This window comes from Staphylococcus coagulans, from assembly GCF_002901995.1.
GTDB lineage: Bacteria > Bacillota > Bacilli > Staphylococcales > Staphylococcaceae > Staphylococcus > Staphylococcus coagulans.
The window spans coordinates 57006-97523 of record NZ_PPQN01000014.1 but is presented as its reverse complement, the minus strand read 5'-3'; the positions used below and the strand labels follow the sequence as shown (position 1 = coordinate 97523).

Sequence of the window (40518 nt, the reverse complement as noted above, 5' to 3'; positions counted from 1 at the left end):
TGATTGTTTAAGTCAATCACTCTTCAAAGTACGTTAAAGTACTCAAATTATCGGAATTAACGTTGACATATTGTCATTCAGTTTTCAATGTTCATTTCGTTCTGTTGTTAACATCATTAACTAAGTTTACTATAAATCAACTTAATTAACAACACTTTTAATATTTTATATTTATTCTCACATATTTGCAATAGTAAATTTTACACCATTCAAATATTTTTGAATAAAATTCTTTTTTTGTCGCTTTTGGCGACTTTTATATCTTATCATCGTCTCAACGATGTGTCAACAATAAATTAATAATTTATTTTATTGTTGAATTAGTGATTTGTTTCGCTCACAAGAATATATTCTATACAGATTGATATAAAAAAGCAAGTCTAAATTTCAATTTTTTAAATTTTATTTTAACAGCCCAAAAACTGCTGATTCTGATGGTATTCTCCCCTTATCAATCACTCTAATACAGATCATACAAATTTCATAAACACGTCTATTAAAGCAGTCAGAATTTAATAAATGGCATTAGATGTTTGGATCGCGCGTGCAATTATCTATTACTTTACGCAATCCTAATCATCCATGCCATTACAGACCATATCATCTGTTTAACTTTTCCCGCTTCATAACATCTATGAAACAACTTTACTTATTTTGTTTTATCAATAATTTTGAGTGCAATGTCTCGATAAATTTGCCCTAAACGATCTTCTGGTTGATAAATGGAAGGTGAGAAATCCACTGGTTTCCATGAAGGTTGTTCTAACGGCAATTGACCAAGTAACTCTGTACTTAATTCATCAGCTAACTTTTGGCCGCCGCCTTGTCCAAACACATATTCTTTATTGCCAGTTTCCTTACTCTCAAAGTAAGACATGTTTTCAATAATACCGAGAATAGAGTGCTCTGTATGTTTAGCCATAGCACCAGCTCTTGCTGCAACAAATGCCGCAGTTGGATGCGGTGTTGTGACAATTATTTCTTTACTAGAAGGTAACATCGTATGTACATCTAATGCGACATCTCCAGTACCCGGTGGTAAATCAAGAATTAAATAGTCTAAATCTCCCCACTTCACCTCTGTGAAAAAGTTCGTAAGCATTTTACCTAACATAGGACCACGCCAAATTACTGGCGCATTTTCTTCTACAAAGAAAGCCATCGAAATCACTTTAACACCGTGACGTTCTACTGGAATAATCGTTTTACCTTCTATGCCCGGCTTTTCATCGATCCCCATCATATCAGGTACACTAAAACCATAAATATCAGCATCAATGAGACCGACACGTTTTCCTTCTCGCGCAAGTGATACAGCCAAATTGACGGCTACGGTTGATTTACCAACGCCCCCTTTACCGGATGCAATCGCAATAAACTCTAGCGGATTGTCTTTTGATAAAAATTCTTCTATTGTCTGTTTTTTTGCTTTTTGATTCCCTTTGTATTTTGCAACCGTTTCTTCTGGCAAGCTTTCAAAACGAATACCAACTGTTTTAGCACCGTTTTCTTTCAACTTCTCAACGATAGCCATTTGCAATTCAAGTTGTGGCTGTCCCCCTAACTGTGCCATCGCAACTTTGACACTAACATGTGCTTTTTCTTCTTTTATAGAAATATCAATGATACCTTGCGTTTCTTTTAAAGGTACATTAATAATTGGGTCTTTAATTTCTCCTACAAGTGCGCTTACCTTTTCTTCTGTTAACACTTCCGACATCTCCTTTTGAATACGCTTTAATCTTAGTTTAACAAAACTCTGTCAACTTTCATAAGGTAAAAAACTATAAAAACTTTATTTTCATACATAAAAAATGAGATAGCTCACTCAGTACTCTAACTCAGTTTGCCATCTCGTTTCATTTTGTGATTCTCATACGCTTACTTATCGATTGGGTTGACGCACATAATTTTGCTTTCTTGCCTTTTTCTCTTTACCACGATCATAAATAAAAAAGCTAATGATGAGGCCTATTAATAGAAATCCAGAAGTCACATAAAAAGCTAAATCTACACCAAAAGCAATGGCTTCTCTATGAATCATTCCTTGTGCTACAGAATGATCCGGATGATACCAGCGCGCTCCTATACTCATAAGGGTCACCATCAAGGCTGTCCCCATAGAACCAGATATTGTCCGTAAAGTATTCATAATCGCTGTTCCGTGGGAAACCATATCATTAGATAACGAATTGATACCTGCCGTATTTAAAGGCATCGTCAATAATGATATAGAAAAGAGTCGGATTGTAAAAATACTAATGACATATAAATAAGAAGTATGCGCTGTCAGTTGCGCCATCATTAAAGTGGTAATCAGTAATAAGATAAAGCCAGGAATGACTAAAACCCTTGCTCCCACTTTATCATAGAGGCGACCATTGACAACAGACATCACACCGTTGATTACAGCACCTGGAAGAACAACTAAACCAGATAATAAAGCAGATAAACCTAATGCATTTTGGATATATACAGGAATTAATAATGCCGGGCCAACCATAGACGTAAATGCGATCATAGATGCAACTGACGTAAGTGTAAAGGTTCTCGATTGAAAGACATGTAAATTAAGAATTGGGTTATCTATTTTTAATTGTCTGTGAATAAAGATACCGACAATCACCAGTCCAGCAATCAAGCTGATGATAACTAGCGGATTATGAAAACCTTGTGTACCTGCGATACTAAAGCCATATAACATCAGACCAAAACCGAATGTAGAGAGTAAGACTGATGTTTTATCGAGTACAACTTCTTTCGTATCACTAAAATTTCGCATTGACAGCCAACCAAAAATAAAGCCAAATGTTGCTACAACGACCACCACCATTAAAGGCGCACGCCAAGTATAATGATCAACGAGAAGCCCTGAAAGTGTAGGTCCTATAGCTGGGGCAAATTGTATCACTAAGCCTGATAATCCCATCGCAAATCCACGCTGGCTTTTAGGAAATAGCGTAAAAAGCGTGAATTGACTTAGTGGCATAATGACTCCAGCACCCATTGCTTGAATGACTCGTGCCAACATAAGTACTAGAAAGGTAGGTGCAAAAACAGCTATCACAGAGCCTAATAGAAAAGTCCCCATCGCTGCAAGATACAAGTAACGCGTAGGGACTCTATCCATTAAATAAGCAGTTAATGGAATCATGATCCCGTTAACAAGCATAAAACCAGTGACTAACCATTGTGATGTACTTTCATCAATGTTTAGCCCTCTCATAATACTAGGAAGTGCGGTATTCAATAGCGTTTGATTCAGTATTGCTATGAATGCACTGGCCAAAATGACGGCGACGATAAAGTTACGTTGTTTTTTATCAATTTGAATACCCTCGTGCATACACTTTCCTCCTTCATAAATCTTTAGCATTGACTTATTTTATGTCTAATCAGTTAGCTTAGCAAAGTATTTGCTTTCATTCCGTTTTCATTCTGTGCTAGTGACGTTTATTCTGATTTAGATCTTCTGAATCAGGATAAAATATCTCTTTACAAATATATAAAAGCGCAATAATCAACATAAGTACCCAATAATCAATGCGTATATATTGATAATGAATATGAATTACAAAGAAAAACATTGTCATAATTATCGAGTACGCTATCAAATGAAATGTAAAGCCTTCTAAGTAAGGATTTGGATATAATTTTTTTCTGAGCCAATCCATTAAATATTCAACACAGTAAATCACAAAATATCCTAAGATGATATAACTACCGTAATAAACTAAATTATCATAAAAGCCTTTGTTGTAAGTAAAAGACCCTAAATGAAAATAAATCAACAAACGACTCAATCCAAACAAACCAAAACCTAATAGTGTTAAAAAGATAGCCCCTGAAATAATAAAAATGGAGAGTATGATCATTAAAGTGACTAAGTTAAATAAATTAAACTTACCTTTCATGCTCAAACCCTCCTTTTTTTATACTATATCACGCTTCTGAAATTGAACGTAAAGTTTTATCTTTTTGCACGAACCATACAAAACCTAGTCCTATCAATACAATCATACAAAATATCATTACATTTTGTATTGAATTATGAAATAGTGTGTGTTGCATCGCATAAATATAACCAATCACTGCTGATCCTACTGAATTCCCCATATTACGTGTCAATGTAAAGAGCGACATCATTTTTTTCATACTCTCAGGTGAAGTTTTTTCTTGAACCATTACGCTATCTTTTGTATACGCTGTACCAAAACTCATTCCTATGAAAATTAAAGCAATCGCAATAATAATCGGATGATATGCACTGATAATAATAAGAATACTTCCTACAACTAAAATACCTATTGCGATTAAATATAAACCTCTAATAGACCGATTTGCTTCGATTTTTTCAAGTGTAAAGTTCACAAGTAGCCAACCAATTGAAAGCGGAAAAATGACCAAACCACTTTGTAGTGGACTTAAATGAAGATGATCTTGTAAATACGATGGTATAAAAACATTAAATCCAATCAGTGCCATAGCAATGAAAAAATCTGTAAAAAAGGCTAAACGCACAGTGGACTTAAATTCCTTAATTGGTAAAAATGAAATTTTAGCTGTCTTGCCTCTACGGATGATGTACCAAAAAACAAGGAGAAATGAACAAAACGCTAAAATATTGATCCATACATGTCCTGAAACTAAGACCGTTATCATTAAAAGCGCTAATAAAATATAGAATAAAACCATACCCATCACATCAACTTGATGATTGGATGTTGTTTCCGCTTCAAAACGATAAGAAGCAAGCACAATCCCCATGACAAGAATCCCAATTGGAATATTGATATAAAATAGCCAATGCCAAGATGAAACTTCTAAAATAAAGCCCCCTAAAAAAGGACCAAGTATACTCGAAATGCCCCAGACACTTCCGACTATCCCCATTACTTTGTATCGAAACGGAATTTCAAAAGCTAACTTAGGTACGATTTGAGCTAAAGACATATTCACACCAGCACCTATTCCTTGTAGTAATCTTGCAAAGATAAGCATCTCAAAGTGTGTGCTCATTCCAGACATAAGACTCCCGATAATAAATAATAATAAGCCAATTATCGTCACATAAATAATTTTAATACGTGACATCAATTCACTTAAAATTGGAATGGCTAATACAATACCTATAAAGTAAACCGTAAATACGAAAGAAATCGGTTGTGTCGCGTTAAGATCATCACGCATAGTTGGCAATGCTAAAGACACAATGGATGTTTCTATAGCTGCCATAAACATAATCAGGACAAGTGAGCAAATAATACTAACTTGTTTTAATTTCATAGTTATCGACCTTTCTTTAATGACAATGTCGACGGATGCGGAAAGCTTGAAAAGTCTTTATCCATCCCAGACATCTACTGAGCCATTGTTTATTTTTAAGTGATTTAATAAATTAAAGTATATCTCATTCATTTTGTTTTAAAAGTACAATTAATCATCAAAGTAAATTGTAAAAATGAAAATCCGCTTTGGATTCAATTTTACCCCCTATTAAGAAGAGGTTAATTGTTAAACCACCACTTCTAAATCACTCTCTACTTCATTACTTTACTTTTTAAAACGTTCTATTAAAACATGTACATTATACACGTTACAAAATGGATACGTATTCGATTCTGCTCAAATAGCGCGATATCTGACCCACGCATCCATCTTCAATTTTAGATAAAGTGATTTAATCAGACACGATGTTCTAATGATTAAAATGATCTATAGTTTCAAAATATGTGTAAACATGTTATAAAAGACTGCCAAAGTCCCCTCAGTTATCAATTGATGATGATAAAGAGCGCCTATAACAGTCTTTTTTATCTGTATTATTTATTTTTTTGATGATAACGATAAATAGAAGCCATAATCATCATTAGGATAACACCTAAAATTAATGACACTACACCAAGGTACGGAGAAGATGTAACTGCTCCATCCCCTAACAAATAATAATAGCCAAAAAACATTTGAAAGAGGATTAATATACTTAGTGCAAACATTAACAATTTATAATTTGATTGCATGCTAACACCTGCCTACATAAAGTATAAAATACCTATAAAGTGAAAGATTGATGCAATAAAGATAAAAATATGCCATATCATGTGAAAATAGGGTCTATTTTTTTGCGCATAAAACCAAGCGCCGATCGTATAAGCTAATCCACCTAACAAAATAAAAATAAAGAAGAGCCACGCGCCCTTATTTATAATAATAGGCAAATAGATGACACCAACCCATCCCATAGTGAGATAGATGATGAGACTTAATTTAGCATTGACTTGAGTGGCAATCGCTTTGTATAAAATGCCCCAAAGCGTCGTCCCCCATAACAAAATCATGATGCTCCAACCAAGCCATCCCCCTACAAGTACTAGTGATACAGGCGTATATGTCCCAGTAATCGCTACGTAAATCATACTATGATCAATGATACGCATGACGTATTTATGAGGCGAAGCTTGTTGCATTGAGTGATAAACAGTAGACGATATAAACATCAAAAATAAACTGATTACAAAAACAGATACACTCACCGACATTAACACGCCGGAATGTGCATAACTATGGACAGCTGCATATGGTAGTGCAATTAACATCAAAAACGCAGCAACGCCATGCGAAACTGTATTCCCTATTTCTTCGCCGAAAGATAAGGGATTCATTTCTTTAAATGTTTCTAAAGTTGTTTTCTTCTTTTTCTTTGTGGCACTCGTCACAGTTGGCATATGGCCACCCCTATTCAATAATATTCATACGTTTAAGGTCCGCTGTCGCAGTTTCTACACTATCTCGACCTTCTTTGTTTTTGAGCGGACTAAATTCTTCCGCTCTAGGCACTTGTAGCGTCATAAATGAAGTTGCATATTGAAAAATATCAAAATAAAAAAGTTCGAATTTTAGCGTTTCTTTTTTTACAACCCCAAAATCTTCATCTAATTGCTCTAAATTTTTAATTGCTAAATGATAAGGTAATGCTTTATCAACAGCGGCTTCGATAAAGGAACGTCTAAAAGCATGAATCCCTATATTCGCGTTTTTAAATTGGTCAGCAATTTCATCTTTATCAAATTCAGAATACTCTAAAACAGTATCTTTCCCATCTTGAACAACTAATCGACCGACACTTTCACCTAACTTAGGTTCGATGGACTTAGATGTTACATCTTTATGATGATGTACGGTAAAGCCTGCAAATACAGAATCTAAAACTTTAACGAGTACATTATCTATGTTATTCATAAAAATATATTCATTACCGCGTTCAGCCATTTGGTCTAATAAACCAGATGCTTTAAGAGATTTAAAAACGCCTCCGTTTCCATTTGGTGTTTCCATAATTAAAGCATCTTTATCAAGAACTAATTGACCATTTTTCGTTAAAGCAACGATATTATCTTGTTTGAAAAAGTATACATGCTCTGGATGATAGCCAAAATAATCATGTTCAAGAAAGAATGCTCTCGTCTCTCCATCGTTGACATCACTAGTCATAATATACCAATCTACAAAACGCCCAGTTTCACTTTTCAATTGCAGTAACTGTCTCGCTTGTAATTCAAACAGGCTGATTCCTTCTATTTGAAATGAACCTTTTGGTCCTTGATAACCTAGACGTGTCCCTTGTCCCCCCGCTAAAAGCAAGACCGCAAATTGTCCTTCACGAATCGCATCGATACCTTTTGATTTGTATAGTTCAATTGTCTCTTCTTGCAATTGAGCTTTGACTTCATAGTTTACCTCTTGAACTGAAGAAACATCTTTAATGGTTTGACGATTAACGTAAACCTGTTCATATAGTGAATGAATTGCCTCTAAGTCTAACGTATCAATTTTTTGGTTAAGTCGTTCTTTTTCATTCGTACTCATCAGTTTTTCATACTCATTCAGATGACCCTGTCCATACTTTTCAAGTTTATTCTTATCTAACATATCAATTATACGCTCCTTTAATAAAGCTGTGATTTGACGCTAAGTTGGTTTGTTTGTATTCTGTGCCTAAAATCAATACAACAACAGTTATAATCCATTTAAAATAAGATGCTTCACACTTGATTCAAATAAGACATATATCGTCACAAGACTGAAAGTTGTTGCCAAAGATAAATCCATCAAACCACCTGTTTTGAAATAAATTGGGAAACGTACTCGAATCGGTATTGGAAAAAATAAATGTACGCCTCTAGGTGTTAACATATCTAATATTATATGTGAAAGCATACCACAAATGATGCTAATCATATAGTAAATCGGTGTTTCTATCATATGTAAGACAAAATATATACTTAAAACAAAAACCAACGAATGGGTTAATGTCCGATGACCAAACAAATGTTTGATAATAAAGCTAAGCAAAGGAAGTTTTTGGCCAATTTTGCTCTTTGTGTGGCAAATATCGGGAAAGATGCTCGCTAAAGCTGATAAAACAATACTTGTAGTCATTTCAAAAATATCAAGTTGATAATGTGTGGCAACTGCTGCACCCACTAAAATACCTGCAGCAGAGTGTGTTTTACCAGTCATGTTCATCACCTCACTATTATGAAAGGATTATAACATAATCTGTTCCCTCATACGAACATATTTTCGCTCTTTCATCGTCTTTTTAATTAGTATGTCATAATTAATCAAAAAGTATCACATAATGGTTGCAAAAACGTTTTCAATAAGATACAATAACTGTACAAAATTTGAAAAAGGATGTGTCAGTGAAATGGCTATGACAGTTAAAAAAAATGAAAATGAAGTCCATATTCAATGGAGAGTTGCAGATATTCGAATTCCGAATGATCAAATTCGTAATGTAACAGAGGATCAAGATATCCACGCAGTTCCTGAAACAGATTCTAAAAGAGTATCACGCATTGGCTCTACTTTTGGTAAAACAAATCGTGTCATCATCGACACTGACGACCAACAATACATTATTTATACATTTAATGATAAAAAAGTATATAACGAAGTCACGAAGTAAACTGAGATTATTTAGGATTCCCAGTTAACTAATTCACAATATAAAGATTCCGGGTCATTAATCCCAAAAATAAAAAGCGCTAAGATGATTTTCTATTAAAAACCATCTTAGCGCTTCCTTTTTATTATAAACTTCGCATGATATGACTCCGGTAATGCATATAATCATTCATTATTGTAATAATAGAAAAATGATATTTCAGCTACACTAGATACGAAGTGAAATTTGATAAAACTTAATGCATAAACAATTAGAAAAATAAATGCGCGATGAGCACGATAATAGGTAACGTAATGATAGTACGAATCAAAAAGATCATAAATAGTTTTCCAATACTTACTGGTATTTTAGACCCTAAAATAACACCACCGACTTCAGATAAATAAATCAATTGACATACACTTAACACACCGACAACAAAACGTGTAAGGTCACTGTGAACGCCCTCGATTAATATTGAAGGTAAGAACATGTCTGCGAACCCAATAATCATTGTTTCAGATGCAGCATGTGCTTCTGGAACATGAAGAAATTCTAAAATTGGAACAAAAGGAATACCTATCCAAGTGAATAGGGGCGTATATGTCGCAAGAATTGTAGCTAATGTCCCAATCGTCATAACTACAGGAATGACCACAAGCCACATATCCATTACCGTTTTAAAAGCGGTCACCATATATAATTTTAATCCAGGTGCTTTATAGCCTGTGATAACAGCATCTTCATAACCTTTTTTAAGTGCTTCTTTATAATCATATTGTTTTTCAGGTCTTTCTTTTGCTGAAACACCATCAACGTAATGGTCCTCTACTGAACGTAACGGCCATATTCGTGGCATAATGAACGCCGCTACTAAACAGGCTATGATCACCGTACTATAAAATAACGCAAAGTGATCAATGAGACCAATTGTTTCAGCAATAACAATAGCAAATGTTAATGAAACGACACTAAACGTTGTTGCAATAACTGTCGCTTCACGGCGTGTATAAAATCCTTGCTCATATTGCTTACTTGTAATCATGACACCCACAGTACCGTCTCCAATGAAAGACGCCAAGTTATCAATTGTAGAACGCCCTGGCAACGTAAACAATGGTCGCATGACAGGTCTAAAAATCGGACCTAAAAATTCAAGGAGCCCGTATTCAAGCAATAATGGCAAAAAGATTGCCGCAAAGAAAAATACCGCAACTAACGTAGGTAACAATCCTGTAAAAATAAGCCCACCTGTATCTTCTGAATAGACCCATGGCAATCCGATTTTTAAAAATGTAATCCATACAAAAATGATTGATAAGAGTCGAATCACCAACCAAGGCCATGTCACGATAAATGCATTTGCTCTAAAACTATCTTTTTTTACTTTTGATTTTAATACGGTGCTATATAATAACGTTAAAATACCAGAAATCGTAATAATCCCAACGATAATCCATGGCATTAAACCCCCAAAAAGTGCTTGAAACTGCTTGGCTAAATAAGCAATCGGTAATGTTGAAGTATGCTTACCATCTTCTACAACAGGTATAGGAATTAAAAATAAAATCACACCCACAATCGAAAGTAAGGTAAACTTTAATTTTCCAATTGTCCACTGTTTCTTAGTATATTTTTCCATAATTAACGCCTTTCTCTTTTTCAAATATGTCCCCCATTAAAATAAAAAACGTCTCCAATAGTTGGTATTTATTATACCGATATTGGAGACGTTATGCAATGTTTATTTGAATATTCATACGTTTAAATGCATATTTTGGCATTACATTTTACGTAAAACATATAAAAAGTATGGTGCACCAATCACAGCAATTAATACACCGACAGGAATATCAATAGGTGGTGCAATGACACGTGCTAACCCATCGCCAATCACCATTAATAAAGCACCTACTAAACCTGACATCGCTATAATATGACCGTGTCTATGTCCTACAATACTTCTTGCTATATGGGGTGCGATTAGTCCAAGAAAACTCAAACCACCCACAACTGAAATCGCAGAACCTGCTAACATAACGGCTGCAAATAGCAAAATCATTTTCGTTCTTTTCACAGGTGTACCTAAGGCAGTCGCAACTTCTTCTCCTAAATGAAGAATGTCTAACTTTTTAGCGTAGAAGAAAATCACCGGTAACGAGACTATCATCCAAGGTAAAATGGTTAATACATGATCCATTGAACGGCCAAAAAGACTTCCCGTTAACCAAACTAATGCAATATTCGCTTCCATTGGGCTTCGAATCAATAAGTATTGAACTAATGCCATTGCGACAGCACCGATGGCCATCCCAATAAGCGCAAGTTGCGAACCTTTAATGCCTTTTAAACTGATTAAAAGCGATAAAATCAAACTAATGACAAGTGCCCCTACAAATGAAGCAAGTGGTAAGACAAATAAAGGTGCAGTTGGAAACACGATAATAACAATAACCGCAGCCAAACTTGCTCCTTTAGTAATCCCAATCACGTCTGGAGATGCAAGTGGGTTTCGAATCACACCCTGAATGACTGCACCTGAAACGGCTAAGGCAAAACCGACTAAAATACCAAGCAACATTCTTGGTACGCGATATTCTGTCAAAATAAATTGCTTGCCCGTCCAAACCTCTTTAAGCACAGTGATTGGCGAAATCCAAACTGCTCCAGCGCTCAAACTTAAAATCGCACACACAATCAGAAGTAGCGTGACAATAACGTAACGTTTTGTATAGTTAATCTTCATCGCGCTTTCACCCCTCTCATTGTGATCCATAAGAAGTACAATGCACCAACAAAGGATGTCACAATACCGACTGGAGATTCAAATGGGAAAGTGATGAGTCGACTGATTACATCCGAAATCAGAAGCAAGTTCGCTCCCATAATCATAGATAATGTAATGATCAAGAAATAATTGCGATTTAGATAGTGCTTCACGATGTGAGGGACAATTAAACCCACAAAGCCAATAGGTCCTGCAATGGATACACTAGCACCTGCAAGAACAATGACGATTAATCCAGATAAAGCACGAATTAATTTCGTATTTTGTCCTAGGCCCGTCGCCAATTGATCTCCTAAATCCATAATCGCCAACTGGCGTGCGAGCAGTAATGCAGCAATTAAACCACTTATAATCCAAGGCAAGATCTGAAATATTTGTGGCCATTTAATCGTATGCAGTGCACCAACAAGCCAAAACATTACTGTCGTCGTCGCATCTTCATTTAATAAAATGATACCTTGCGTCAGACTTGTGAAAAATAAATGAATAGTCATCCCCGCAAGTGCCAGTTTTATCGGTGTCATCCCTTTAGTTGTATCCGCTAAGGTATATACCGCTAAACCACCAATAAAAGCCCCAACAAATGCAAATACTATCGTGTTGCTAGCTAAACTAGGGACTAAAACCGTAATTAATACAACAGTAAATGATGCACCCGCATTAACACCAAAAATTTGAGGTGATGCTAATGGGTTTCTTGTGATTGCTTGCATTAAAACACCTGCTACACCAAGTGCAGCACCAATTATAATACCTGCAATTAATCGCGGCATACGAACACTATGTATTAAAAATGTTTCTTTCGTTGACTTAAGATGAAAGAAATAGTCGATAAGTGATTGAAATGAAATTTTTGATGAACCAATTGCAAGATTTAAATAAATTGCAAAAATAAGAAAGCACACGCTTACGATAAAAGTAAGCGTAGTGCGTCTTCTCTGGTGATGTCCATCATAAATTTTTTGATTGAATTTTGACATATGAAATCACCTTTTATATTGCATTGTAAGGGAAAGGAAAAAGTCGTTCACTTGAACACATGATGATGCATCATCCCTTCCCTTTCATTTAAAAGCAACTTATTTTTTCTCTTTTTCCGAAATTTCTACTAATTCTTTGGCAATTTCTTCAGAAGAAATGAGACCTCTAAACTTAGCCCATGTTTGACGATCTACAACGTGAACGCGATCATTTTTAACAGCATCGATTTCGTTCCATACTGGATCCTTTTTCATTTTAGCTAAGTGCGGATCGTTTTCACCATTAACCATAATAAACATACGTTGTGGGTTAACATCAGAAAGCTGTTCCGAGTTCATATTTAAGTATGGTGCATTTAAATATTCAGGTAATTGATCAGCTACTTCTTTAGTTAAAGCTTCTTTAAAACCTAAGTCATGTAAAAATTGACCTACGTATGATTGGTCAGAATGCGCTAAGAAACCTGATTGAGAAATAACAGCTGGTAAAACTTTTTTACTTTTATCCATTGTAATTTCTTTTTTGTATTTCTCAATTTTTTCTTCATGCTCTTTTAAACGTTGATCTGCTTTGTCTTTTTCTGATAAAGCTTTACCGATTGTTTTAAACGCTTCGATGTTATCTTTATAGTTTGAGTCTAAACTTGGTAATAAAATTGTCGGTGCAATTTTGCTCAATTGTTCATAGTTATTTTTATGTCTGTTACTATCTGCAATAATTAAGTCCGGTTTCAACTCACTAATCACTTCTAAGTTCGGTTGTTTACGTGAACCTACTGATTTATAGTCGCCTACTTTATCACGAATAGGTTCGATGATATTTTTCTTCTTACCATCGTCCGCAATACCTACAGGTTTAACACCTAATGCAACAAGCGCATCAACAAATGAATATTCTAAAGCAACCACTTTTTTAGGTTTTTTATCAATTTTAGTTGTGCCACCCGCATGTTTAATTTCTACACTTTTCCCATTTGATTGTGTGTCATTTTTAGAATCTGACTTGCCAGAATCACTGACATTCCCACATGCTGCAACAAGAAGCATGATTGCCACGATTGCTAAAAACCCCATCCATTTCTTCATCTTCACTGCATTGCCACTCCTTTAATGATGTTGTTTTATTTACATAATTCTATAATAGTTGATAACGATTCTCAATGTCAACTCTGTTTTATAAAATTATTCTTTTTTATTTCTACAAATCCATTAATGAGTTGTTCAATACCTTTATCTTCAATATAATTTTTCGATATATGTGGCATATGCATACTCTGAGCTAAAGATGAATAGTTTAATTGGAAAGTAATTTCATCACCTATTTGATAATAATCCGAGTGACCTAGATCAATCATTAAAGCATCACTTGAGCTTCCAACAATTTTCAAATGGGATTCGATAGGTTGGATACCATCAATGACTGTATCAAGTTGTCCAACATCGACGATAGCCTGCATATAAGCTTGTCGCTTTTCAATATCTAAGCGCGGTTTAATTTCTAAAATCCGTCCACTCAACAAAATTGCATCGTCATACAAGTATGGTAAACGCATGTTGTAGGAAGTCTCATATCCTCTAAATAGCGCCTCACCAATTCTAAGTTCATTAATCCTGCCTAAGTCAGTGTACATCGCTAAAGTCAACAGACTTGAATTACCCCCTGAAATAGAGTTAAAACGCACGCCTGTATCACGTTCAACCGATTCTATAAAATAATTCATATAAACGATATCTTCTTCTGTCGGTTGGATTGGACGAAAACACATAAAATTAAATGCTAAGCCTTTCAGATAAATACCTTTGAGTTTGATAATTTTTTTAACAAGATGCACGACTTCATATGTCAATGCACCTTCTCTGCCGTCTTTCCAATCAACCATTAAATAAATTGCGTGCTTAACCCCTTTTTGGACAGCCATATCATTCAATGCTTGAATCGTTGAAAATTCTGTTTGAATACTCACTTGACTCTTCAAGACCACATCTTCAATCTCATTTGGCAAAGCACCTTTAATCATCATATCTTGTTGCGTCGGTTGTTTTTGATGATGTGTCATCTTGGAAAGTCGAGACTCAGCAAGTGTGCTAAAGCCAATGTCACGTAACATTTCTCGAACCTTGATATCTCCACCTACACACTTCGTTACAGGAATCATTCGAACACCTTGTGCTGAAAGCATGTGTTGTAATGCCATTGCATTATATTTGATTTTACTTAAATTAACATGAAGTTGTGGCATAGGCTACATCTCTCTTTCTAGCGGATTATCAATTTCTATTTGCACATATTGCTTCACTTTTTGTTCCATTCTCATATTTAGTAACGCCTTAACCGTCATTTTCTTACCAAATAATAATCTTTTTAGCGCTTCCGCATGATTTAAATTCGACGTTATTGCATTTTCAATGATTTCACCGGCAACGTTGTAAAGTACCTTCTCATTGATTCCGTGTCGATGATGAAAGTGATGGATTACCGTGCCAAGTTGATTTTGAATGACTGCATGCTGAAATTTAGCAATGACTTCATCTATATTTTCAGTGATTAAACTTTGATTTGATACAGTCAACTCTGGCACCGTCTGTTTTAATGTTTGAGGTTCAATACGAGAACCTCCTAAATCACGCACAATAAATGACAATGCATGTGTATCTTTATCGATTTGTAATACCGTATTTTGTTGATGCGCTTCTAAAGCAATGCCATATTTTTGAATATAGCCGATAAGAGGCGGGATTAATGCCTGCATATATTGTGTCATAAACTGTACGATTGTATCTTGGCTGATTTCTCCGTATACGTATTCAATCAAACTATCGATCACGATTTGACCGTCAACGGGATTGATTTGTGTCAAAGCCGCTGTAACAATCTGTGTATGATTTTGTTTTTTATCCTCTATTGCGTATCTCACAATCATCGCAAATTGGCGTGCAAGATCCGCTTCAACATCTAAATGTGCACCATAAGGCTCAGCAGCAATTGTTAAAGTTGGATAAATGTCCAACATTTCTTGAAGTTGATAACTCAATTTTGGACCATCTACTGTTGTCACTGTTGATACCGTACGGACAGCACTTGTCGCTTGAACATTCATAGGCAATTTAATATGAAACGGATATTTGAGCAATCTCATTGTTCGAAATGACAACGTCGCTTTTGAATCTACAGTAAAAGGGGTTGGGATAACGAGATGTTCAGCAATCCATTGACCAAACTCTTCAGTAATCACATTTTCATATTGCCACGGATGTACAAACATCACCCGATATTCATCTAAAGATGACTGATACATTTGCATCCATTGTCTCAATTGACTTTCCATATCTGGAATAATTTCACTTAATACAAAATCTTCTTGATCTGTCATTGACGTAAATTTTAAAATACTTTGATGGACAAGTACAATTTTTAAAGGAATGACTTTCATAAACTCAGGCGCATACTTTTGAATTTCATCAACAGTAAGTGGTAATTTTGTTTTCGTTAAAGGATGTGAAGGATGGCCGTTCCAAACCATCCCCTCTGTATAACCTAAAGCTGAAAAATCAGAGTCATCATTAATATGGTTTAGCCATTCAATAAAATTAAGTGACTCTGGCATTCGTGAAAATTTCAAAGAATGACGCATCATATTTTGGCGTTGTCTTAGCTGTTGATAACTCAATTCAAGTCCAAGACGACTATGTAATAATTCCTTTACTAACTGTTCATGAAATTCAATACCAAATTTGCCTTCAAGTATTGCTAACAATTCTTCAACCGTTTGAACTTCTATGTCTTCATGATTCACTTTCTCATAAATCGGTCCCTCTAATTCAAATTGAAAAAGCATACTTTTCGCGACACACGCAACATGTAAAATGTGTTGGTGCAACTGAATCACAAGTTTATCTTTTTCGTATTGAACTGCTGTTTGTTCAGGGAATAGCCGCTCTTTGATACATGCAACGAGAATACGATATTGTATATTTTGATCAGCATTTAGATGATGAATGGTTGTCATGGATTGTCTTTCCTCCGTTTATTTTAAGATTCATTGCATACCCCAATATTGCGATAAGTGTCGTTGCCACTCCCATTACTAAAAAAGTAGTTGTAATCCCAATGTGTTCCGTAAAATAACTCAATACCACTGCGCCTAATGGAATCATACCTCTGTCCATCATAACAATACTTAAAATTTTTCCCCTGTTTTCTTCTTCTACATCATTTTGAAAATATATTCGATTTGTTGTACGTGCAAATTGACCAAATAACCCCACACAGAATATAGCGATAAATAAGCCTGTCGTTCCAAATGGGTAGAGTAACATTAAAGCGAGACCGAATAAGACCGAACTCAAGAAATAAAATTTATCTGTCGACACTGTTTTTAAAATATATGGAATAATCAAAGTAGCAAGTATTCCACCTATTGCACTAAAAGTCATTGCCGTGCCGAAGATGGATGCATTTTTAGGAAATAACTCATTGGTCAAAATGGGTAACATAGTAGTATAGGAATACCCCATCGCCATAATTAATAACGATGTCGTAAATATTCTTCGACTCACAACGTTTAATTTAAAGTAGTTCCATGCGATAGGTAAAGAAAATTTGGGTGCCTTGTTTTGTTTTTTTACCATCAATTGTAGTGGTAAACTTAGAGATAATGCTAAAAGGTAGCAAGCCGTTTGGATGACAAATGCAATAGAAATATCCCAAATTGCAATAATAAAGCCCGATATTGCTGGGCCGATGGAGCGACATACATTTAATATAAAAGAATGGTAAGAAACGACTTTTGAGATGGATAACCGTTCAGAGATATCAGGTAGGACTGCTTGTCTGACCGGTGTTTCAATGGCACTCATACATCCACGTAAACATGAATAGATGTATAAAAATGTCATTGGTAATTCACCCATTGTTAAGACAAAAATTGTGAGCGTACCCGTAATAAGGAATGAACTCGTTACTGTCAATTTAATCAAAGTGCTTCGTCGATAACGATCTGCTATGGCGCCCGCCCATAAGCTTAATAAGAATATAGGGGCTAATCGAAAAAAGTTGATTAATGCAAGATCCATCGCATTATGATTTAATTGATAAGCGTACCAGTTAAGTGCAATTTGCCCAATCCAGTTACCCAGAAATAGTAAAAAGGTACTCGAAAAAAACCATTTTGCCAAAATCTTCACCTTCTTTAATTGATAACGGTTCTCATTTCCGATATTATGGATTATACGAATCATCTTACTATTTGTAAAATAAAATGAATGAGGTGTACTCATGAATAAAGAGAGAAATCAGCAAAAAACTGACATTCTTTTGACAAAAGATGAACAAGAATGCTTTCAAACGCTCGTCGAAATCGATTCGAACTGGGCGCAATTATTTAAAGAAAACATATTATCCAGCCGCGATAAAATAACTGCCCGTTTAATGGCATCGATTTATCGTGAAAACTTAGTTGGCGGCTTTGATCATTGTGAAATCAAAGAGGCACAACATTTTCAAAATTGTGCCATTCCTGCTGGCCAATTATTATGCATTCATTTTACATATACTGGACGAACATTATTCGCAAAAATCAAAGGACAACATGCATTCAACCGTATCGACTTAGAAGGCCCTTTTTATTGGTATCATGAAAGTAGCGAAGATGAACGCGTTTTACATCCAAATGAGATTTTGGATGTTATCATTCAAGAAGATACACAATATGACGGAGAAGCGGCAAAACAATTTCGAGATGATTTAGAAAACAGTGCTGCTCATATGGCTTTAGCATTGAGCTATCAAGCGCAGCATTCATTAAATGACTTTCCGACGCTTCTTGATTACATTGAAGCTCAAAATGATCGCTATCTGACTTCAGAGCAACTCGTCATTGAGGGGCATCCCGTTCATCCTGGCGCAAAACTTCGAAAAGGGATGACTGCCAAAGAAACGATATGTTACTCCTCAGAGTATCAGCATGGCATTCCAATGCAATTTATTTTAATACATCGAGATTACGCAAGAACGATGTCTGCGCATTCAAATTATGCTGAGGTCGTTTATGATGCATTTGAAGGATTAAAAGAAGCAGCTCAAAATCAGTTGGAAGGATCATCGCAGTCATTGAATAACTATGTGCCTTTGATTGTACACCCTTGGCAATACGCACATATCATTACTGAAGAATATCAAGATGCTGTAAGTCAACAAATCATTGTTCCTTTGTCGTATCAACAAAACTATTATGCCGGTCTGTCATTCCGTACGTTAATGCCTGAAAAACCTGAGCAGACACCTCATATAAAACTTTCGACGAATGTCCATATTACAGGGGAAATTCGTACATTGTCAGAGCAAACAACACATAATGGTCCTTTAATGACAAATATTTTAACGCATATCGCACACAATGATCCATTATTTAAAGATGTCGCCACACAAGCGGTTCCGGAACTTGCAGGTGCGCATTTTTATAATCCAAATGATAAAAATCCCGCATATCAAGAGCGACGAAGTGAACAATTGGGTACACTTTATCGAGAAAATATATATGATTTGCTCGATGATAATGCACTACCGCTAATTCCATCAAGCTTTGTTGTCAATAAACCTAGCGAACATCGTACATTAGTCATCGAACTTATCGAGCGTTTTGCCGCACATCAAGGACATTCTGTCGACATGTCACAACTGTGTCAAGACTGGTTTTCACCTTATGCACGTGCACTGATTGATTATGTTGTACCTTTACTTGTGAAGTATGGGATTGCATTAGAAGCGCATCTACAGAATACGATTGCAGTGTTCGATGATAGAACAGGTGCATTCCAACAAATGCTTATACGTGATTTCGAAGGTTTGAGAATTGATCAGCATCAACTTTCATCTATGGGCTATGACACATCTGATTTTCACGAGAAATCTAGAATATTAACTGAGAGCCAGACTTCAGTTTTTAATAAAGCTTTTTATTCTACGATTCAAAACCATCTAGGTGAAATCGTCGCAGCCATTGCACATTACTACAAAGATGAACAGTTAGAAAACAAATTGTGGCAAATTGTACAAACACAAATCCAACAGTGCTTTGAGCGAATAAAACAAACGCAAATGAATCAAGATCGAATCAACAGTATTTACCACACATTTTTCAACCCAGTTATTGACTATAAATGTGTGACAACGATGCGCCTCATAGATGAAGCACATCATTACACCTATATTAAAGTAGACAATCCGCTTCACATGACATCAGAATAAATATATGCAATTTTGAGAAACTCGGACATAGCGGCACATTTAATTGACGATTGCGCTATAAATTTTTGGGGATGTATGTCCTCATAACAAGGTCTATATGCCCCCATCCCCTTCCTCTAGGACTAAGCTGAGACTTCAATCTTATAATAAATAGCGCTAAGATGATTTTTAATAGAAAACATCTTAGCGCTATTTATTATAAAACGTTATAAAAATTCGTATTCTACGACTTCATTTATGCGTATAATGACACTTCTCAATGACAAATTTTTATGACTAAAATTATAATCAACTTACTTCTCTCTCATACAGATAAAGGCGTAAGTATTTCTTATTGTAACCAATTGTATTAAAATGAAAAACAGAACTGAATATACGATTAAGGAGTATTGCTATGACTATCATGAGAACCTTAACTTTTATGTTAAGTATTTTCATTGTAGGTATGGTTGAAATGGTCGTCGCGGGAATTATGAATCTTATGAGTACTGATTTAAATATTTCTGAAGCATGGATCGGTCAGCTTGTTACGATTTATGCTTTTACTTTTGCGATTACAGGACCTATTTTAGTCAAACTTACTGAAAAATATTCACCAAAGTATGTATTGTTATATTCAATTGCTTTCTTCGTATTAGGTAATTTGATGATTGCACTATCTCCTAATTTTACGATATTAATTATTGGGCGTATCCTTTCATCTGCCGCTGCTGCCCTAATAGTTGTTAAAATATTAGCCATAACAGTTGTGCTCGCAAAACCTGAAAACCGGGGTAAAATGTTGGGTCTCGTTTATACAGGTTTTAGTGCGGCAAATGTTTTCGGTGTCCCTATTGGAACATTAATTGGTGATTGGATAGGATGGCGCTATACTTTTGGATTAATTATTGTCGCGGGATTACTTGCTGGTCTATTGCTTACGCTCTACTTACCCACACATTTAAAAATGACCTATGCGACGGAAAACACCTATCCAACTCGAATTCGAAGCAAATCAGAAGTGAGCAAATTGTTATCAGTCACTTTTATTATTTTAACAGCAAATTCTGTAGCTTATATTTACATTAACCCATTAATTTTATCTGGTGGTCATGACATTAAATTCGTTTCTTTAGCATTACTGATTATCGGTGTTGCGGGAATGTGTGGCACATCGTTAGGCGGATTTTTTACAGATAAATTCTCATTCAAAACATGGCTCACAGTGAGTGGTTCAGCTTTTGTAGTTGTTATGCTATTATTAAACGCTTTGTGGCAAACGACGATTTTACTTTTAATTGGATTATTTGTTTGGCATATCATTCAATGGAGTACAAACCCTGCTGTACAATCGGGCTTGATTGATCAAGTTGAGGGTGATCATAGTCAAGTGATGAGTTGGAATATGTCAGCTTTAAATGCAGGAATTGGATTTGGCGCCATGCTTGGAGGTTTAATCGTTTCACACATTCACCTCCATGCAACAATCTATTTTGCAGCTGGCATAGGGTTTATAGGTTTTATCATTATTTTATCGCTCAAAGGAAAGCAAGCAATAATGCAATAAAAAGAAGCGGCTGGGACAATAATCTTATCCCAGCCGCTTTTTTTTACGTCAGTTTACCTGATTTTTAATTACATTGAAACCTGTCGCTTCAATGGTTAAACCTTATTGTAAACCTTTGTTTTCGTTTTGGTCTCTATTTTTTTCATTTTTTTGTTGCCATTCTTTACGTGTCATCACATCATCAACTTGCATATTTACTTCTACAACATCTAAGCCAGTGATGTGTTTCACTTGCTCTTTGATTAATTCAGTTACTTTACGGAAAATTTTAGGTGCTGATTCACCGTATTCTAAAATCACTTTAAGATCGATAGCGGCTTGTTTTTCGCCTACTTCAGCAGATACACCTTGTGTTACGTTGTTTCCACCGTTGAATGAACCACTAATGCTATCTACAAAGCCGCCTTTCATGTCTAAGATTCCGCGAACTTCACGTGCAGCAATACCTGCAATTTTTTCAACAACTTCATCAGAGAATGTTAAGCTATTAGAAAATTGTGGTCCTTGATTTTCTTGTGATTGTTGTCTTTCTCTTTCGTTTACACCAGTTTCTTTATTGTAAGTTTCTTTTGCTTTGTTATTTTCTACAGCCATAATTAAAAACTCCTTTATTGTTTATTTTAAATCGAAATATTTTAAATGCTTGTCATTTGCATGTATTAACTTAACCGATTTAGGAAATTCAAGAAATCTTGCGTACGATCTTTAATATACCCTACACCAACTCCGATTAAACATAACACGATGATAAGAACAGTCTTCCAGAAGCCAAGTGTTAAAAACAAGATAGCAATGATGAGGAAAAAGAAGAACCCAATGATTCGCCATTTATAATTTTGCAAAAGTGTTGCAAACTGCTCAACTGCATCTCGTTCACCTTGACCATTTTGGTTTTGGTTAGACATAGGACCCCTCCTTTACACAACGCGTGGACCGTTGTCTCGTTTTTGGTCACGCACATTGACTTTTACTGTTTTAACTTGTAATTCAGAAAAACGTTCAACGCTTTCTTTAATATCTAAGCGTAATTGTTCAACTAACGATTGGACATTCGTCGCTTCTGATGGCACCAGAAAATCCGCTGTGATATCAATGAAACTATTATTTTTCTTATTATATAGTTTTGATACAACATTAGGTTGACGAATGGCATCATATTTCGCAATTGTATCGTAAACCGTATTTTCAATTGATTTACGTGAAATGTAAATATGACCATCATTATAGTCTTTATACAATCCTGGTTTACGATATGTAGGTTTAAATGCTCTAAAGAATAGAATTAAACCGATTAAGATTAAGAACGCTGCTAAACCTATCAGTAATGGATAGAACCAGTTAAACTGATAAAAATAGTCTTGGTAACTTTTGATCGGTTTATAATCGATATACATAAACAATAGAAAACCTACAATTATGACAATCAATAGGCCAAGAATAAAATTTTTGATCCGTGTCATTACGAATGCCACCTCCTATTCAATTTGTTACATCAACTATTTACCCTTAATTTTGTAATAAAAACTAAAATCATGTCATATTGTTCAAAAAAATTTAATATTTTTGTAATTATCTCTTTTGATATTTTGTTATATTTTTCTTTAAACGTGGGTGTTCAGCTGATAATGCTTTAAATAACGCCCATACCATTAAAATGATGACAAATGAGAAAGGTAAAGCAGCAATAATGAGTATGTTTTGAATTGCTTGTGTGCCCCCAGTGAATAACATGATGAGCGCAAACAGAGCTAACATAATGCCCCAAGTGACTTTCACCCAATTTTTAGGATGATTATCACCTTTTGTACTTAACATACCTAAAACATAGGTTGCAGAGTCTGCAGAAGTGACAAAAAATATCATAATGACAACGAGTGTGACAATACTGATCACATAACCGAATGGAAAATGTTCAAGCGTCGCAAAAGTCGCAGTTTCCATAGCTTCTGATGCAATATCTGCTATCCCACGATTCTGTAAATAAATCGCAGAAGCACCAAAGACTGCAAAGAAAATAAAACAAATGAATGACGGAACAAAAAGAACACCTATGATAAATTCTTTAATCGTTCGTCCTCGTGAAACACGTGCAATAAAGATTCCAACAAAAGGCGCCCATGATATCCACCATGCCCAATAAAAAATAGTCCAATTTTGAATCCATTTCGTTCTTGAAGGATTATCAATGGATAAACGTAAACTCATATCAAAAAAGTGAGCGATATAGTTGCCTAGACTATTTGTAAACATATTTAAAATATAAAGCGTTGGCCCTATAATAAAAACAACAAGAAGCACAGCAAAAGCTAAAGACATATTAATATTGCTTAACATTTTTATTCCTTTACTAATGCCTGACCATGTCGACCATGTAAACAAAACCGTTGCGATAACGACAATAATAATTTGTGTTGTAAATGTGGCTGGTATACCAAATAAAAACTTTAATCCTTCGCTAATCTGTAATGCACCAAAACCTAATGTGGCAGCGACACCCGTGACTGTCGCAATAATCGCGAGCACATCCAACATCTGTCCTAGAGGTCCTTGCATACGTTTCGCACCAAATAAAGGTGTTAACGTTGCACTGACTAAACCAGGATACCCTTTATGGAAATTGAAATACGCAAAAGATAATGCGACAATCGCATAGACTGCCCAAGCATGAATGCCCCAATGGAAAAACGAAAACTGCAAACTGTCATTGATTGCTGCCTGTGTTCCAGTTTTATGTATCGGTGAGGCTTTAAATGCATGAGAAATTGGTTCAGCTGTCGTCCAGAAAACTAATCCGATTCCCATGCCAGCACTAAATAACATTGCGAACCAAGATTTTAATGAGAACTCTGGTTCCTCACCTTCTTTACCAAGTGTAATGTGACTGTATCTAGAAAAGAGTAAATAAATGCAAACTAAAAAAATACAAGTACGAGTAATAAATAGTACCAACTAAAATGGTAACCAATCCATTGTGTGATTGCTTGCGTTTGTTGTTCCATTTGTTCTGGGAATATCGCCCCAATTAGAACAAATAAACTACACAATACAACAGCAATCCAAAAAACTAAACTCACCTTTTGATTTTGTTGCTTTAACATATAGACTTTCCCCTTAAACTAATGATTTACAGTCACATTCCCTCTTTCAATGAATTTAATCAGCTATTTTTATAACTAACTTACCGATATGTGCTTGTGATTCCATCTGCTGATGCGCTTTAAATATATTATCGACTGTTAAACCTTTTAAAACATCATTTAGTGTAGACTGATAGACGCCCTGTTCAATCTTTTCTGCGACATCTTTTAGATAAGTTTGATACATCTGTTCTTCCACACCATGTACTGCTCTTGTAAACATAAATTCATGTGTCAAAGTAATACTTTTAGCTTTTAACGCATTTAAATCTTGCTTATTTTGAAAAGCAACTATTGTCGCAATATGCCCCCTAGGTTGAATAAGGTCAATCATTGTGTCGTAGTAACCATCTGTATCATATGTACAGAAAATATAATTTGGCTGCTTAAGTTGTTGCGCCTTAAACTGAGCTTTCAAATCACTTTTATGATTTAAAACAACATCGGCGCCCATTTTTTGAGACCATTCGATTGTTTCCTCGCGTGAAGCTGTTGTAATCACGTTTAGTCCATAAGCTTTTGCAATTTGCGTTGCAATACTACCCACGCCCCCTGCGCCATTAATAATTAACAACGTTTGACCTTTGTTTTTTTCAGTATCTGTGGAAATTCCAAATACATCAAATAACGTTTCATATGCGGTAATCGCTGTGAGTGGTAGTGCCGCTGCTGCCTCGTAAGAGAGATTTTTAGGCATATGCGCAACATATTGTTCATTCATTAATTGATAGGTCTGATTTGAGCCTTCACGTTGATTTGAACCCGAATAGAAAACTTGATCTCCCGGTTTAAAACCTTCCACCGCTGATCCTACTTGTTCTACCACACCTGCTGCATCAAAACCTAATACACGCTCCGATTGATTCAATGCCGTTTGACGCATTTTCGTATCAACAGGATTGACCCCTGTTGCGTACACTTTAATTAAAATATCATGTCCTGTCGGTTCTGGACGTTCACGTGTTACCTTTTCAAAACAATTTCCTTCTGATAAAGAAAAAGCTTTCTTTGCGATAATGGCTTCCATTTCATTCCCTACTTTCTTTTTATTTTTAAGCATTGTACTCGTGTTTATGCTTATTTTGCTTGATAATTGTAGTATAACACGCTTGGAAAGGAAGTCTTATATGCAACTCAGCATTCTAGATTATAGTCCTATTTTTGAAGGACGCACACCGCAAGAAGCACTCAATCATAGTGTTAATCTCGCGCGTTATGCTGAAAAATTGAACTTTCACCGCTATTGGCTAGCTGAGCACCATCAAGTGCATTCCGTCGCATCAACAGCGCCTGAAATTTTAGCAACGATGATTTTAGAACAAACATCACGTATCCATGTTGGCACCGGGGGCATTATGTTGCCACACTACAGTCCATATAAAGTAGCAGAAACTTTTAAAATGCTAGAAGCACGTCACCCTGGACGTGTTGATATAGCACTTGGAAAATCACCTAGTTTTCAAAATGTGTCTCAAGCATTGAATGAAGGCAAACAAACTTTAACAGACTTTGATCAACAATTGATAGATTTAAAAAAGTATTTTAACAATGACACCTCGACCCCACATCGTTTTCAGCATTTAAAAGCAATGCCTATCATTGAAACGCAACCGCAATTTTGCATCTTAGGTACGAGCGAAAACAGTGCAGAACGAGCCGCACAATTAGGAGCTATTTTTGTATTTGGGGCATTCGGGCAAAGAACTGCAGAAAAACAACGTATTGTTCAACATTATCGAAAACAATTTCAACACTATCATCCTGCAGGTCAACCTTATGTCATCGTCTCTACTTTCGTCTTAGCACATGAGGATAGTCAAATCCGTGCACAATTAGAAGACAGTTTGCATTACTGGTTGCAACGTATTCATTATTTAAAACAGCCGAAAACGCTATTAAGTCTAGAAACGATACAACAGAAAAATTGGAGTGAACGTGAACTTGAGAAACGCGCCGAAAACGAAGCTCGTATCATTAGCGGGGATGGGGAAACCGTAGCGCAAGAACTCCACGAATTGCAACGTACATTTGATGCTGATGAACTTTTATTATTTCCTCAACTTTATGGTGAAGAGAATAGAAAACATTGTTTAGCACTCATTGCAAAGCATGTATAACACATCAATAAAAAGGTAATGCTACTCATAACGATAAGCTTTTATCGCTAATGAACACATTACCTTTTTTCATTTCTTAGTGATCTGTTGATTTCCGTTGTGATCTATTTTAATTATCAGATACGTACTAACTTGGGAATATTGAGTCAGAACAGTGTCATCAATTAGATTTTTGTCTTACTTCTGAATTTCTTTTTTGTTTTGCATAACTGTAATGACCCGGATAATAATGAAGTTGTTTATTGTCAATCCAGTACGTTTTTGAAAAATGATTATCCAGAAAATATCGATCGTGTGAAACTGCAATAACAGTGCCATCAAACTCCTCTAAAGCTTCTTCCAATGCTTCTTTGGCATCAATATCTAAGTGATTTGTCGGCTCATCAAGTATGAGCACATTGAATTGTTGAGAAATCATTTGCGCCCATCTTAAACGCATCTTTTCACCACCACTTAAATCTTTTACTTTTTTATAGACATCGTACCCATAAAAAAGATATTTTGCCAGATGGTTTCTCGCTTCTCCTACAGACACATGTGCATATTGTCTAAAAGCCTCAAGTACTGACATCTCTCCAGTATTAAATTGATGTTGGGACAAATAACCAATGCGGTTTGTTTCAGCAATTTGAACATGACCTTCGTCAGGCACAACTTCTTTTAACAACAATTTTAACAGCGTGCTTTTACCTGTTCCATTTGCACCTACAATGGCCACCCTATCATGGCGTCTAATTTTCATATTTACCCCTTCAAATAAGATATCATCATACATTTTAGCAACATCTTTTAAGACAAAGATATCTTTTGAAGCACTTTCTGTTTGGGCGATATCTAATTTCATTTTGTTATGCTCTAATCGAGGCTTGGGTTTGACTTCAATCCGCGCCAGAGCTTTTTCCATGCTTTTTGCACGACGATGCATCGACGCATTGGGTGGCTTCGCTTGGTTCGCCCAAATTTTTAATTGCTTAATTTGGGCTTTCATTTTTTGAATTTTCTTTTGCTGGGTTTGATATGCTTTAAATTCGCTTAAAATACGCTTCTCTTTTTCAATGACGAAATTTGAATAATGACCGGGATATACATATAACTGATGTTGATCAATTTCTAATATTTGAGTGACCGTTTCATCTAGAAAGTAACGATCATGTGAAATTACCATCACGGCACCTTTATATTGTTGGATAAACTTTGTTAGCCATTCTATACTTTCTATGTCTAAATGATTCGTAGGTTCATCAAGCAGTAACAATTCTGGTGATTGGAGTAACAACATCGCTAAACCTACTTTTGTCTGCTCCCCTCCAGATAGATCGGACCATTGTTTCGTTTTAAGGTATGCAATTTTTAAACCGTTGAGCACAAAATCAATTTTGTAATCTCTCTCGTAACCCCCTAAAGTCTCAAATTCATTTTGCAATCGGTCATATTGCTTTAAAATCTGATCGATGTCATCCATTCCTTCAACCATCTTAGCTTCCAGCTGTCTCATTCGTTGTTCGATACCATTTAAAGTGTCGAAAGCTTGATAAAGCTGATTGATTACAATAGCGTCGGGTGGTAGATTTGGAATTTGTGTTAAGAGACCTACTTTGACATCCTTAGCAATACTAATAAAGCCTTCATCTGCTTGCTCTTTTTTAGCTAATAATTTAAATAAAGTCGTTTTCCCTTCACCATTTCGACCTATTAAACCAATTCGATCATTTTTATTCACTTCAAATTTAATATGATCAAAGACTTTATCTCCGGCATATGATTTCGTGAGTTGACTCACATTGACGATATTCATTTTTTATTCCTCCATATCGCTAGAGGAATTTGTGTCAGTATTCCTCTAGAAGATGTATTTGTTTAAAATTAGACAGACTCCACCAATTTTTAACAACAAACGCAAATTTTCCACGTATAATAAGGACAAATCTTACACGCTTCACATCTTCTAAAAACATACTGACACCTCCGTTCATATAATGATATATCTAATTATATTCTAGTTTCACTTGTGTTTCAAATCGCTTATACCTATTTTAACTCAAACAGAATTTTAGCCCCAACCTTATTTTATTGCTATTATGATGAATAAGCGGTGTTGAGACATGATTTCCAATTCTCTACTTAAGTTGAACTTCGTATCATACTTTCAAGCTATTGAATGATTAGATTTCTGAATGAGATTTGTCGTAGAAATTCATTCTCTTTCAGAATCTGTATTTTACGATTATGCCCAATTTCTAAGAAACTCAAAGTGCATATTTAAGCTGGAATGTTTGATGTCTCGGTACACGATGAAAGTGATTTATTATTCTTATTAAGAAGGAGCGTATACGAAAATGACAAAACAAGGTTTACTCATTATAGATGTTCAGAATGACTACTTTGAAAACGGCAAAATGCCTCTCCATAATCCTGATGAGGCATTAGCTCACATTAACTTACTTGAAACATGGTTCCATGAGCATGATTTACCAGTATTTTACATCCAACATATATTTCCTAATGACGACGCTGCATTTTTCGTACATGACACAGAAGGCGTTCAATTACACCCTCAACTTAAGCGTAATGAACAAGACCCGGTGATTACGAAGCAAGCGCCTAACAGTTTCTTTCAAACAAATCTTGCCAATCAATTAGCTGATTATGGTGTCACTGACATAGTCATTACAGGAATGATGACACATTTATGTGTAGACTCAACCACACGTGCTGCTAAAGAACTCGGTTATCCATCCACATTGATTCATGACGCAACAGCAACACGTGCATTACCATTTAATGACCAAACCGTCGCTGCCGAAGACGTTCAAAACGCTTTTATCTCAAGTTTAAGCAACTTTGCTGACATTCAATCGACCGATCAATTTTTAAGCCAACATGAGTAAATAAACCTATAAATCCCAACAAAGTTGACTGGGGCTGTACACACTTGCTTTAGCGTTGAAGAGCCCCTTCATCTATTGCAATTTAGAGATTTAAAGTGCTTTGAAGACTCACATTTTATATCTCAGTTGTTATTTTTAATACATGATTGTGCCAAGTGATAATGAACCGCTTCAACGATAAAGTGAGTCAACTTTGGATGATCAAATTGCTTAAAATAATCTTTAAATCGTTCATCTTGATGATAAGTTGTTGCAATACAGCAGAGTGTCTCATCATCAAAGTCAGCAAAAGTGCGCATGAGATTTTTCCATTCTATTACAACATGATAAACTTCCGTATCGTTGATATCCCGCTCTGATACATGTACAAAAGCTTTAAATATTGTCATCATTTTATCTTTAGACGCGGCACTGCTCATTGATTGATTCCCATTACGTTCGATAAAACTTTGATATGCATGTGTATTACCATATTTTATTTTAGCTTCTTCTTGATATTGAGCTTGTAAGTTATTGTTCAACTCATCAATTTCTAGAACCGGCACGCCCTCTATCCATTTGGACACTGCTTTTTTCGCTTTTTCTAATCTTTCAATTTTTTCATTCAAAATGACCATTTCATCTTTTAATGATGCCATTAAATTTGTTTCGTCCATTGCCATTATTTTAATGATTCTTTTAATACTTACATCCATCGATCTCAGTAATAAAATTTTTTGTAATTGCATTAAATGACGTTGCGTATAGACTCTGTGATGATTTTCATTTTTTTTGGGTGATAATAAACCAATTTCATCATAATAATGTAAAGTCCGCTTCGTTACGCCAGTGATTTTGATGATGTCTTTTATACGATATTCGTATTCCAAAATGATTCCACCTCGTTTAAAATTTCTTGTGCTGACCTCATAGTTGCTTCTTCAATCCCGCAGTTTGTCTTGTCTAAATAAGTTTTAACAAGATAATAACCGCAAGTATAACCTGCTGAGTGAGGTAACCCTACTTGATTGCCACTATATAATTGAGCAATCTCATCCCCGTATAAATAAGGCATTGCTTCAAACATGTTATCAATGTCTAGATGTTTTCCTATGATATTTTTTATTAATGCTTGTGATTGATTCCAATCTATCGCAGTTACCCAAGGTCCTAAATATGATTTCCTATACATGGCCTCAACAAAATTCTCAGCTAAACCTTCAGAAATAATTAATTCTGCAAGAGAGCCACCGTCCCATTGAATGTATTGGTATCTCAAGTTATGATTGAACTCATGTGCAATGGCACTTTTTGTTCGCTTCAAAGTATACGCATTTGGAACTAATGAAAGCCATACATATCCCGGTATTCCGCCTTCTCCTCCATAGTTTTGATTAAGGAACATCGTTGGCTTTTTTTCATCTCCTAATAAGACCGTAAATGTATACTGACTAACCTTTGAATGCATCCCCTTCTTTTCAAAACGCTTCAGTACATCTTCAATCGCACTTTTACAATTATCCCAGAAATCATCATCAAGCATATCCATTTGTTTTTTATAACTCGAATTAAATTCTGTAGGCGAAACATGGGTTTGATTCATCAGCATTAAGGCATCAAAACCTGATGCTGTTGGTTCAAAGGGTATCTGTTGAATTTCAAATTTTTCTCGAAAATGCTTTAATAAATTTTCTCGAAAATAAGCGTCTCTCTGTGCGCGATCTAATTCCAATAATTTCAAATAAATTTTATCAGATTTTATGATATGAATGGGTGGCATTGTTATCCCTCCTTAACCTCAATATAATGGATGACGTAACGTGACGCGCAAGACTTTCAACGTTATTTTTTTATATTTATAAAGTTCTTTTATATTTATGTTTGAGGTTATTCATGATTATATATGGGAACTTTATTTTTTTTAAAACGTGTATAAAAAAAGAAGCGAGTAAGTAAATATTTTTTACTTAGTCACTTCTTTTTTTGATAAGTATATTATTCTTCAACTATATTTGTTTAGCAATATAGAAATATCATGTGTAAAAAAAGAGTATTGATTCATGCTTAGCCAGACAGCATTTGAGCTTTCTTGGGTTTAACGCAATCATTTCATGCAGGACAGAAAATATTGTTAACTTTACAATTCGCGTGGTGATTTAATACCTAATAATCTCAAACCTTCTTCGATAACTGTAGATACTGATAATAAAACGCCGATTCTATCGTTAAGCATCTCTTGATCATCTAATATTCTCACTTTTGCATAGTAAGTATTGAAGCGACGTGCTAACTGCAATAAATATTTAGCAAGTTCAGCTGGCGACTTTCTTTCCATTGCTGATATTAATACTTCATCAAATAAATCTAAAGTTTTAACAATATCCCACGCTTCTTTATCTAAATTTTTTATTTTTAATTTCTCACTTTCTACATTTGCTTTACGAATAATAGCGTGGATTCTGGCGTTGGTATACTGAAGATATAGACACGTATTACCTTCTGGCTTTAACATTTCTTCTAAATTAAATTCGATATCATTCTGACGATCATGCTTCAAGTCATTAAATATAACAGCACCTATGCCTACTTGTTCACTCACTTCATCAATATTTTTCAGCTTTGTTGATTTTTCTTTAATATTAGACTTTGCTAATGCGACTGCCTCATTCAATACATCTTCGAGAAAAATCACTTTATCTTTACGTGTCGACATTTTCTTGCCATCTTTTAAAATCATACCAAAGGAAATATGTTTCATATGGTTTGCCCATTGATACCCCATAAGTTTCAATACTTCTATCAGCTGTTTAAAATGAAGCGATTGCTCATTACCAACAAAGTAATATGAATAAGAAAAATCATACTTTTCCTTTCTATAAATGGCTGTGGCTAAATCTCTCGTTATATAAAGGGTAGAACCATTATTTTTCTTTATTAAAGCTGGAGGCATATCAGAAAGCTTTACAACTTCTGCACCATGATCTAGGACTAATAAGTGTTTTTTCTTCAATAATTCTACAACGCTCTCCATTTTATCATTATAAAAAGCTTCTCCATTATATGAATCAAAAGTGATGTTCAAGCGCTGATATAACTGATTAAAAGCATTTAATGAGACTTCTCTAAACCACTGCCACAACTCAGTATACGCTTGATGATTCTGCTCGAGCATTAAAAATGCATGGCGCCCTTCTTCGTTAAGCTTTTCATCATGCTCAGCCGCTTCATGAAATTTTACATAGAGTTTGAATAATTCAGGAATAGGGTCTGCAGTAACAGCATCCTTATCTCCCCATTTCTGATAAGCTACAATTAGTTTTCCAAACTGCGTCCCCCAATCCCCTAGATGATTGATCTTAACAGGCTGATAATTCAGTTTCTCCATAATAAGTGCCATTGCATTCCCAATTACAGTTGATCTCAAATGTCCCATCGAAAATGGTTTAGCAATATTAGGTGAAGAAATATCCATCGTCACGACTTGTTGTTGACCTATATCCTGCTCGCCAACAGATTCACCTTTTTGTAAAACATCATTAATGACATCCAATCCTACATAGTTTGGAGCAAAAAACACATTTAAATAGCCGTTGATAGCTTGGATTGACTTAATTTCTTTCCTTTCAATATTGTCCTTTAGTTCTTCTGCAATAACTCTAGAATTCTTTTTTAAATGTTTACTTAAAGCAAAACAAGGAAATGAAAAATCGCCTTGTTCTTGATATTTAGGTCGCTCTATTAGTTTTAAAATCTCTTGTACTGTTAAAAACGAGATATGTTCAGATAATATATTAGCTAACAATTGCTTCATTAAAAATCACTCCCTATTAAAATAAAAAAAGTCCACCCCCTATCATAGAGGTGAACTTTACATTCACGGTACCACTCATATTTATGCCTAAAAACATACACTCTCATTGTTAACGATGTGACCACCGAACGTACCTACTTAGGTTCAATACGTTACCCACAAGACGCGCTTCATCAATATAATTTTTGCTATTCTCCCACCCTCAATAGCTCGCTATAAAAAAATATACAATTACTCTTCTTGTGCAAAGTTTGCTTATATAATTTTAATTATAATAACATAAAGCAATTTCTTTATCTAGCCCGTATGGATAATTAGGTATATACATTCATCATACATATATTGTTAGGGTTTCTTTTAGGGCCTCAAGCAAAAAAGATTAAGCAACACGATGCTACTTAACCTCTATAGTATACTCATCAGTCCTATTTGACAGAGGGCCTAATATAGGACCAAACTGCTTGTGCCATTCTTTATCTTTAACAAATTCATTTACATATTCAGTTGCAAAAATAATATCATAATCTTGAAGTCGATCATTCCCACTATAGGGATTAGCTCTTGACCCATTTAGTAAGACGGATACAATACGCTCATCTTGTTTAGCTATATCGAGAATTAGTTTCAATATATCACGAGCATCGCGCATAAGTAATCTCCTTTATTACATTATCTAGTAATTAGATCAATAGTCACATGATTGCATAAACTGAACAGTTTAAGTTATCTTTAAATTACTTCTATAAGTATCCAAATATCACCTAAGTCAATATGATCAGGCTCAACAACCAATTCAAATAAAAAATTTTTAGCATACTCTTCCTTTGTAGCGTTACAGTACTCGAAAGTTTTTTATTTTACTCGAAACTCTTCGAACACCTTGATATTATTGGATTTTCTATATAGCTCAGCCCTCTACCTTTTGAGCTACTCGAAAGTTTTTTATTTTACTCGAAACCCTTCGAACACCTTGATGTTATTGGACTTTCTATATAGCTCAGTACCTTTCCTTTTGAGTTACTCGAAAGTTTACAAATTATTTATCAATCTAATAAGTAATACGTTCTTTTCGGATCATTTTTACTTGATCCATGCGTAGATATGACATTCATTTCTTCTAATTCTTTTAACCTTTTTCTTGCTGTAGGAACAGATCTTTGAATTATCGCAGCAATTTTCGAAGCTGTTAATTCTCCTTGGTTATATAAATGTCTCACAATTAATTCTTGTTGCTCATTTAAGCTATCAAATAACTCAGGCGTGATTATATTGCTTACTCGACCTGTTTCTCTTTCTTTCCTAGCAACAATATTATTCTTCAAAGTCAGCTGAACTGAACTATTATTGGGCTCTGAATAAACAGGATCATCTAGAAAATAGTCTTTCATTTCATCAAATATACGTCCAACACCTTCATTTGATTCTCTAACCCACTTATATTGAGTTAATGCAGCGGCTAATTTAGGATTTCGTGAATACCTTTCTTCTTTAATATTTTCTAAAGTAACAGAAGCAGGAAGTGCACCTGGGCTACTAATTTCTAATCTATCATCAAACATTTTTATTCTAATATGATCACCTTGATTATCATATCTACGATGTATAATCGCATTAATCATCCCCTCAAACCACGCAAATTCAGGATATTCAGGTAGCGTGACAAATTTGCCTTCTTTTCCTAGAAAGGTGTATTCTCGTAATTGAGTATTGATAAAAGCTCTTGCTTCTCTGATTGCTATCGGTAAGGCTTTTTCAAAAGTAATATCTTTAACTACATTAAGTCGAGCACCTGTCTCTTCTTTAGTACCTTCATATCTCATAAATCGAATTCTAGCACTGGGTAAGTAAACATTGATATTATTACTAAATAATAACAAACCAGCTACTGTCAATTTACCTTCACGCATGAAGCCCCTAGCTTTTAATAGTTTTTCGTTTTCTACATTTGTATTAAGTAATTGTTTAAATTCATTTACTAGATTTTCATCCACATCTTCAAAACTCGAGTACTCCACTAATTCTTCTTCAAAGCGACGTGCACCACGATCGTACTCTAAATTTGTAATTTGGTTATGTGTGAGTTTTCTACTCTTATCGTTAATTCTTAAATAAACTGAATCATCCTTTAAAGTGATAATAGCATCATAACTAGGTTCAATATCAAAAACCAAAATTTGATCTAGGGTTCCATCAAGTTTTTTCACGTCTATTAATTCATATGTATATTTAGGTATTCTGTATAAATGTTCAAATGGTGCTTCTATATATAATTCTTTCTTTTTTGCTTTTGCATGATTAAAACCTGAGATCTCTCCATTGTCCTCAATACCAATCACTAATTTGCCACCTTCCGCATTCGCAAACGCACAGATATGCTGAGCAACATCTTTAGGGCTTATTGATGCTCTCTTTCTATCTAACAGTTGCCCCTCAACCTCAGTTTGTAAGAAATGTAGATAATTACTAATAGTCATATTTAAACCTCTCAATCATGCATATTATTGATTTCATTATATCATTCAATCAAATATCAATCGATTAACATTTGCAGCTATACCATCTTTATGAATAAATTATAGAGTAAAAAATATCAATTGACATAGTTACATTAGGTTGAACTTCGCATATTTTACTAAACAAAATAATTCTTTTCTAGATATCGAAATGATAACTAAATATTCCAATAAAAATACAAAAAGCACTCTCCAACAAAAGTTGGAAAGTGCTGTAAATGTTGATATAACAACGATATTAACGTTTTGAGAATTGTGGTGAACGACGTGCTTTTTTAAGACCTGGTTTTTTACGTTCTTTCATACGTGGGTCACGAGTAAGTAATCCAGCACGTTTTAAAGAACCTCTGTATTCAGGATCTGCTTCTAATAATGCACGTGCAATACCGTGACGGATTGCTTGTGCTTGACCAGTGAAACCGCCACCGTGTACATTTACTAAAACGTCATAGTTACCTTTAGTTTCTGTTACATCAAATGGTTGGTTTAAGTCTAAGATTAATGATTCGAATGGTAAGTAGTCGCGTACATCGCGATCGTTCACTTTGATGTTACCTTCACCTGGTACTAAACGTACACGTGCTACTGAGTTTTTACGACGGCCTGTGCCTTTATATTCAACTTGTGCCAATGTAATTTCCTCCTTCTAATTAACCACGTAACTCGTAGTTTTCTGGTTGTTGTGCAGCGTGTGGATGTTCAGCGCCACCATAAACGAATAATTTTTTACCTTGTTTTTCACCTAAACGTGAACTTGGTAACATCCCTTTAATTGCGTTTTCTAATAAACGTTCTGGGTTTGTACGTCTTAATTCACCAGCAGTGATTGATTTTAAACCACCTGGGTGATTTGAGTGACGGTAGTAAATTTTATCGCTTTCTTTTTTACCAGTAAATTCGATTTTTGAAGCGTTAATGATGATAACGTAATCACCACTGTCAACGTGTGGTGTGTAAGTGACTTTATTTTTACCGCGTAAGATAGCTGCGACTTCTGAAGCTAAACGTCCTAAAGTTTGTCCTTCAGCATCAACAACATACCATTTGCGCTCAATGTTTGATTCATTTGCCATAAATGTTTGACGCATAATATTGTCCTCCTAGTGAATAAATCTTTCCTATTTGTCTTTCAGCTGGTTGTGACAGCACAACCTAGAGCGAGATATTTATTCCGTTAACTGTTGTTCTTTCCTGCTTATATATCTTTGTAACACAATAAGTTTCCGGGGCTTATCGTGGGGTGATATAAAACAATACCGTTAACTATCTTATAAGTTTTACGCCTTAATGTCAATGTATTTCATTAAATTTGTGACGATTTTTTCGTATGAATATTAATTGTTTCACCAAAGTCTTTTTTGAGCTGTTCTGGCGATAAATATACCTTTTCTAAATAGAGACCTTCTGCCGGTGCTGTATGTGGTACAAGCGTTCGATCTTTCATTTTAAGAATATGTGGAATATCCTCACCTTGTCGCTTACCTTTTCCGACTTCAAGTAAGTAAGCCATAATGACACGTACCATATTATATAAAAAACCTGACCCTGTAATAATAAAATCTAAGCCATCTTCAGTGACTTCAATGCGACTTTCATAAATCGTACGTGTTTTACTTTCAACTTCAGTCTTTTGAGAACAGAAACTAGTAAAATCATGCGTTCCAATAAAATGACGTGCAGCTGCTTGCATCGCTTCAATATTAAGTGCATGGGCCTCGAGCGTTTTCAAATGCGCGAGAAATGGATTGCGATGTGTATCTTGATAAATAGCGTATCGATAGCGTTTACCTACACAATCATAACGACAGTGAAAATCTGAATCGATTAAAGAGACTTCATGAACATAAATATCATCTGGTAACGCACTATTCATGGCATGTTGCCACTTATTAGGCGTAATATTCAAATCCGTATCGAAATGGAAATACTGTTCTTTTGCATGAACACCACGATCTGTGCGACTTGTAGGGTGAATTCGAACAGGCTTTTGATGCATGCGTTTCAATATTTTTTCAAAATAGCCTTGCACTGTACGACCTTGGTTTTGAATTTGAAAGCCTAAAAATTGTGCCCCATTATAACTGATTTTCACTAACACACGTTGCATAAAATTCTCCTTTTCTCAATCTAAAAATGATGGCCTAACCATATCGAAATGACTGCAATTGGAATGATACTTAGTAAGGCAAGCGTATCTTTAACGTGCCATTCTAGTACACGATAACTTGTTCTCTGCTGATTTGCATCATAGCCTCTCACTTCCATAGCGATAGCCAATTCTTCTGCACGTTGAAAGGCAGAAATAAACAATGGAATCATTAAAGGGATAAACGCCTTAATACGTGCCACAATGGAGCCAGAACTAATATCTGAGCCCCGAGATTTTTGTGATAACACAATTTTATCTAATTCTTCCATCAAAGTAGGAATAAATCGTAGTGCAATAGACATCATCATACTTAACGCAGCTACAGGGACTTTGATATATTTCAACGGTTTAAATAAACGATCAAAAGCTTCTGTAAGGTTTAGAGGACTTGTCGTCAAAGTAAGTAGTGTTGAAATAATCATAATGTAAGCAAGGCGCAGTACAATTAAAATCCCTTCTCTAATTCCATTAGAATCAATAGACAGAATGCCCCATTCAAATAATCGTGTTCCGCCTTTCGTTAAAAACAGATGCATCACTAGTGTTAATAGTAAAAAGATAAAAATTGGAAGTAACCCTTTTAAAAGAAACCCCAGTGGAATACGTGCGGCTTTTAAAATCATTAACAATATGAAAGCAAGCCACAAATAACTATACGGATGGTGACTCAAAAAAATAACAATAATAAATAAAAATACAAAGATGAATTTACCACGTGGGTCTAAGCGATGAACGAAAGTGTCTAATGGTAAGTAACGTCCAATAATCAATTTATCTTTCATGACGTTGCCTCCATTCTTTGAACATCGTAGCAAACGCCTCTTCTGTCATTGCAAGCTGTTCAAATTGAATCCCTAAGCGCGCTTCAATATCTCTTTGTAAACGCACGATATCAGGCAAACAAAGGTGCAAAGCTTGAACGTCTTCAGTACGTGAAAAAAATTGTTGTGGTGTCGTCGATTCAATAAGGCTCCCTTTTTGCATTATTTTAACTTCGTCAGCAAATCGTGCCACATCATTCATATCATGTGTCACTAAAATGACCGTTTTATGCTGTTCCAGTTGCAATTTTTTAAATAACTGCATAACCTGTTCTCGACTGCGTGGATCTAATCCTGCTGTAGGTTCATCTAAAATTAAAATATCAGGATCCATCGTGAGAATTGCAGTGAGTGCGACTTTTCTCATTTGACCGCCTGACAGTAAGAAAGGAGATTGCTTCATTGTGGCTTCTGCATCAAAACCTAACTCTGTTAATAAGCGCATCGCTTTGGCACGCGCTGCTTCAATATCCAGTCCGTAGTTTTGAGGACCAAATAGTACTTCCTTTTCGACTGTCTCTTCAAAAAGTTGTGACTCAGGAAATTGAAACACCATCCCAATTCGTTTTCTAATTGACTTTAATTTTTTATCTTTTGTCTTTGGATTGATGGCGACGTCTAATACTTGCATATGGCCTTGTGTAGGTTTTAAGAGCCCATTGAAATGTTGAATTAAAGTTGATTTCCCTGAGCCTGTTTTTCCAATAATGGCATAATAACGCCCAGGTGAAAATTCAGTTGATATTTGATTGAGTGCTTGATATTCATACGGCGTCTTTTTCTGATACGTGTATGAAACTTCTTCAAATTTAATCATATTAAACGCTCCAATAATCCTTCATAAGTCATAAAACCTGGTTCCATATTTAATAGATTCGCGACACGCATTTCAAATGGCAAGTCTAAGCCAAGTGTCACTAATGACTGCCCGTGTTTAAATATCGAATCTACTGAACCATTTAAATAAACTTCACCTTGGTTCATCACGATTACTTGATCTGAGCTGACAACTTCAGAAAGGTCATGCGTAATCGCAATCACTGTCACCCCTTTTGTTTCGTTCAAGTGTTTGACCATGGCAAGTATGTCACGCTTTCCTTCTGGATCCAACATGGCTGTCGCCTCATCTAAAATAATTAATTGTGGCTCTAATGCAAGGACACCCGCAATCGCAACACGTTGTTTTTGTCCCCCTGACAATGCGGTCGGCTCATGATTTTGCTTGTCATACATATCGACGTCTTTCAAAACAGCTGGCACAATTTGATGCATCTTATCATAAGAAACATTTTTATTTTCTAAGCCGAAAGCAACGTCATATTTCACAGTTGAGCCAACAAACTGATTTTCAGGATTTTGAAATACGATTCCAATATGATGGTCAAAAGCTGGCCGATCTTTGCCTTTAATCGAGATGCCATTGACCTTTATATCTCCAGTAAAATCTTGCTCGATGCCTGTTAGAAGTTTCGCTAAAGTAGATTTTCCTGAGCCATTGTGACCGACAATCGAAACCCAATCACCTTTTTTAACTTTAAATTGAACATCATTCAAAACACGCGGTTGTTGTTCGTCGTATTGAAATGATACATG

At 35.2% G+C, this 40518-nt stretch carries 35 protein-coding genes, 1 pseudogene and 1 other annotated feature (1 of these 37 cut by a window edge); of the genes and pseudogenes, 5 read left to right on the top strand and 31 right to left on the bottom strand.

Annotated elements, in window-relative coordinates; all coding sequences use genetic code 11:
- Positions 1 to 649: 649 nt before the first annotated feature.
- The 7 genes from CD118_RS04250 to CD118_RS04215 all read right to left on the bottom strand — a co-directional run bounded on the left by CD118_RS04250 (position 650) and on the right by CD118_RS04215 (position 8520).
- A complete protein-coding gene (locus CD118_RS04250) occupies positions 650 to 1711 on the bottom strand; it encodes an Mrp/NBP35 family ATP-binding protein (RefSeq protein WP_060829570.1) in 1062 nt (353 codons plus the stop codon).
- Between the two features lie 174 nt (positions 1712 to 1885).
- On the bottom strand, positions 1886 to 3346 hold the full coding sequence (locus CD118_RS04245) for an MDR family MFS transporter (RefSeq protein WP_050345332.1): 1461 nt from the start codon (positions 3344 to 3346) through the stop codon (positions 1886 to 1888).
- 97 nt (positions 3347 to 3443) lie between these two features.
- Positions 3444 to 3914, bottom strand: a complete 471-nt coding sequence (locus CD118_RS04240; RefSeq protein ID WP_050330319.1) for a SepA family multidrug efflux transporter — start codon at positions 3912 to 3914, stop codon at positions 3444 to 3446.
- Positions 3915 to 3942: 28 nt separating this feature from the next.
- Entirely contained in the window at positions 3943 to 5286 is a 1344-nt protein-coding gene (gene sdrM, locus CD118_RS04235) for a multidrug efflux MFS transporter SdrM (protein WP_103356308.1), read from the bottom strand.
- A 746-nt stretch (positions 5287 to 6032) separates the two neighbouring features.
- Entirely contained in the window at positions 6033 to 6716 is a 684-nt protein-coding gene (gene trhA, locus CD118_RS04225; protein WP_240621903.1) for a PAQR family membrane homeostasis protein TrhA, read from the bottom strand.
- Positions 6717 to 6735: 19 nt separating this feature from the next.
- Entirely contained in the window at positions 6736 to 7929 is a 1194-nt protein-coding gene (locus tag CD118_RS04220) for a UTP--glucose-1-phosphate uridylyltransferase (RefSeq protein WP_060829567.1), read from the bottom strand.
- Between the two features lie 87 nt (positions 7930 to 8016).
- Positions 8017 to 8520, bottom strand: coding sequence for a metal-dependent hydrolase (locus CD118_RS04215; RefSeq protein WP_050330311.1), 504 nt, complete (start codon positions 8518 to 8520; stop codon positions 8017 to 8019).
- A 190-nt stretch (positions 8521 to 8710) separates the two neighbouring features.
- On the opposite strand from CD118_RS04215, the gene CD118_RS04210 reads away from it, so the two are divergent.
- Positions 8711 to 8971, top strand: a complete 261-nt coding sequence (locus CD118_RS04210) for a SunI/YnzG family protein (protein WP_016426399.1) — start codon at positions 8711 to 8713, stop codon at positions 8969 to 8971.
- A gap of 250 nt (positions 8972 to 9221) precedes the next feature.
- On the opposite strand, the gene CD118_RS04205 is transcribed toward CD118_RS04210, so the two are convergent.
- The 7 genes from CD118_RS04205 to CD118_RS04175 form a co-directional block, all read right to left on the bottom strand.
- A complete protein-coding gene (locus CD118_RS04205; RefSeq protein ID WP_060830500.1) occupies positions 9222 to 10592 on the bottom strand; it encodes a YjiH family protein in 1371 nt (456 codons plus the stop codon).
- A 141-nt stretch (positions 10593 to 10733) separates the two neighbouring features.
- Positions 10734 to 11696, bottom strand: a complete 963-nt coding sequence (locus CD118_RS04200; RefSeq protein ID WP_050330310.1) for a FecCD family ABC transporter permease — start codon at positions 11694 to 11696, stop codon at positions 10734 to 10736.
- Positions 11693 to 12718: a FecCD family ABC transporter permease gene (locus CD118_RS04195; protein WP_050330309.1), complete on the bottom strand. Its 1026-nt coding sequence runs from the start codon at positions 12716 to 12718 to the stop codon at positions 11693 to 11695. Before CD118_RS04195 ends, CD118_RS04200 begins: the two co-directional genes overlap by 4 nt.
- Before the next feature lie 99 nt (positions 12719 to 12817).
- Entirely contained in the window at positions 12818 to 13810 is a 993-nt protein-coding gene (locus CD118_RS04190) for an ABC transporter substrate-binding protein (RefSeq protein WP_050332112.1), read from the bottom strand.
- A gap of 71 nt (positions 13811 to 13881) precedes the next feature.
- Complete coding sequence (locus CD118_RS04185) at positions 13882 to 14958, bottom strand: alanine racemase (RefSeq protein WP_103356306.1); 1077 nt, start codon at positions 14956 to 14958, stop codon at positions 13882 to 13884.
- Positions 14959 to 14961: 3 nt separating this feature from the next.
- Entirely contained in the window at positions 14962 to 16725 is a 1764-nt protein-coding gene (locus tag CD118_RS04180) for an IucA/IucC family protein (RefSeq protein WP_103356305.1), read from the bottom strand.
- Positions 16697 to 17893 (bottom strand): MFS transporter, encoded by a 1197-nt coding sequence (locus CD118_RS04175; RefSeq protein WP_060829563.1) that lies wholly within the window; start codon positions 17891 to 17893, stop codon positions 16697 to 16699. The genes CD118_RS04180 and CD118_RS04175 overlap by 29 nt, the downstream gene beginning before the upstream one ends.
- 100 nt (positions 17894 to 17993) lie before the next feature.
- Between CD118_RS04175 and CD118_RS04170 the strand changes: the two genes are divergently transcribed.
- Both CD118_RS04170 and CD118_RS04165 read left to right on the top strand, forming a co-directional pair.
- Entirely contained in the window at positions 17994 to 19964 is a 1971-nt protein-coding gene (locus tag CD118_RS04170; protein WP_060829562.1) for an IucA/IucC family protein, read from the top strand.
- Between the two features lie 394 nt (positions 19965 to 20358).
- Positions 20359 to 21510 (top strand): MFS transporter, encoded by a 1152-nt coding sequence (locus CD118_RS04165; RefSeq protein WP_103356304.1) that lies wholly within the window; start codon positions 20359 to 20361, stop codon positions 21508 to 21510.
- A 102-nt stretch (positions 21511 to 21612) separates the two neighbouring features.
- Here CD118_RS04165 and CD118_RS04160 read toward each other — a convergent pair whose 3' ends face one another.
- The 5 genes and pseudogenes from CD118_RS04160 to CD118_RS04140 all read right to left on the bottom strand — a co-directional run bounded on the left by CD118_RS04160 (position 21613) and on the right by CD118_RS04140 (position 25674).
- The gene (locus tag CD118_RS04160) at positions 21613 to 22104 is read right to left on the bottom strand and encodes an Asp23/Gls24 family envelope stress response protein (protein ID WP_050330300.1); all 492 of its coding nucleotides are present in this window, start codon (positions 22102 to 22104) and stop codon (positions 21613 to 21615) included.
- Positions 22105 to 22169: 65 nt separating this feature from the next.
- Entirely contained in the window at positions 22170 to 22415 is a 246-nt protein-coding gene (locus tag CD118_RS04155; RefSeq protein ID WP_050330298.1) for a DUF2273 domain-containing protein, read from the bottom strand.
- 12 nt (positions 22416 to 22427) lie between these two features.
- Positions 22428 to 22970, bottom strand: a complete 543-nt coding sequence (amaP, locus tag CD118_RS04150) for an alkaline shock response membrane anchor protein AmaP (RefSeq protein WP_050330296.1) — start codon at positions 22968 to 22970, stop codon at positions 22428 to 22430.
- Between the two features lie 109 nt (positions 22971 to 23079).
- A pseudogene (locus CD118_RS04145) lies at positions 23080 to 24608 on the bottom strand (BCCT family transporter).
- 55 nt (positions 24609 to 24663) lie between these two features.
- Positions 24664 to 25674 carry a zinc-binding alcohol dehydrogenase family protein gene (locus CD118_RS04140; RefSeq protein ID WP_060829559.1) on the bottom strand — a complete coding sequence of 337 codons (1011 nt, stop codon included), beginning with the start codon at positions 25672 to 25674 and terminating at the stop codon, positions 24664 to 24666.
- 100 nt (positions 25675 to 25774) lie between these two features.
- Here CD118_RS04140 and CD118_RS04135 point away from each other — a divergent pair, with 100 nt between their 5' ends.
- Positions 25775 to 26764: an LLM class flavin-dependent oxidoreductase gene (locus CD118_RS04135; protein WP_103356303.1), complete on the top strand. Its 990-nt coding sequence runs from the start codon at positions 25775 to 25777 to the stop codon at positions 26762 to 26764.
- Positions 26765 to 26924: 160 nt separating this feature from the next.
- Here CD118_RS04135 and abc-f read toward each other — a convergent pair whose 3' ends face one another.
- The gene (gene abc-f, locus CD118_RS04130; protein ID WP_103356302.1) at positions 26925 to 28559 is read right to left on the bottom strand and encodes a ribosomal protection-like ABC-F family protein; all 1635 of its coding nucleotides are present in this window, start codon (positions 28557 to 28559) and stop codon (positions 26925 to 26927) included.
- A gap of 541 nt (positions 28560 to 29100) precedes the next feature.
- Here abc-f and CD118_RS04125 point away from each other — a divergent pair.
- Positions 29101 to 29652, top strand: coding sequence for a cysteine hydrolase family protein (locus CD118_RS04125; RefSeq protein ID WP_050330287.1), 552 nt, complete (start codon positions 29101 to 29103; stop codon positions 29650 to 29652).
- Between the two features lie 122 nt (positions 29653 to 29774).
- Here the strand turns inward: CD118_RS04125 and CD118_RS04120 are convergent, their stop codons facing one another.
- The 11 genes from CD118_RS04120 to CD118_RS04070 form a co-directional block, all read right to left on the bottom strand.
- Positions 29775 to 30521, bottom strand: coding sequence for a MerR family transcriptional regulator (locus CD118_RS04120; protein ID WP_060829556.1), 747 nt, complete (start codon positions 30519 to 30521; stop codon positions 29775 to 29777).
- Entirely contained in the window at positions 30500 to 31411 is a 912-nt protein-coding gene (locus tag CD118_RS04115) for a DUF2268 domain-containing putative Zn-dependent protease (protein ID WP_103356301.1), read from the bottom strand. Before CD118_RS04115 ends, CD118_RS04120 begins: the two co-directional genes overlap by 22 nt.
- A 357-nt stretch (positions 31412 to 31768) precedes the next feature.
- On the bottom strand, positions 31769 to 33442 hold the full coding sequence (gene argS, locus CD118_RS04110; RefSeq protein ID WP_060829554.1) for an arginine--tRNA ligase: 1674 nt from the start codon (positions 33440 to 33442) through the stop codon (positions 31769 to 31771).
- Between the two features lie 43 nt (positions 33443 to 33485).
- Positions 33486 to 33699, bottom strand: a binding site (T-box leader).
- A 137-nt stretch (positions 33700 to 33836) separates the two neighbouring features.
- The gene (locus tag CD118_RS04105; protein WP_060829553.1) at positions 33837 to 34091 is read right to left on the bottom strand and encodes an aminoglycoside 6-adenylyltransferase; all 255 of its coding nucleotides are present in this window, start codon (positions 34089 to 34091) and stop codon (positions 33837 to 33839) included.
- A gap of 394 nt (positions 34092 to 34485) precedes the next feature.
- A complete protein-coding gene (locus tag CD118_RS04100; protein WP_060829552.1) occupies positions 34486 to 35916 on the bottom strand; it encodes an ATP-binding protein in 1431 nt (476 codons plus the stop codon).
- A gap of 277 nt (positions 35917 to 36193) precedes the next feature.
- A complete protein-coding gene (gene rpsI, locus CD118_RS04095) occupies positions 36194 to 36586 on the bottom strand; it encodes a 30S ribosomal protein S9 (RefSeq protein WP_016426376.1) in 393 nt (130 codons plus the stop codon).
- Positions 36587 to 36605: 19 nt separating this feature from the next.
- On the bottom strand, positions 36606 to 37043 hold the full coding sequence (rplM, locus tag CD118_RS04090) for a 50S ribosomal protein L13 (protein ID WP_016426375.1): 438 nt from the start codon (positions 37041 to 37043) through the stop codon (positions 36606 to 36608).
- Between the two features lie 215 nt (positions 37044 to 37258).
- The gene (gene truA / locus CD118_RS04085) at positions 37259 to 38062 is read right to left on the bottom strand and encodes a tRNA pseudouridine(38-40) synthase TruA (RefSeq protein WP_060829551.1); all 804 of its coding nucleotides are present in this window, start codon (positions 38060 to 38062) and stop codon (positions 37259 to 37261) included.
- 20 nt (positions 38063 to 38082) lie between these two features.
- A complete protein-coding gene (locus tag CD118_RS04080; protein ID WP_050330271.1) occupies positions 38083 to 38886 on the bottom strand; it encodes an energy-coupling factor transporter transmembrane component T family protein in 804 nt (267 codons plus the stop codon).
- Positions 38876 to 39742: an energy-coupling factor transporter ATPase gene (locus tag CD118_RS04075; protein WP_060829550.1), complete on the bottom strand. Its 867-nt coding sequence runs from the start codon at positions 39740 to 39742 to the stop codon at positions 38876 to 38878. The genes CD118_RS04080 and CD118_RS04075 overlap by 11 nt, the downstream gene beginning before the upstream one ends.
- Positions 39739 to 40518 carry the 3' portion of an energy-coupling factor transporter ATPase gene (locus CD118_RS04070; RefSeq protein WP_060829549.1) on the bottom strand. 30 nt of this gene lie beyond the right edge of the window, so 780 of the gene's 810 nt are visible here — the last part of the coding sequence; its start codon lies beyond the right edge, outside the window — the gene reads right to left on this strand; its stop codon occupies positions 39739 to 39741. Before CD118_RS04070 ends, CD118_RS04075 begins: the two co-directional genes overlap by 4 nt.

Coding starts and splice junctions, on each gene's coding strand:
- CD118_RS04195 (WP_050330309.1), bottom strand. CDS start 12,718: ATGTCAAAATTCAATCAAAAAATTTATGATGGACATCACCAGAGAAGA.
- CD118_RS04105 (WP_060829553.1), bottom strand. CDS start 34,091: ATGCGCGATGCTCGTGATATATTGAAACTAATTCTCGATATAGCTAAA.
- CD118_RS04075 (WP_060829550.1), bottom strand. CDS start 39,742: ATGATTAAATTTGAAGAAGTTTCATACACGTATCAGAAAAAGACGCCG.
- CD118_RS04210 (WP_016426399.1), top strand. CDS start 8,711: ATGGCTATGACAGTTAAAAAAAATGAAAATGAAGTCCATATTCAATGG.
- truA (WP_060829551.1), bottom strand. CDS start 38,062: ATGCAACGTGTGTTAGTGAAAATCAGTTATAATGGGGCACAATTTTTA.
- CD118_RS04185 (WP_103356306.1), bottom strand. CDS start 14,958: ATGCCACAACTTCATGTTAATTTAAGTAAAATCAAATATAATGCAATG.
- CD118_RS04220 (WP_060829567.1), bottom strand. CDS start 7,929: ATGTTAGATAAGAATAAACTTGAAAAGTATGGACAGGGTCATCTGAAT.
- CD118_RS04240 (WP_050330319.1), bottom strand. CDS start 3,914: ATGAAAGGTAAGTTTAATTTATTTAACTTAGTCACTTTAATGATCATA.
- amaP (WP_050330296.1), bottom strand. CDS start 22,970: ATGACACGGATCAAAAATTTTATTCTTGGCCTATTGATTGTCATAATT.
- CD118_RS04080 (WP_050330271.1), bottom strand. CDS start 38,886: ATGAAAGATAAATTGATTATTGGACGTTACTTACCATTAGACACTTTC.
- CD118_RS04165 (WP_103356304.1), top strand. CDS start 20,359: ATGACTATCATGAGAACCTTAACTTTTATGTTAAGTATTTTCATTGTA.
- CD118_RS04200 (WP_050330310.1), bottom strand. CDS start 11,696: ATGAAGATTAACTATACAAAACGTTACGTTATTGTCACGCTACTTCTG.
- CD118_RS04100 (WP_060829552.1), bottom strand. CDS start 35,916: ATGACTATTAGTAATTATCTACATTTCTTACAAACTGAGGTTGAGGGG.
- CD118_RS04170 (WP_060829562.1), top strand. CDS start 17,994: ATGAATAAAGAGAGAAATCAGCAAAAAACTGACATTCTTTTGACAAAA.
- CD118_RS04205 (WP_060830500.1), bottom strand. CDS start 10,592: ATGGAAAAATATACTAAGAAACAGTGGACAATTGGAAAATTAAAGTTT.
- CD118_RS04160 (WP_050330300.1), bottom strand. CDS start 22,104: ATGGCTGTAGAAAATAACAAAGCAAAAGAAACTTACAATAAAGAAACT.
- CD118_RS04245 (WP_050345332.1), bottom strand. CDS start 3,346: ATGCACGAGGGTATTCAAATTGATAAAAAACAACGTAACTTTATCGTC.
- CD118_RS04140 (WP_060829559.1), bottom strand. CDS start 25,674: ATGGAAGCCATTATCGCAAAGAAAGCTTTTTCTTTATCAGAAGGAAAT.
- CD118_RS04155 (WP_050330298.1), bottom strand. CDS start 22,415: ATGTCTAACCAAAACCAAAATGGTCAAGGTGAACGAGATGCAGTTGAG.
- rplM (WP_016426375.1), bottom strand. CDS start 37,043: ATGCGTCAAACATTTATGGCAAATGAATCAAACATTGAGCGCAAATGG.
- CD118_RS04135 (WP_103356303.1), top strand. CDS start 25,775: ATGCAACTCAGCATTCTAGATTATAGTCCTATTTTTGAAGGACGCACA.
- CD118_RS04125 (WP_050330287.1), top strand. CDS start 29,101: ATGACAAAACAAGGTTTACTCATTATAGATGTTCAGAATGACTACTTT.
- CD118_RS04115 (WP_103356301.1), bottom strand. CDS start 31,411: ATGCCACCCATTCATATCATAAAATCTGATAAAATTTATTTGAAATTA.
- abc-f (WP_103356302.1), bottom strand. CDS start 28,559: ATGAATATCGTCAATGTGAGTCAACTCACGAAATCATATGCCGGAGAT.
- CD118_RS04215 (WP_050330311.1), bottom strand. CDS start 8,520: ATGACTGGTAAAACACACTCTGCTGCAGGTATTTTAGTGGGTGCAGCA.
- sdrM (WP_103356308.1), bottom strand. CDS start 5,286: ATGAAATTAAAACAAGTTAGTATTATTTGCTCACTTGTCCTGATTATG.
- argS (WP_060829554.1), bottom strand. CDS start 33,442: ATGAAGCAATTGTTAGCTAATATATTATCTGAACATATCTCGTTTTTA.
- CD118_RS04180 (WP_103356305.1), bottom strand. CDS start 16,725: ATGACAACCATTCATCATCTAAATGCTGATCAAAATATACAATATCGT.